Raw genomic sequence first — 57671 nt, forward strand, 5'->3', positions numbered from 1 at the left:
CCTTTCAGCACAGGCAGGCATCTCTTCACATCCTGTACGGGGAGTCATTCGGTGCGGTTCAGTCATCGTGATCGTGATCGACGCGACGCGACGCTGACACCATTTTTTGATAAATCTCATGACCAGTGCAAGTGTGCAATCATTCAGAACGGAATATATTTTTTATTCAAAACTGTTTTAATGCGAACTGACTATTTATGTTTTCATGACGTTTACCAGTGGGGTATTTCATTACTCTGATATCCCCCTCCCATTTAAGGGGGATACATATAACCAGCAAGGTTGAACAATAATCAATATTGCAAATATAATCTCATCATTATAATCCGGAGGATGAGGTGATGTTGTTTAAGTCATCTATACCAGAAACCTTCTTTAATAAATCAAAAAACTCAACATTGTAATCATAAAGCCAGTGCATAATCTCACTGTTCCTGAATAACTTAATAATATATGATTTCACTATAATCAGCCTGATATTATTTTCACCATACTCATGCTGGATGTTTTGTGTTTCAACCTGCAGTGCAGCCATTTCTTTTTCAAGTCTGGCAAGTGTTTTAACCAAATCCTTATTTGATTCGTCCTTATTTTTAGTAACCAGATGCTCCGGTGACATACTGTGCAACAGCGAAAGTGCAAACTTTTTAGTAAAGTTATTTAAAGATATCATGGTCGTCACGCATTCAGTTTGTTTATAATGCTTCATTTTCCTGAGTATATCAAAAATGTTCTGAGCGACATTTTTTTCCGCCAGCAGAGCAATAACTTCTTTTGCAATACCATCTGATATATGTAGTCTGGTGTTTATAATACCAGGCGACACGCCAAGTACAGCGCAAAGTTTATCTGTTGAAACACCAGATTCAACGGCCTTTCGCAACATTTTTTGTTCCTGCAATATGGTTAAGCGATTAACACGTTTATTATATGTGTAAGCTTCATTTACCGGTGAGATCAGACAATGAGCATGGGTAATATTCAAATCCTTCAGTACTTCGATTCTCAGATGCCCGTCCAGGATCTTATGAACATCATTTTCTATAAAGATAACAACGGGTTCAATCAGACCAATCTCTGAAACCGATGTCATTATTTGTTTGTATTTACTACTCATCCTGATATTTACAGGAAGAGGTCTGGAACAAACAAGCTGGTCTATTGGGAAAAGCTGAAAATATGGCTCGAAACATTGTTTAATCATGATGATTACCTCCTGTTTTTATCTGATCGGTTAGAATTTCAGGTATATCGGTAATATTATTGCGCCGTAGCAGTACGCAAAAATCTTCATTAAGAAGTAGTTTTTTAAATATTTCTTTTGCAACCAATAATGCCTCCCTGACATATTTAGCCTTAAGCTGAATATCTTTATGCTCACTCGCATTTTTCTGAAAGAGCTCAGCCAACTCCTCTGCGGTATATCTTTTCTGCTTTGAATTTCTCACAAACACGTTATTAAAAGAACCTTTAGCCCCCTGCTTTCTCCTTTCAATAATTCGTTTGATAATATTTATCTGCCTTCCTTTTATTTTCCCGCTCATTAATGCTTCTGTCAGCGCATTTTGTATTTCATTATCATCAGATCTTGATATCTCAACGGCAAGATAAAGCGGTATATGTCCGGCTTCAAATGCAGTCAGCAATTTGCACTCACCTTTACCCAGAAGATGGGTGATATTATTTACCCAGTTTGTTGAATATCCAAGACATTCCCCTATACTCCGGTCACTGAGCCCCTGATTCTTTAATTGTCTGACGCTCTCCAGTAATTCAGTCGCCCTGGGTGATCTTCTGGCAATATTTTCAGCAAGGCTCATGAGATGCCCTGTTTCTTCATCCACTTCCTTTACAATAGCGGGAATATGTGACTCACCATATTGCCGGAAGGCTTCAAGTCTGCCCTGACCGCAAATCAACGCATATTCGAATTCTTCATGGCAGATCCTGCGCACCGTTATCGGACGTTTAAGTCCTATCTGGTAAATATTTTCTTTTATTTCATTATGTATAAATTCATCCCTTTCTCTTGGATTTGCGACAAGAATTTTACATATTTCAATAGATTGTATCTTCTCTCTGGATATCATTTTTTCTCCGGTATGGACATTCTTTTGATCAGTTGATAAAGCGGCTGAAGTGTATCGAATCGATATAATTCAAAGCATAAATTATTTTGTTCTTTCAGAAGTAAATTTCTGCAAAGCAGATCAACGGAGGGAAATATATAATAATCAACCATTGACTTGTTCAGGCTGTCCATCCTGACAGCAATACTGATATCAGGTGAAACTATATGACTGAATCTGATCCTCCATCTCAGACTTGTCGGGGATGTTCTCTGACAACGGACAGACTGAAGGGACAGAGTAAATTCATCATTAACTTTCAGAAAGCCACTTTCGGATGAATCACTCACCCAGCCATCCGAAAGATAAATATTATGAATGACAGTTTTAGTTATTTCAGAATTAAGCCCCTTCAGGTATTTCTCTGTATCCATCCATGAATAATCTGTTTTTGGGTTATAGCCAATTAATGAGTAAACACGTAACAAACTCCCAAATCTTGCGCGATAAATACTGCTTGAAGGTAACATCTCTTCTTCATCGATGATGACACCAGAAAGCCTGCCTTTTTTTAGTAAAAGCGAATGTAGTTTTTCAAGTAGTTCATCCTCTGAAATAAACACAGAACGTGAGCTAATTATTTCCCTTGCTCTGTCAAATTTCTCCTTAGGGACAATGGCTTTATATGCCCCATCAAAGCGAATCCATTCAGCCTCCGGATTTCTTACATACTCCCGCTTCAGTTTAAATGATGTTTTATTATATACACTGTTCCCGATATATTTCTCATTGGTCAGTATCTGATGTATTTTCCCTCTTGTCCACTCTCTATTATTCTCAGCTACAATATTATTTCTGTTAAGCTCAGATGCTATAACCAGCTCTGGCTTCCCTTCATGAATAAACATGTCAAAGATCTGATTGACAATGGCTATCTCTTGTTCAGGGCCTGGAGTCAGTATGACACGATCAGTCTGTATGCTTTTCCTCTGCCCTGATAATAAAATCCCCTTTTCTTTATGATGCTCATCAATCAGTAAACGTCGCAGTCCATACCCCGGAGCCCCTCCCTGATGGTAGCCTTTCCTGATAAGGTTTACTTGCCCTAAAAAAACTTTTTCTGACTGATTACGGCTAAAACTCGCAGCGCCATGTCTGGATAACGCCAGACCAAATGTGAACATTTCCGGATGTTCCTCAGAGAAATGCTCGGCGCAGTAGATTATCCTTACTCCATTTTTTTTCAGTAAATAAGCATAATAAGCTGCTTCATCTGTATCCTGAAAACGCCCGAAGCGGCTGACATCATAAACCAGTATGCAGGATATTATTATTCTTTTACTCATAACATCATCAATCAATTTTTTAAGCCCAGGTCTTCCTGATAAATTAAGCCCGCTTTTTCCCTCATCACTGTATGAATGGATTATGTTTATCCCATGCTTTATAGCATATTCACGTATGTAGCCAGCTTGATTATCAAGTGAATATTGCTGATGATCGGTAGACATCCTCATATATTCCGCAGCAAATAAAACTTTCTCATTAAAATCAGACAACGATAACTCCATTCTCATCGGTTAAAAGTAAAAAAATAATCACACTACTCCTTTGTTTTTTCAATTGTTATTTTATTTGTAATAATCATTTATTGTTTCTTATCAAGATATGAGTTATAAATTTGCACATATAAAAACTTACTTTATCTTTTATTGTCTATATCACTGCTGTTTCAACGTTATATACGTCTCTGACGGAAGACCGAAAACAGCCACAAAAAAACAATTCAAAAGTCAACACAGTAAAGAAACGAGTGCAAAAGCTATTTTATGGTAATACCATTGATAAAGGCGACTCCTTTCATAATGACATGGTTATTTAATGTCATTATGAATCCTTGCTCCTGACCTGTTTGCCAGTCCGGCGAACGATTGCGCGCTCAAAAATCCTGTAATATAAAAAGACAATCACATCACACTGTGACGGGATGTCTGATTCAGGCAATGGGGAGCAAATGGACAGCAGGAAAAACGGAAGAGCGCGGAGAGCGCCAAACGAAGGTGAACGCTGGACAACGACTGAACTGCGGTTTCTGAAGAAGCACTACCACAGGATACGCACCGCAGATAACCTCGCAGGAGATGTTGAGTGTTTCGGGCTTTGCTGACGATGCTGGCGTCCGGATTGTCGGTGCGGGAGCTGTGGCGGGTTCAGCATCAAGCTGAACGGGAATTAGTTGAGGCATTCCGTCGGGTTCTGATGGCACCCTGACGCCATTTCTGGCGCCACTTAAACAGCAGATTGGCGTTAATGCCATTACCCAGCGCGAGTCTGGAGATTGAAACACCCGGCTGGAATGATGCCTCGATGATCCGTTGTTTAAATTCAGGTGAATAATTGAGACAACATTTAGGTCTGCCCGGTGTAACACTTTTCTGCATATCTGACATTTTGGTACCCACTATTAATTTGGTGGTGGATACTATGTCGAATGTGTCAGAAATTCACCAGATGGTACCAGGAAGACGCTTACTCCTCATAAATCCCTGAATAACCTGACGTCGGAGGAATACTGGCTGATAGCTAAAAAATAGGAACTCTCAAAAAATACGTGGAACTAAAACAGGTGTGTTTACAAGGGGGCTGCGCCAATTGATTTTGGGCTAGGGTCACAGCTTAATACTGGTGGTAGGTCAAGGTGGCTACGCCATAGTGGCCAATCCAGTAAGTGATAAGGCCAGCGTTGTTTGTAAAAATTCTGGCCATTTCTATATATACCTAAACATCCAGATTGATATACATTCCTGATGGCATCTCAATGTTAAGATTTAGTTTACAGCCAATAGCGTCAACATAGCGTTTTAGTGTTTCCAGTTTTATTGACATACCTCTCCGTTCGATCGCCACAATTGCAGCTTGGGTTATCCCCATAGAATCAGCAACTTGTGCCTGTGAAAGATTCATTTTTTTTCGTATAGTTTGCAGGTTGTTATGAAGTGTGATCTTGTTATCCATTTTTGATTATCCTCCATAATGTATATCATTATTTATAATTATCATATTAATTAATGCAAATGCAATAGTAAAAACTTGATTCGTATGACTGGGACCAAAGAGTGGAGTGTACAAAAATGGTGACATGTGTAAAATGGCTGGATGGATTGGCTGAATAGCCACGAATAATCTAGACACTTCCGAGCCGTTGATAATACTGGTTTTCATATTCTGCCGGTGACATCTGACTGCTCGAACCATGCCGACGCTTACTGTTATAAAACATTTCGATGTAATCAAAAATATCGCTGCGGGCTTCTTCCCGCGTTCCGTAGATCTTTTTCTTTATCCGCTCGCGTTTCAGTAACTGGAAAAAGCTTTCTGCAACCGCGTTATCGTGACAGTGACCGCGACGGCTCATACTCCCTTCCAGGCTGTGTGATTTCAGGAACGACTGCCACTCATAGCTTGTGTACTGACTGCCCTGGTCCGAGTGAACCAGTACCGGTTTTTGCGGATTACGCCGCCATACAGCCATCAGCATTGCGTTCAGGACAATGTCCTTTGTCATCCGGGATTGCATTGACCAGCCGATAATTTTGCGTGAGAACAGATCAACAACCACGGCAAGATACAGCCAGCCTTCGTGGGGCCTGAGTAGAGTAAGAGGCAGGGCGTAGTCGGACTATTTCCCTGCCTCTCCTCTCCGAACCGGACGTGCACCTTTCAGCGCATCCGGCTCTCCATTTAAACGCTGGCGAACGCCATTGCCACTTCAGTGTAGCGCGATGTATACGTGTTTCTGGTTTCCGTCCTCAGGTAATGGTTACCTTCGGACAGTCGCCAGCGAAACAGCTTCTTGCCTTGCCCCACCAACCGGTACAGCACTTCACCGCTGAGCTTAGCGCCTGTGCAATGGTGACGAACAAATGGGGAGCAGGTGGCCGCAAGAAAATCCTCACTGATGCACGGGAGCGGATCATCAACCAGATAGACCCCGACATGGTTGAGTTGATGGGGGTGAAGTCATGAATGGCGAAGGTCAGAAGTCAAGATAAATGCGAGAGTATTTGCGATGTTTTCTGACTTTCCTGCTTTTACTGCGCGAATTATGTTGTCGCCAATTGTTTCATTGTTGCCTGAGTTTTCTGGAATGCTGGTCAGTATAGTAAGCGATTTTTCAGTTAGTCGGACATTTCTGAATAACGTCATTCTATCGGTTTCGTACTGTATGTATCCATTTCCCATAAGGAAGGAAAATGTGCCATCCACAACTTTACGAATCTCATAACGTGATTGCTTTACAGTTGGTTCAGATTTATCGAGATAGTCAGGAGATATGTCAGCATTGAATTTTGCATATGTGATTACTTGTGGAACAGGAAAGTTTTCCCATAGCAATGCAAAAATTTCAGACGTTAGATGAGTAAATAAATCGATGTTTTTTGACATGGAAACGTCCCTTTTATTTGTCAATTAATCTTATTCATGAGAGTTAAAAAATATATATCAGCTAATTAGCTTAGTTTGTGATCGTTGTTGGCAAACCATGTCAGAAAAAAGAACAGTTAACATTGATGGTCTGGAGATAGTTTGTCAAGGTCATAGAGAAAGGCAGCATTGAGAGGTTTGTGTGTTTGACAAAAACATTAAAGAGCGTTAGAAATTCTGTGTCATTCCAGTAATATACCCAAAAAAGGAATGACGCATGTCCCAACCATTCGATTTCGACAAAGCGCTGAAAGCGTTCCAATCCGGACAGGCGCTGACTGGCAAAGATGGTATCTTAAATCCATTAATCAAACAGTTAACCGAAGCGGCCATGGCTGCCGAACTTGCCCCTCATCTGGCTGCGGATGTTGAAGATAATCGTAAAAATGGCTCCAGCAAAAAGACCATTAAATCGCCGACCGGCAGTTTCGAACTCGCCACGCTGCGCGACCGCAACGGCACCTTCGAACCGCAACTGGTGAAAGAGCACCAGACCACGCTGTCAGACGAGATCGAGCAGAAGATTATTCGCCTGTTCGCGCTGGGCATGAGTTACGCCGACATCAGCCATGAAATCGAAGACCTGTACGCCTTCAGCGTTTCCACAGCCACTAGCAGCGCCGTCACCGACAAGGTCATCCCCGAACTGAAACATTGGCAGCAGCGTCCGCTGGAACCGGTGTATCCTTTCGTCTGGCTGGATGCCATCCACTACAAAATCCGTGATGATGGGCGCTATGTGATCAAGGCGGTGTATACCGTACTGGCTCTGAACGCCAAAGGCAAAAAAGACGTGCTGGGGTGGTATCTGTCTGAAAGTGAAGGTGCTATCCCACAGATATCGGTAATGGTGTCACCTATGCGCATCTTTGCGAGGCCGGGTTGATTCTGACGGATGAGAAACAGCAAAAGAAAAACCGTGTGGCGCTGGTGGCTGAAATCATCGGTGATGATGCCGTTAAAGCCATACTGACCGACACGATATGGATCAACCGTGTCTTTCCTCTTGCACCTCGTTCTGAGAAGAAAAAGCGTGTACACGCCGCCAAATCATCACTTTTACAAATGGCAGACAGTGAAAAAGCCAGGCTGCTGGCATCACGGTATGAGGGGATCGCCATTCATCCCGAAAGTGAAGCTGTTTTTGTGTACCGTTCCGGCATATGGGAAGAAGTCACGGTGATGGAGTTTAGCCGCAAAATGGTGGCGATTTATAACGAGAACCGAGCTGATTTCGCCAGGCGTACTATTAATAACGTGATTGAGGCGTTAAAACTTGTGATGCCGGTTATGTCTGATCAGCGCCGTTCTCTTATCCCGTTCGCTAATGGTGTTTATGACATGGAAACTGGTGAGTTTACGCCACACCAGCCAGGGAACTGGATTACCCATCACAACGGCATTGAGTATACAGCCCCAGTTCCTGTCGAAAATCTTCACGATCAGGCATCGAATTTTCATAAGTGGTTGCGACAGGCCGCCGATAACCAAAAATATGAAAAGCGCTATACCACAGTGGTGCGGGCTGTGGTGATTGCGACCAACAACACGCCGATGATATTCACTGATCGGGCTGGTGGAGTTGCACGGCGCAGGGTCATATTCCAGTTTAATAACCCGGTACGTGAAGACGAAAGAGATCCTGATTTGTCAGAGAAGATTGCTGGCGAAATCCCGGTAGTTATTTGTCGTCTGCTGGAGAATTTTACGGATCCGGAAAAAGCAAGGAAGCTTCTGAAAGATCAGCGTGACAGCGATGAAGCGCTTGAGATAAAGCGGGCAACAAATCCGGTGATAGCTTTTTGCGAGTTTCTGGAATTTTTGGTGCAGGAGTACGGGTTAATGATAGGTGGTGGGGGTGGCAAGAAAAATCCCCGGCAGTTCCTGTATCCACCCTCTCAAAGCCTTGTGGCGCAAGGGCTGGAGACAATCAGGTAGAGAGGTAGACAACATATAGCAAAACTTTTCACACGCACACATTTATCGAGGCATCATGACAGCACAAATATCAGCTTACGGGCGGCTGGTGGAAGATCCGAATACCAGGGTAACAAAATAAGGTTCTGACATGGCAATGGCGTGGCTGGCTGTACCACTGCCCTGTAATTCTGCTGAGGATGGACAGGCGACATTCTGGCTTTGCGTACTGGCATTTGGTAAACAGGCTGAGGCGCTGACAAAGCACGTTAAAGGCGACATTATCAGCGTGGCGGGTAATATGCAGATGAGTCACTGGACGGCTAAGGATGGTTCAAGGCAGCAGGGTTATCAGATACTGGCTGACAGTGTGATAAGCGCCAGAACGGCACAACCGGGCAGGAAACGCAGCCAGCCGCCGGAAGATTATGACCAGCCGCCACCGGATGAAATTGATTTCTGATGGCAATTATCACCAACGACACAGGACAATTCCTATTTTTTGCAGGGGTATTGAAGATGCCGCAGCATGGAGTAGCATTAAGATCCGTAAGTAAAGCACCTCGTTTCAACTTAATGAGCATACTCCAATGAAAAAACTTTCTTTTGCAGTGATACCACTGTTTATATCTGCTTTTTCTTTCAGCGCTCTTGCCGCAGAGCAGGTTTCTAATGCCGAAGTTGACCATTTTAAACTTGTAAAAATTGCCACGATAACGGTATCTCAGACGCAGGGGGTAATTTCTTCGCCGATGGATCTGCATGATGAGTTATCAAAACGCGCTGACGAGAAAGGCGGTATGTACTACCGTGTAGTGGCCGCTACTGAGCATGGTCCAAACTTCGAAGCCGTTGCTGACGTTTATAACGTTGCAAGCCACTAAGCGGCACATGATACGGGAAAATCCCGTATGCAAAACAATGAAACCGGGGAAACCCGGTTTTTTTGTAAGCGTACAGCGAGAACCGTATTGTCGGGGATGTGTTATTCAGTTGGCAGGGTTACGTGCTAGGGTAGCAGTTCGCTGACCCGGTTGCCTGCTGCCGGTTAATGGCCCCGCTGGATGAAGCCCTTTACCAATACGTGATGGACTGCCGCAAACTGCACACTGACGACACACCTGTTCCGGTGCTGGCACCGGGCAGAAAGAAGACGAAAACCGGGCGGATCTGGACGTATGTTCGCGATGACCGGAGCGCTGGATCGTCAGATCCGCCAGCGGCGTGGTTCGCCTTCTCGCCAGACAGACAGGGGAAACATCCTCAGCAGCATCTTCGCCACTATCATGGTGTGCTGCAGGCGGACGCCTTCGCAGGTTATGATCGGTTGTTCAGTCTGGAACGTGAAGGAGGGCCGCTGACAGAAGCCGCATGCTGGGCCCACGCGCGCAGAAAAATCCATGACGTCTATATAAGCACGCAAACAGCGACAGCAGAAGAGGCCCTGAAACGTATCGGTGAGCTGTACGCGATAGAAGAAGAAATACGCGGCCTCACGGCATCTCAGCGGCTGGCAGCCAGGCGCTCCCGAAGTAAGCCGCTGCTGACATCGCTGCATGACTGGTTGGTGGAGAAAAGCGCCACTCTGTCGAAAAAATCCCGGCTGGGCGAGGCGTTCGCTTATGCCATGAACCAGTGGGATGCCCTGTGCTACTACTGCGATGACGGTCTTGCTGAAGCTGATAACAATGCCGCAGAACGCGCGCTACGAGCCGTCTGTCTTGGCAAAAAAATTATATCTTCTTCGGAAGCGATCACGGAGGTGAGCGTGGAGCACTGCTGTACGGACTGATCGGTACGTGCAGGCTCAATGGAATCGATCCGGAGGCTTACCTTCGCCATATCCTGAGCGTACTGCCGGAGTGGCCCAGCAACAAAGTGGCCGAACTGCTGCCATGGAACGTGGATCTCACCAATTAATAGCCGTCAATACGGCACTCACTGATCGCTTACAGAGATACCGGCCTCCCGGCAGACATCTTTAACGGTTCGTCCGGCCTCAACCGACTTAATCACAGCGATGATCTGGTGTTCGGTGAATCGGGCTTTACGCATGGCGATCTCCTCCGGGGACATAATCAGTATGTCGGAAGATCTCTAAAAGTGAATGGGCCGGTTTACGGGGATGGTTACAAAGCCGGAATTTTTACTTCTATATGATCGTCGATATTTACAGTCGCAAAATTATTGCTGCTGAGGTATTTACTAGCGAATCCGGAAAACATGCAGCAGAACTACTCCAGCGGGCAGTATGGAATGAAAAATGCTCATCCAGCAATCTGGTACTCCATTCTGACAACGGGGGCCCAATGCGCAGCTATACGTTGTTGGCGAAAATGTATGCACTCGGTGTGCTAGTTCTTATTCCCGGCCAAGGGTCAGCAATGATAATCCATACTCGGATCCGGACACTCAAATATTGTCCCTGGTGGCCTGAGAATGGCTTTCGCACTATTGATGATGCCAGAGCATGGGTAAACCGTTTTGTAAGTTGGTACAACCTTGAACATAAGCACAGTGGGATCAAATACGTCACGCCAGCCGAGCGCTATCAAGGTAATGATATGAAAATACTGGCAGCCAGACAATCGGTATACCAACAAGCACGCGAGCAGCATCCTGAACGTTGGAGCAAGCATCTACGTAACTGGGACTACATATCAGAAGTCTATCTGAATCCAGAAAAAGAGGCGGCATAATGTAATTTTATTACATCAGGCGACAACCACCTTGAAAAACGCCGCGAATCACTGAACGATGTTCCATGCGAACAAGTGATCGATCACGTCGCAATATGCAACACATCATATCCACTTTCCAGAGATATTGGAAATTACATAATAGATATCTAGCAAGATATGTTGATTCTAATGAAGGGCAAAGTTGCCCTTCATTATTTTATAACTTTATTTTTTAAAATTATTTAGTTGCATCATCAGAAAAGAGCTTGTACCATTCATTTTACTTAACATTTTATCTAGTCTTATGAATTGTGATTTATATCTGGCAATGTCATCATCAATTTTTTTATTAGCATTAGTGTATTGTTCATTTAGTGTATTTATTTTTTTATTGATACTCTCAGTTGCACTTTGTAAAATGCCTTCATTACTTAGTGCATTAGTCAGCTTTCCAGTAAGAGTAGTAGCTATTCCTGATGCTATAGAATTTCCAGCGAAAACATATTTTATTTCATCATGTTTATCAGTGATAATATTATTTAGTTTTTTTGTGTCGAGCTGAAGTTTACCATTGTCAGGGATAAGTGAGATTCCAACTTGACTGAGTGATTTGTAAACAGAAGAACCTGAACCAGTTGTAATTATATTCATGAGTTGAGAATGAATAATACGTAATGTTCCATCACCAAAAAGCACTCCATTATTACTATCCTGCATTTTCCCGGGTGCAACAGGGTTATACCTTGTAAGAGAGGCAATTGAATCTTGGAGTGAATTATATGCATCTACCCACTCTTCTATAGCAGAACAAGTTCTATCATTATCGCGAGTTACAGTAATGGTATGATTCTGACCAGATTGTTCGTTTAACGTTAGCGTTACCCCCTCAATCGCATTTTTAATAGTATTACTACTATTCTCTATATCGACATTATTGACAGTAAATTTTGCATTTTGAGCAACAATGCTCTGAACCATTCCACTTTGCTGTCCATTAGAGTTAAAACCAATAAATTGGTTCAATAAATCGTCACCGACGACCTCTATACTTTTTAATGCATTTTCAACACCTGTTTTCTTTGCAGTCAGCGATAGTCTAAAACCATTTTCTGATACTTTAATTAAATTAGCACTGAAATTGCAATCAGACTTATTTATTGCATCACGTATAGCAGTCAGCGAGGTCTGATCTTTATTTATAACAATTTTTTTTTCATTGCCATCACCACATATAAATTTTAGTGTTCTCTGTATTGCATTGTTACCATTCAAAGCCTGAATATCTTTTTTGACTATACTGGTCAATGTCTGAGGCTCTGCCAGCTGAAGTACATTGACTATGTATTTGCCTGGGATAGCATCTGCACCTGCATCAACGCTTATAGATGAAGATATTGCTGATGCTTTTGTAGAAGTATAAATATCAGAACTAACAAGTTTCTCATTCGCTGCCAAAAATGCCTGAAATGACGTTCGCAGAGTCCCATATGCTGATAATTTAGCTGTGTTTATAGCTTGCTGTTTAGATATTGGTTCAAGTGATTTTCTTTCAGCCTTATCTATTTTTTCTAAAATACCATTTAAATCCAGCCCTGAACCAACACCAAGAGTTGAAATTCCCACCATTTTAATACTCCTTTTGATTACATTTGATATTAATTATAATCTGAAAAATTTTTTCTTTATTATATTTTGATGAAATATTCTTTACTGATATATGTCATTTATATGACTGATTGGCCTATGAGTACATCACACGCATAACATATATAGCCCTTAAAAATTGTTTATGCATGTAGGAGTAATAATTTAAAATCATCAATTCAAATTATATCAACTCTTTGCTGCTTGATATATTGTGTAATTATTTACAACTTAACAACAATTGATTGATTTTGCTATTTCTGCACATTTTTTACTATATATATCAATAGGCAACCATCCGAATTTCGAGCACATATGCTTGTATTGTTTTGATAGTGCTTTATCAGCATTAAGAATAATTTTTTCGGTAAAGCATTCTTCTTTTAGAGATTCACAGGCTTTTAATTGATTATATAAGTAGTTATTCTCACGCATAGCGCTTGGTATTATCATGTATACTTTAAACAAGACTTCCCCTACAACTCTTTTTCGCCACTCATACAATTCATCTATCTCACTAAATAAAACAACCCTCTCATTATCATGTGTTTTCTTTAGTAAATGTAACAATCCAAAAGAACTGTACTGGCATTTTGAAATAATTGCTGTAAACTTAATCATAATAGTTCCTTATGTCTATGTGTTTATAACATTATAAATTATTTCACATGGCTAATAAAAACAGCTGTTGTCTATCATCAAAACTATCAATAAATAGGCATATACAAATACAGTTACAGACACATTTACGTTTCACATTGGTAATGTTTAAAAACGCTCCCCCACGTAACTAAGTATACAATGCCACAAAACAAAAAAAATATGAATATATGCATCGAAAATATCTATAAAAAAGAATATTATTCCGATTGTTATTAATTATCATTGATATGCAAAGAAAAATACATCGTAAAATAGCATTCATTATGATGAACATGTCGTATATTTATAATTATCAAATAATCACTGATGCAGATATTGCAAAAAAATAAAATTAGACTAAAATGATTATCAATTACACTAGGTCAGCCAGTATTATAGACATACACCTATGACAAATACCGATAGACCTATTATATGACATATTTATTTTGAATTATTTTTCACGAAATACTTTTTTAATCTCAATTTTATGACTGAATTTTGCTATTAAGCTGGAGTAGATGTGTCTATAAGCTCATGTAACAAAAAGTTAGCAAAACAACAACAGCAACAACTACTATTACAAATTTTACTCCAACATTTTGCTCATGCTGAGAATTGTGCTCATGATAAAACTGAATGGCCTTCAACTAGACAGTTAGCCAATGCTATGGATATCAGTATTTATAAGGCGAGAGTTTTGTTACTAGAAATGGTAAACGATGATTTAGTCGAAGTATATCAAACAGGTACCAGGCGACCATTAAAATGGTCACCTTGTGTAGCCCCCTAAAACACCAGACAGTAGATGTATCTTAAAATAAGAGATAGGCTTGGATATATGTCTAACACTAGTCCTAATTTTGAGATGACCGGAATACTGTTGAGGCAGGAGCTCCGTAAACGTAAGACTCCGCAGGAAAAGATCGCTATTATCCAGCAGACGATGGAGCCGGGAATGACCGTCTCTCACGTTGCCCGTCTGCATGGTATGCAGCCCAGCCTGCTGTTCAAATAGAAAAAACAATACTAGGAAGGCAACCTCACTGCTGTTGAGGCCGGGGAAGACGTTGTTCCTGCCTCGGAACTGACTGTGGCACTTAAGCAGGTTCGTGAACTTCAGCGCCTTCTCGGTAAGAAGACGATGGAGTTGGAGATGTAAGCACACCCGTTTTAGTTCCACGCACTTTTTGAGATTTCCGGTTTTTCAGCCATCAGCCGGTACTCTTTCGGCGTCAGGTTATTCAGGGATTCATGAGGCCGCTCACTGTTATATTCCATCAGCCAGCGCTCTGTTATTTCCCGTGCTTCATTCAGTGTCCTGAGCAGGTAAAAATCCAGTATTTCTGTCCGGTAGGTCCGGTTAAAACGTTCGATAAACGCATTCTGTGTTGGTTTGCCTGGTTTAATAAATTCCAGTGCCACACCATGCTCTTCTGCCCATTGCGCCAGCGTCAGCGAGATGAGTTCCGGGCCGTTGTCCATCCGCAGTTTCAGCGGATAACCCCGGTTTGCCACGATCCTGTCCAGCACCCGGACCACCCGTTGTGCCGGGATATTCAGATCGATTTCTATTGCGAGGGCCTCGCGGTTATCTGACGATGTGACCAGCAGTATGGTGGCAAAAGCCATATCAGTCCTTTCTCTTTGAGCTCAATTGGTATTGGTTGTCTTGGCATTGTTATCTCCTTAAAAAATTGAGGCGACAACTATGCTGACACAGGGGGCCCTATTGGTCATTAATGTTGTCCGCTTTCCGCCATTTCATCATCACTGATTGGTGTGGCGTTTTTTGCCAGCACTCCGGCTTTGCGTTTTTCCTTTAACAGGTAGCTTTCTCCTTTGATGTTCAGTGTGGTTGAGTGGTGTAGCGGCCGCTCCAGGATTGCCGTTGCCAGCACGTTTTCGCCGAACATCTCTCCCCAGTCGGCGCCCCCCTTATTTGACGTCAGGAAGATGCTCGCTTTCTCATATCTACGGTTCAGCAACCGGAAGAACAGACTGGCTTCCTCACGGGACATCGGCAGATATCCTATCTCATCCAGTATCAACACCAAGGCGTAACCAAGCTGCTGTAGTTGTTTTTCCAGCTAGTTTTCCTGCTTTGCCTTCATTAGTGTGGCGATCAGCTTATCCAGTGGCATGAACAGCCCCCGGTGACCAGCGTCCGTCGCTTTTACCCAGAGAGCAACTGTTTACGCACACCGGTCGGCCCCAGCAGGCTCACGCTCTCGCTACGCTCCACGAAGGCCAGTCCAGCCAGCTCCTGGACGACCTTACGATCGATATCTGGTTGGAAGCCGAACTCGAACTGCTCCAGCGTTTTGACCCACGGGAAACCGGCCTGTTTCAGGCGGGACTCCATACCGCGCTGATGCCTCCCGTTCTATTCCTGCTGCAGCGCGATGCACAGGAACTCCCGGTAGTTCAGCTCTTTTTTGGCCGCCTGCTCCAGCAGGCTTTCATCGTGGTAGGCTAGGTGTTCCATTTTCAGACGACCCAGCAGTGTCTCCAGTTCATACATCACAACAGCTCCTCATACACACTCAACGGACGATGTTCCACCTGACTGACCTGCTGCCAGAGCGGGGCGTGATGCGCCGGCACGGTCTGGCAGCCGGATGCAGCCGAACAGAGACGGAGCGATGCCACCTGCTGCTCATTACTGTAGATTCAAAGGGCTAATCTACTATCAAATATTTATGAAAATTTTATATAACGACATATAAATAATTAGCTAATAGTTTGAAACTATTTTATCTATCACAATTTTTATCCCTGTAAAATTTGTTTCGTTAGACTATGAAGGAACAGCTAGAGTAAAAGTTTTAACAAGTTTATTGAGAGTAGTTGCCTGCTCCATCAACGAACGTGATGCTGATGCAACCTCCTCGACCAGTGCTGCATTCTGCTGAGTAACATCATCCATTTGGCTTACCGCCTGATGGATATGCCTGATCCCTTGAGACTGTTCACTCGCAGCCACAGAAATCGAATCAACAAGTTCTTTAACCTGCCGTACAACATCATTCACCTGAACTATGTTGTTACTGACACCTTCAACTTGTGCAAAACCCGTTGTGACAAAATTTATGGAGGATTCAATAAGTGCCTTGATTTCACGCGCTGATGATGATGAACGCTGAGCCAAGTTCCGAACTTCACTAGCCACAACAGCAAAACCACGCCCTTGCTCACCAGCACGGGCTGCCTCAACAGACGCATTGAGTGCAAGGATATTAGTCTGGAAAGCTATCCCTTCAATTATTGCGATAATGTTCGTAATTTTCTCAGAACTTTCTCTTATATCACCCATAGTAGCAAGCATAGTGCGAACGCGGTCAGCACTATCTTCTGAGATTTCACTGGCATTTTTCGCTAATTGACTAGCAAACACTGTATTTTCGGCTGTTTGGCGAACTGTTTCGCTTAATTCAGACATGCTAGCTACTGTTTCTTCTAATGATGTAGCCTGTTCTTCAGTACGAGATGACAGATCCTCATTTCCAGCTGAAATCTGTGTTGATGCCAGAGTGACCGACTGGGTCGACAATTCTACTTTTTCAAGAGATATTGAGACACTCTCGACTAAATGGTTAAAAGCTTTAGCCATAAAACCGATTTCATCCATATTTGAATCATCTAGTCGAAGAGTTAGGTCAAGATTCTCGCTGGCAGTTTCCATAGTCTGGCGCATATTATTCAATTGCTGACGGATTGAAAATATAGTTTTAATTGTAAAGAAGCCGAGTATCAGGATAGACGCAGAAGAACCACCTATCAGATACCATAATATTAATTTGAAAGTCTTGTCATTCTCCTTATCGAGTCTGTTACCTATGTCGACATTGAGTTGAAGCTGTTCATGATAGACATCAATAAGCTGACGTGTAACTTCACCAATACTATTACGACCTTGAGTAGCCTTCAAGGCAGCATCCACATTTCCGCTCCGATATTTCTCAAAAAAAACAGGTAATTCTGTCTCAATCTTTTGTAGTTTAGTTAGAGCAATCTCAGTCATCTGACGGTCTTTCTCATCAGAGATATTATTTTTTAAGTAATCTTGACTCATAGACTTTATGTTGTGAATAAGGTCATAAGCATTTGTTTCGATTTCTTTCGTCCAGGATAAGTCAGTTGAGTTCTTGTGTGGATAAAACAAGATCATTAATGAGTTACTCTCATCAATCATTCTTCCTATGTTCAATATGGAGGGAAGCGTATTGTTTTGTACATACTGGAAACGAGTCTGGAACCCACTGACAATGGCGATAGCTAAGATAGCCATTCCGATAAGTGCAGCAGATAGTAGTGAATAAGTGAACAAAAGACGGTGAGTGATTGTCATTTTTATTTCCATAAATTTCATTTTATTACTTGTTGTCCATTAAGAAACGGTAGTACATTTATCGGCAGACACAAAAAAAACATCACTTTAATACTTATAAATAAAAATATTTATCTTTAATTTCCCATAAGGCGAAATTTTTATCTATATTTATGGCTTATGTATGCAAGTATTGTTGCAAGTTATTTAGTATTTAGTGACTATTGTTCTAGAAAATTGCTGACGTAAGCGCTGGATTTGTGGATTGGCCACTATATTTCCAGACACTTGTTATCACTTAACCCATATATGGACGCCCCGGGTGATGCAAGTACTGGTTCGATGCGGTTTGCGACCATATATCCGGCGTCGTCAGTAGGTTCAATGACCTGCGCCATGATGTCATCCGAACCCTGCTTCCTAATCATTACTCCGGTATTTGATTACCCAGGTTAAGTTCAGGCTGTTACAGGGACGGTAGCCGTTTTCTCATCAGTGCCTGCAAACTCAGTGGTACATTTTTACTGTCAGTCTCATATTGGGTTAAACCATAGAAAATGCCTTATTCATATTAAAATCAACCGAGTCAGTTAGTACGCGCCAGATAATTCGGGGCAGTTTATTTGCCAGTGCGACCGTTGCTTTCAGAAATCCACGGCGGGCTTCAAGTTTTTGCAACCATCGCCCCAGATTGTCATCACGCTTTTTTACACATCGCATTACTGACCGGGCACCATGGATAATGAGCGTTCTCAGGCTCCGGTTGCCATTTTTCGTCACAGAAGACAGCCGTTGTTTTCCGCCCGAACTGTACTGACGAGGAACCAGGCCACACCACGCCGATAATTCTCGCCCACTCGAGAATTGAGTAGCATCAACTTCGCTGATAAACGCCGCAGCAATCAGGGGGCCTACGCCCGGGATTGTTAATAAATGACGGTACACGGTCTGTTGTGATGACAACGCTGCAATTTCACTGTCCAGGCTGGCGACCAGTTCATTCAGCGCCTGCATATTTGCCCGCAATGAAGAGAGCAAATGGCGAAGAGTGAAGGTCAGGTTGTTTGAGGCATCTTCAATCACCTCAGGCAGCTGTTGCTGTAGGTACTGGATCCCGACGGGTATAGTAACACCATATTCAGCGAGCAGAGAACGAAGCTGGTTGGCCAGCGCCGTTCTCTGCTCAACCATCAGTTGACGTGTGTTTCGAAGCGCCTTGATATCCTGTTGTTCCGTGGTTTTAACCGAAACAAAATGAATACCGGGGCGGAGTGCGGTTTCACAAATTGCCAGCGCATCGTTGGCATCGTTCTTCTGGCTGCGGACAAAGGCTTTCACATGTTGTGCAGGAATCAGCCTCACGGAATATCCCATCGCACTGAACGTTCTTCCCCAGAAATGAGAGGTTGAACAAGCCTCCATGGCGAGAAGTGTTCCGGGCTCAAATTGTCGAACGGTATCCTGCAATTTGGATCGTGAGATTTTTTTATTCCATGCGACGGAGCCATCATCCATCCAGACGCAGACCTGAAAAACAGATTTGGCAATATCGATACCAACAACTCTGATCGTGTTCATGTGATGTTACTCCCGGATTAATGCAGTCAGTAAAAGTATGGCACTGACTACCTCAGTAAGGGGCGTCCATAACATCATTACTGGTACGCCACCGCAGATTTTCCCGTAGCGAGCGATAACCCAGCGCACTATGCGGATGCCATTCGTTATAGTGCAAGGTTCTTTACTGCCGTTACCTGCATCAAAACATTCCTTATGCAGGATATTACCGTGGACAATCCCCAACCCGAACACTCTGACGAGGATAAAATGATTGACCTGACCGCAAAACAGCAACAGCTGTCAAAAATAGTTCATGATTATGCCTGCCGGTTTCCGTTGACAGAGAATGGTGACGCTCAGTTATTGCAAGGCTGTTATGACTATATGGATGCCTTTAAGCGGGTAATGAACAATGCCTCAAAAGTCCAGATGGACTACATCTGCCAGCAATATCCCGGATATTATCGCTTTGCGAAATGGATGGAACGACTGGCACAGGGGATTGCTGATGGCGTTTTTGAGGTTCCGAAAGATCATTAAGAAATCGCAGGCTGGAAACTTCAGGGATCCCGGCGCAACCTTGTTGTGGTTAAAAAATGTACTTAGCGTACGTTTTCGTACGATTGGGCTTCAGACCCCACTACAGGCTATCAAGCCGGATAACAGCGACCAGCATGCCCAGCATTTACTAGAAGCTCACGTGATGCCATCAGTGAAATAATCTTATTTGTATGACTATAACAGGATAATCACTTATGAAGCCTGTCGTTAATGATAACGAAATTTATGTTTTGTGATGCTGATCCGATAAAACCATTAATCAACTTCAATATCAATAAGTTAACGTATTCATTATAATTTATTTTTATAAGGATTGCCACGCAATAACCACAAAAACCGGATGCCTTTTCCGGTTTTTTAGTTTCAACGTTTTGGTTTATCCCGTGAATGCAGCTACGCTTAGTTTGTAAATTGTTTGTTACACAGCAAAAGTTATGCATGAGATTCCATCAATTCAGACTGTACGGCAGCATAGTCAGGAAAGATGTAATGGACAGGTGATAAAAATGAATAATGAAATGACGTATAAAAAAGGGTTGCAATTCATACGAAAGAAAACAGGACTTTCACAGAAAAATGTCGCTGACGCCATGGGAATAACTCAGTCCGGGATAGTCGCAATTGAGAAACGCGGTGAGGCTCTGAAGATAAAAACACTAAAACGTTATGTACATGCCATTGATGGTAAGCTCAGTATTAAAATTGATTTATCATCAGGGATATGTATAACGCTTCATGTCTAAGTATGCAATAAAAGGCAAGAGTTTGGACTGCACCAAAAAAGTTGGTGCATCTAACTAAGTAAGGTGCAGTTTTATGGAAAAACCAAAGTATCCCTTCGAAACAAGACTGGCTGTTTTCAGTCAGTAATGACAGAACATAACGAACCGCAGAACAGTTTGATGTTGAAAGAACGTCCGTTCGTCGCAGGGGCAGAGCTTGGCAATTACACAACATTGAGGGCATTATTTTGAAAAATGACCGACATTCTGCGACGTTCTGTATGGCTGTCTTCTGGATCGTTGCCGCTGAAGAACTTTCGATGCGCAAAGCCACCGCATGGTTTAATATCTCAACTGAAACCGTTGTCCGGCACTTGGTCAATGTCTACAAAGACGCAGGCGAGAAAGGACTTCTGAGTATAAAACAGGACCGGAGCAAGGACATGACAAAACCAAAAAATCAACTCCCCTTATCAGTGGCGACGTACAGCACGCAATCTACATTGCATTATGGCTGAAAAAACCGTGCGATGACAAACGTTATATCTTCCGCGCCGCCAGTGCCGCATCAAAAGCGTATCGCTATCTGATGTCGCTCTTGCGTATTACCATGAAGGAGGTCAGTGAGTAACCGTGGTTTATGCGCGAAGCGTATGGAGGCGACGGCACGGGGCTGACAGGCGGCACATCACCCGAACAGCCGGGAACTGAGAAAGGCGAAGGGAGCACGTCGCCCCACGCCTACCGGATCAGACTTCGCGAGCAGGGCTGTCACAATGCGCAGCAGGGTACAACGGCGGGCACGAGGACAGGCAGACGGAATGCCATTACTCACTTTCAGACACCGGCTGTTTCAGCGCTGCCAGGGCGCGTAATAAAAAACGTGTCCGGCTCTGTCCGACAAACGGCACCAGTACGTTTTTTCTGGTCACCATTCTGATGCCGTCAAACAGGCGTGTCAGTGAGGTGAAGGATGAATTATCCGGCGTGACATAAAGCACGTAATGCCAGTAGCCTGTATCAATGGCCGCCAGATGGCTGCTGATGATGCTGATATATCGGGCGCGGGTTTTCATGTTGCGCTCTGCTTCCACGGCGGCAATCGCCCCGTTACTGAGTGTAATGATGCCATCGGGACGGTGCCGGACAGCGCGAAATCATGACGCGAATGCGCCCCGGTCGCTGTGGCACCAGTGACTGCCGCCTTGGGCCTCAAGCACCAGTCGTATCCGCTGGTTAAACAGATTATGCTCCAGCGTCGGGTAACGCAGCCTGCCGGGTTCAAAATACGTGGGGAATGTCGGGTTCTCCTGTGCCATCACCCTCGCCAGTCCCTGCATAGTAATACTCCACAGGGAGATTTTCGCCGGAAGTGGCGGCTTTGATATCACGGTCTGAAACCATACCCAGCTTGATGGCACGGTGATTGCGTCCACGGCAACGGACGACAAAAACAAACTGGATACGGGAACGCTGGGCTGGACCAATATTCACAACGAAAGCAAAACCTCCGGTGACAGCTATACCGTGGCGATTTCGGGCAGTATGGGCGGCAGCGGAAGTGGTGAAAACCGCAACGTGGTCCCGGCCATCGGTACCGGTCATGCAGAAGAGAGCAGCAGCACCACGTCGTCAGCCATCAGTAACGGCACCATAATCATCCGCGACAGGGATACCTATGGATGGTAATCTGAACAAAGGTGTTTGGAAACAGTTAGAAAATAGTTGGGCTAAAGATCTTAAAGCAGGAAAGCAGGTCGATGTACAGATACAGCCTGTTTATAGTGATAACAGCAAGCGCCCAAGCAGCTTTAATGTGACTTATTCTGTGGATAATGGTAGCCCAACACGCATAAACATTGACAATGCTCCTAGAGGAAAAAAATGAGTTTAGATGACGAAATATACAGAGAAATTGGTCAGTTACTGTATAACTCTGCACCTGATGGCGCAAAGTTAATAGTAATGAATGCAGACCTGTCTGAAGAAGGAGATAGTTGTCGTTTTAATTATGACTATATTAATGAAAATGATGAGAAAAATTTGTTTTTACCTAGTGACGGACTGACAGTTCAAAGGTTAAGAGAGTTATTAATATTACTTAGACAATACTTTATAGATAATTTTAAATCACAGGAAAAACCATTCTGGCATGGTTGTATAGCTACACTAGATGTTGAAAAATCAGAAATAAACATCGATTTTAAATACAATAACTAATAAAAAAAAACATGAGATTAAGTGGGAGTCCACATTTACAGTATGGTTTAAGTCAGAATCACAGTGTTCTGTTTGCGTGAACTGACGGGGAAATGGCTCAGGGATTGACCTTTCCTAAAAGATGAGTGTACAATTCAGTTGATGGCTGTAGAACTATCCGCGAGATCTTCTTGTGTTTCAGTGGGTTGTCTGTTGAAGTTTACAGAGGCCCCCGCAACCAACATTTTAATCGCAATGCTCCAGATACAACGAACACCCTGAGGGGTGTTTTTTTGTTTCTGCTCCGGCAAAAAAATAGCGCCTTTCGGCGCCACAGTGTTACCCGCGTCTTGCCAGTGTCGCGCCATCGGCGAAATAAGCTTTAATCCCCGCCAGAATCGACTCAGCCACCTGCTGCTGGAAAGTGGCGGTTTTCAGCTTGCGCTCTTCTTCGATATTACTGATGAACGCCGTCTCAACCAGAATCGACGGGATGTCCGGCGCTTTCAGCACCGCAAAGCCCGCCTGCTCCACCTGATTTTTGTGCAGATCGTTGATCTTCCCGAGTTTCTGCAGTACCGCCTTACCAAATTTCAGGCTATCAGAGATGGTCAGCGACTGCACCATATCAAACATCGTATGATCGACATAACGATCACCACTCTTACTCACGCCACCAATGAGATCCGAGGCGTTCTGTGTTTCCGCCAGGTATTTTGCTGCGGTACTGGTCGCACCTTTGGTAGAGAGCGCAAACACCGACGAACCGCTCGGCTGGCGGCTGGTGAACGCATCTGCGTGAATGGAGACAAACAGGTCGGCCCGTTGCTTCTGCGCCTTCGCCACACGCACCTTCAGCGGAATAAAGATATCCTCGTTGCGGGTCATAAACACCTTCATATTGCCCTCTTTCTCGATGAGCGCACGAAGGCGGCGGGCAATCTGCAACACCACGTCTTTTTCGCGGGTACGGTATTTCCCCACCGCACCGGAATCTTCCCCGCCGTGACCGGGATCGAGCATGATGACAATCGGGCGATCGCGCCCCGCTTTGCCTGGCTGCGGACCACTCTGCGCGGGCGGCACCTGTTTTTCCAGATCGCCCTTATTGTAATCTTCGAGCAGCGCCAGCAGCGGATCCTGGATATCCTGCGCATTGGCCGGATACAGATCCATCACCAGACGTTCTTTAAATCCGGCAACCGGCGCCAGGGCGAACAACTGCGGTTTAACGTTCTGCTTGAGCTCAAACACCATCCGCACTGTTTGCGGATCAAACTGACCCACGCGGGCGGATTTAATGTACGGATCGTCAGCACGAATCTGCGCCCCCATGCCTTTCAGCACCGAGTTCAGATTGACTCCTTCGATATCCACCACCACGCGCTCAGGGTTACTCAGGGCAAACTGACGATATTTCAGCACCTGCGAGGATTCCACCGTCACACGCGTATACGTGGACGATGGCCAGACACGTACTGCCACCACCTGACTGACAGCGGCAAGGCCGAGTTGACTCACGCTTAATAACCACATGGCGCCAGCCCCCTTTAATAAGCGGCGGCGGCTTAATGCTGACTGACTTCCCGACATGCTTCTCCCGAGCAAAGCAAACGAATTTAAACGATAAAACGTCCAGTTTGACCGAAAACTTTAACCAAACGTATATAAGCTGTCATCCAGAAAAGGGTAAACATTCTTATGTTTTGCGCATACATACCCAAAAATTTCTTAGGGCCGGGGAAATTTTAGGCTTGCGCGAGCGCGCAAAACAGAATAAAAATACACTAATTACGAATAATCATGCATTGAGGGTTTTGCCGTGGTGAAGGAACGTAGAACCGAACTGGTTGAAGGATTTCGCCATTCCGTCCCCTATATTAACGCCCATCGGGGGAAAACGTTTGTCATCATGCTGGGCGGGGAAGCCATCGAGCATGAGAATTTTTCCAGCATTGTCAACGACATCGGTCTGCTTCACAGCCTCGGGATCCGGCTGGTGGTGGTGTATGGCGCGCGTCCGCAAATCGACGCCAATCTGGTCACTCACCACCACGAACCGATGTACCACAAGCATATCCGTGTGACGGATGCCAAAACCCTTGAACTGGTTAAGCAGGCGGCAGGCACTTTGCAGCTCGACATCACCGCGCGTCTGTCGATGAGCCTCAACAATACCCCGTTGCAGGGAGCGCATATCAACGTGGTAAGCGGGAATTTTATCATCGCACAGCCGCTGGGGGTGGATGACGGTGTAGATTATTGCCACAGTGGACGCATTCGTCGCATTGATGAAGAAGCCATCCACCGCCAGCTGGATAATGGCGCTATCGTGTTGATGGGGCCGGTAGCCGTCTCAGTTACCGGTGAAAGCTTTAACCTGACATCAGAAGAGATTGCCACGCAACTGGCCATCAAGCTGAAAGCAGAGAAGATGATCGGCTTTTGTTCTTCGCAGGGGGTATATGCGGAGGATGGCGAAATCCTGCCCGAGCTGTTCCCCAACGAAGCCCAGGCGCGTCTCGAAGCGCTGGAGGCTGACGGCGATTATCACTCCGGTACGGTGCGCTTCCTGCGCGGAGCGGTTAAAGCCTGTCGTAGCGGTGTTCGTCGTTGTCATCTCATCAGCTATCAGGAAGACGGCGCGCTGTTGCAGGAACTCTTCTCCCGCGACGGCATCGGGACGCAGATTGTCATGGAAAGCGCCGAACAAATTCGTCGCGCCACCATCAATGACATTGGCGGTATTCTCGAGCTTATCCGTCCGCTGGAGCAGCAGGGTATTCTGGTGCGCCGTTCACGGGAACAACTGGAGATGGAGATCGACAAATTCACCATTATTCAGCGTGATAACACCACCATCGCCTGTGCCGCGCTCTACCCGTTCCCGGAAGAGAAAATTGGCGAAATGGCCTGCGTGGCGGTGCATCCGGACTACCGCAGCTCGTCGCGTGGCGAGGTGCTGCTTAACCGCATTGCCAGCCAGGCGAAACAGATGGGGCTCAGCAAGTTGTTTGTGCTGACCACACGCAGCATCCACTGGTTCCAGGAGCGCGGCTTTACTCCCGTGGATATTGAACTGCTGCCGGACAGCAAAAAAGAGATGTATAACTATCAGCGCCGTTCCAAAGTGCTGATGGCCGATTTGCGCTGAAGCGTTCTGCACCGGGTAGCGTGACTACCCGGCAAAAAACGCGGCCAGACCGCTGCGCCGTTCGGTGCGCGCCACAATCGCCTGTGCCAGCAGGTGTTCATCAGCATATAACGACAACTGCTGACGGGCGCGGGTGATCGCGGTGTAGACCAGTTCACGAGTCAACAGTGGCGTTGGCTGCGCGGGCAGGATCAGCGCGGCATGATCAAACTCAGACCCCTGCGATTTATGCACCGTCATCGCCCACGCGGTTTCGTGTTCCGGCAGGCGACTGGGCTGGAAGGATTTCACCGTGCCGTCCGGCATCATAAACCAGACGCGAAGCCCCTGACCGCGATCGAGCGCCACACCAATATCACCGTTAAACAGCCCCAGCGCACTGTCGTTGCGCGAAATCATCACCGGCCGCCCGTCATACCAACGGGAATGCTTCGGCAGCGTGACCCAGCGCTGACGCGCCAGCACCCGCTCCAGTTGATCATTCAGGCCGCTGACGCCGTATGGCCCTTCGCGCAACGCCGACAACAACTGAAACTCACCAAACGCGGCGAGGACAACCTCCGGGCTTGCGTTATCACGCAGACATTGCAAATAGCGCGCATACCCGGCCTGGGCATCGCTGAGCATGGTTTCATATTCGCTACTGGTACGCAGCGATTTGAGCGCGATATCGTCAAAGCCCTGGCGAAACGCCTGGCTGACAGCCGATTTATCGCCTTTATTGACAGCCTGCGCCAGCTGGCCGATGCCGGAATGGCTGCCGAAGCGGTAGCTCTTTTGCAACAGGCAGAGACTGTCACGCAGCCCGGCCGCGTGCACGCCTTCCCCTGCGGGGATTTCCATGCCGGTCAGCCTGCTGAGCTCTGCTGCGCGCTCTGCTGTATATCCGGCGTTGACCCATGCGCAGATATCGCCGAGCACAGCACCCGCCTCAACGGAGGCCAGTTGATCGCGGTCACCGAGAAAAATCACCCGTCCGTGTGGTGGAAGCGCGTCAATCAGACGCGCCATCATCGGCAGATCAATCATTGAGGCTTCATCGACCACTAATACGTCCAGATGCAGCGGGTTATCCGCATGATAACGCATGTGCTGGCTGCCCGGTTGCGCACCCAGCAAGCGATGCAACGTACTGGCGTCAGAGGGAAACAGCGCTTTTTGCTCTTCACTTAACGGCAGTTTACGCAGCGCGCTACCAAGAGACTCGGTCAGTCGCGCTGCCGCTTTTCCGGTCGGTGCCGCCAGACGGATCCGACAGCGTTCGTCTCCTGACATCTGAATAAGCGCCGCCAGCAATCTCGCCACGGTGGTGGTTTTGCCGGTTCCCGGCCCGCCGGAAATCACGGAAATACGCCGGGTCAGCGCCACCGCCGCCGCTACTTTCTGCCAGTCCACACCATCGCCTGGCGTAAACAGCCCCGCCAGCGTCTCAGTCAGACGCGCTTCATCGACCTGAATTGGCTGATTATGCTCGCTAAAGAAACGGGCTACCGTCAGCTCGTTTCGCCACATCCGGTTCAGGTATAACCGATCGTCACACAAAATGAGCGGTGTGGGGGCATCGCCCTGACTGACCGCCGGTGTCTCAAGCAGCAGTTCCTGCCACTGCTGCGGATCCCCCGCTTTCGCAAAGAGTTGCGTCCAGATTTCGCGCACGGTGCCACTGAGCTTTTCATCCACACGCAAGCGAGACAGCGGCAAACAGACGTGCCCTTCCCCGGCGTCGCGGCTGAGGATTGCCGCCGCCAGCGCCAGCGCCGGGTTCTCTTCCGGCGAGGTCAGCATCATGGCGAACTGAACGTCCAGATGGCGCAGTTGCTTGTGCTCCACCGCGCTCAGCAACAGTTCGGTCATCTTCATTCCGTCACCTCCGGCGCCGTACCGGCAAACAGGTTATCCATGCCATCAACAAGCGCACGTTCCGGGCGGGTGGTAAAAATACCCTGTCCGGGTTCACGGCTGTCCACGCCGCGCAGGAACAGATAGATCACGCCGCCAAAGTGACGATCGTAGTCGTAATCCGCAATACGGTGGCGCAGATAACGATGCAGTGCGAGGCAGTAAAGCTGATATTGCAGATCATAACGGTGCGACTGCATCGCCTGCGCCATCGCCTGCTGCGTATAGGCTTCACCGCTGTCACCCAGCCAGTTTGATTTGTAGTCCAGCAGGTAATAGCGCCCGTCATGGCGAAAAACCAGGTCAATAAAGCCCTTCAGCATGCCGCGCACCTGGCGAAAATCCAGTGGCGGGCAGCCCGCTGACAGCGGATCATAACGGCGGAGCAACGCATCCAGCGCCTGCGGTTCCAGCATCTGCTCAATTGGCAAATAAAACTCCAGCTCCACCTGTTTCTGCCGGGCACTCAGGTCCCGTAGCGCAATCCCGGCGCCAGGCAACGGCGTCTGCAATACGGTGTCCAGCCACTGCGTTAACACCGGCGTCCAGCTCTCATCATAGCCGCCTGACTGTAACTGCTCGCGCATCCACTCCGTAGAAATGGGTTGGGTAAAATCGAGTTCTTCAAACAGGCTGTGCAGGAAGGTCCCCGGTGACGCGCCGCGTGGAAACTGGTGCGGCGTTAATTGCGGGGCGTCGGGAATATCACCTGCGCCTGTAGCGTCGATATCCAGCCGGGGCAGCAGATCCTGCGCCACGCTGTGGCCGTGTTGCTGCAGACCAGAATAGCTTGTCACTCGCCAGTCGTCGCTGACGCGGCGCGTGATCTCGCGGGCAGAGAGCATCGTCAGTGGCGTTTCTGGTGCCTGCCAGCGAGTGTTATCCACTACACCGGGGCTCATCAGCGCAATATGTTCATTGCAGAGCGCCCGCAGGCTCGCCTCCAGCCCCGCGGCATCCATCACTTCGCCTTTCTGTACCAGCCGCCCCAGCGCGCTATGATGAAAATCCGTATCGCCAGGTTTATCACTGCGACGGCTGGTCAGCGGCGCAATGCCGAGACTACAGTGCCAGACTGCTCGGGTTAAGGCGACGTAAAGGAGACGCAAATCTTCCGCCAGCCGCTCGGCTTCCGCCAGTTCGAGGCTCTCTTCCCCCTCGCGTAGGTCGAGCACCGCCTCGAAGGAGTGGCGGTCATGATAAAACGCCTGATCCTGCTTACGGAAACGGGCGATGAAGGGCAGCCAGACCAGCGGATATTCCAGCCCTTTCGATTTGTGGATCGTGACGATCTGCACCAGATGTTTGTCACTTTCCAGTCGCATCTGTTGACTGGCGGCGTTGGTATCCGGCTCGGCGATATGCTGGGCCAGCCAGCGCACCAGTGCATGCTCGCTTTCCAGTTGTGATGCGGCTTCCTGCAACAATTCGCTGATGTGCAGAATGTCCGTTAAGCGGCGCTCGCCTCCCGGCGTCGCCAGCAGATTTTCCGTTATATGACGTGCGCTCATCAACGCACGCAACATCGGCATGACACCGCGCTGGTGCCAGAGTTGTCGCCAGGCGGCAAACTCTTCCACCAGCGCATCCCAGGCAAGCTCATCCTGATTCAGGTGATCGATATCCTGGGCATTCAGGCCGAACAGTGCGGTAGCCAGCGCGCTACGCAACAGACCTTCACGTTCTGGCGCCAGGACTGCCTGCAATACCCAGAGCATCTCCTGCGCTTCGGGGGTTTCAAACACACTATCGCGATTCGACAAATAGACAGAAGGGATCGCCAGCAAATTGAGCGCATCGCGAATCAACGCCGCTTCCTGGCGGTTTCGTACCAGTACAGTAATATCCGATGCCTTTACCGGCTCCGCTTTCTCCCCTCGCCACAACAATGCTTTGCCCTGCTGCCCCGCCGTCAGCCAGTCACGGATTTGCGCAGCGCAGCGTTGCGCCATCATCGTCTGATAGTCGCCCGTGCTCACACCATTGCCCGGCATCAGCCACAAACACATAGCTGGCTGGTTTTCTCCGTCGATTTCAAAACGCAGCGAGTGATTTTTCTCAGCCGCATTCACTGACTGAAACGGGATCTCGCGGAACATGAAGGGATTGTCCATCTGACTGAACAGACGGTTTACACTCTCCACCATGCCCGGCGCTGAACGCCAGTTGGTATCCAGCGTGTAGTGCGCGGTTACGTCGCTGCGCGCTTTCATGTAAGTGAAAATATCCGCGCCGCGAAACGCGTAAATTGCCTGTTTGGGATCGCCTATCAACAGCAGCGCCGTACCAGGCTGCCGCCGCCAGATACGACGGAAAATGCGGTACTGTTGCGGGTCGGTATCCTGGAACTCATCAATCATCGCCACCGGGAAACGCTGGCGAATAGCGGCAGCCAGCGCATCGCCACTTTCGCTGCGCAACGCGTCATCCAGACGGCTCAGCATATCGTCAAAACCCAGCTCGCCACGACGGCGTTTTTCACGAGCAACGGCGTCGCGGATCTCAGTCATCGCCTGGGTGATCACCAGATCATTGAGCGTTAGCGGTTGCGACAGCAGATTTTCAATGGTGGTAAACAGCGGGTGTACCGGCACCTCGCCCTCTGGCTTCGTGCGCTCACGCAGAAACGATTGCGAAAACTTCTCCAGCGCCTCCGGTAGCGCGTAGCTGGTTGTTTCTTCTGCCGCCCAGGCGTTGACCCGTTCAATGTATTTCGTCTGGTTAGTACGGTTAAATTTCTGCCGGTTAATGCCTGACCGCTCGATGATGTCGCCGATATCGGCAGCCGCGGCCTGCCACTGCGCTTTGGCCTCGTTGATTTGTGTCAGGATGCGCTGATGGCGGGAGGCCAGCGTTTCATCGCTGGCGGGCGGTGATTTAATCTGCGGCGCTTCACCTTGCAGATAACGATCAATGGATTTGAGCAGCTCATGTGGCCCTTTCCATGATGCATGGATAACGCCGGCAATGTCCCGTGAAAGAGGGTAACAATGGCGACGCCAGAAATCAGCGCAGGCCTGGTAGCGTAGCCGGGATTCATCTTCAATAAGTTGCTGTTCAAACAGCATACCGGATTCAAAGGCATTAAGGCTCAGCATTCGCTGACAAAAGCCGTGAATGGTGAAGACAGCGGCCTCATCCATCTGACGCTCTGCCAGCATCAGCACATCAGCCGCACGCTGCCGGTCATCAATCTCTGCCAGCAACCGCGCGTAAAGTGGATTATCAGACCGTCCGCGCAGGCAGGCGATACGTAACTCATGGATATTGCTGCGGATACGACCGCGCAGCTCTTCGGTGGCCGCTTCTGTAAAGGTGACCACCAGCAGTTCTTCGACATTGATCGGGCGGGGAAAGGCATTTTCCTCGCCCAGTCCGAGCAACAGTCGCAGATAAAGTGCGGCGATAGTAAACGTTTTTCCGGTGCCCGCAGAGGCTTCAATCAGGCGCTCACCGGTAAGCGGCAGGCGCAGGGGATCAAGGGACTCAGCGGTATCGGTCATTCATTCGCTCTCATCAGAGGTAAGGTTTGCTGCAATGTGCTGACGTTTACCCAGACCTTCCAGCCTTGCGGGTGAACATAGTCCACTTTCCCGTTCTGGCTGCCGGAGACCTGAGAAAGTATCGCCATGCCCTGCGGCTCAACCACCGTCTGATGGAAGAAATCGGCAAGTTTTTGCGGCGTCAGCAGTTTAATCTGAGCCACTACTTTATCACGTGAATCGAAACGCATATTACCGCGATCGAAATCTTTACTGAGTTGCGATGCTTCATCACTCAGCGTCTGTGGCGCCTGTGTCATCTGGGCAATTACCGCCTGCTGAATTTGTGCAAACTCTTCCGGCTTCATCGCCCGCAGTTTCGCTTCAGCCGTCGGGAAGAACGCCTTATAACGTTCCCACAAGTACGCGGGTTGTTTGTCACTGCTTTGCAGCAGGAAGCCCATCCCCCACTGGCGCCCGACATTCATCGGGAAAGCGAAGACCGCGTAACCAAGCTGTTCTTCCGTACGCAACTGGTTGTAGAACCAGGGTTGCACAATTTGCCCCAAAAGCGAGGCTGCCGCCGAACTGCTGTATTCGTCGACATTTGGCGGTGCAAAAACGGCAGCCAGCGCAGAATCCGTGCTGCTTCCGGCTTTTTCAAAGATAACTGACTGCTTTTTATCCACCACGACATCCTGATTACGGCACCACTCATTGCCGTTGGCACCAAGCTCAGTTTGTACCGCTTTAGCCAGTGTTTTCGACTGCTCAGTCGTCATATTGCCGACGACCATAAATTCTGGTCGGCCGTTGGCTTTCAGTGTGTCGCGATAACGCATCACCTCATCGAGCGAGATGGACGGCAGTAATTCGCGGCGCGTTTCCCGCTGGAAATATGGCACCTGCGACAGCATCTGAACCGGCATAATAGCCTGATCGTAGGCTTTTCCCTTCTCAGCAGAATCCATCATCTGGATATACCAGGATTTGGCCTGATCCAGCTGTTCCTGAGTTGGCGTATAGCTGAAATACGCTTTCAGCAATTCCAGGAAAAGCTGCGGTAACCTCTGGGTATAGCCGTTGGCGTTGAGCATCAGACCATTGTTGGCACCGGTGGAGAAACTGATTCCGCCAACTGCGGCCTGATTCGCCAGTTGATCAAGGGCGATCCCGGCAAGATAGTCGTTCAGTGCGAAAATCACCTGATTACGAGCGCTGTCCATCGCTTTCGGGTTGCGCAGGATCATGGTGATATCCGCTTTCGGCTCATCAGGGAAATAGCGGCTCGGCATATACACCACGCGCAGCGACGGCTGATTCTCGATGAGCTGCGGGCGATCGTATTTTTCCGTCGGAGCATTCAGCGTGAAATCATCAGGGATGTAGGGGTTGAGTTCCGGCAGGCTCAGTGCAAGCTGGTTGCTTTTCTTCTGCCAGATGTCGAATTGTTCCGTGCTGATTTTATCGACCTGATACGGCGCATCAACGAAATAAGCGGTTTTATTGTGCGGCTCGTTCGGGCTGATATACCAGACGCGCGCGTTTTGCGGCGTCATCATTGCCAGACGCGCTTTCACTGCGTCGGCATCATATTTGTCGGCGATATTCACTGCATCAAGCGTATGTTCCACTGGCACGCGGATCATGGTGTCCGCCAGCCATTCGACGTAATCCATATCGCGGTTGATGGAGGGATAACGGAAATCGAGATCCAGCACATGCGCCAGTTCGTCGAAATAACGTTTATCGATACCCTTTTCGCGCAGCAGATTGAGGTAGCTGAAGATCGCCGCGACCACATCGTTACGGTGGGCGAGGCCTTTGTCGGTCAGCGTAGCGGAGATCGCCAGCACGCCGCTGTTGCCATTCACCACCGGGTCAGAATCCGCGCGAATGCCTTCGACCAACCCCTGCTTTTGCAGCCAGTCCGAGAGGGTTCCCGGGCTGCGGTTGCCAATCAGGTAGGTCACCAGTTCGTCGGTTTTACTGCGAAATTGCGCGGTATTGTTATCAATGCGAAATTCAACGCGCACAACTTTTCGTGGCAGTGCGGGAACATAGTGGATGATAATGCCTTTCTGAGCATCGGTCACAACCGGCACGTTGATTTCCGGTCTTTCAATGTTTTTATTCGGCACGCGTCCGTAAGTCTCTGCCGCGAGTTGCGCCAGTTCCGGCAGCGGTTTATTGCTGTAAATCACCGCTTTCATCAGGTTCGCAGAGTAAAACTTGTCACGAAATGCGAGAAGTGCGTCATGCACCGGACTGCCAGGCTTGTCGCTAAGTGTTTCGAGGTTACCGCCGGAAAAGCGCGCGCCAGGGTGTGCCGGGTTGATGGTTTCAGCGCTAACCTGCGCCATGCGCATCCCGTCACGGGTACGGGCCATTGTTAGCTCAGAGTTCACCGCGTTACGCTCACGTTCGGCGTATTTTTTATCCAGAACGGGCGCGGCAATGGCATCCGCCAGGCGATCAACAGCGCCTTCGAGCGCGTCATTTTCAACTTCGAGATAAAACGCGGTGCGGTAAGGCGCGGTGCTGGCGTTATGACTGCCACCGTGCATTTTAAGAAATTCGGCGAGGCTGTCCGGCTGCGGGTATTTTCTGGAACCCATCAGCGTCATATGTTCGAGATAGTGCGCAAGACCCGGATGCGCTTCAGGATCTTCCAGCGACCCTACTGGCGCGACCAGCGCCGACAGTGATTTCACCGCCTGCTTATCGGACACCAGTAGCACGACCATGCCGTTATCCAGCTTCACAGCCTGATACTGGCGGGTATCGTTGTCACTTTTGCGGATGGTTTCCTGTACCGGTTGCCATCCTGTGTCTGCCTGACTGATGGGCGCCCAGAGGGCAAAAAACAGAACAAAAACACTAAACCAGGTGTTGCGGGGCATTCACGGACCTCATCATTAACATTTGTGCCGTCATTCGCGGCTTTTTTCTGTACCACATCAGTCCGTGACAAGTTGCGCATGATAGAAGAAACCTTCCATGTGCGCAATTTTTATACAGCACTTACGACTGATTAAATCGAAAAACCGGCAGCAGGTAACGCGTCGTTTGTTCAATTACGGCGTCGTAGTTTTCCGGCTCCAGAGTGCGCCAGAGGCGTTGATACCAGACATCAGCACCTTCGCCGCGCATCATCATATTGCCTTCATACGCCTGTAAGAACTTACTGCGCGCTTTTTGTTGCGTCTCTTCGTCCTGCAAAATCGTGTCGTTTTCGGCGTCGTAACAGGCTTTAAGCCAGGCACCGCCGCTTTCGGGCATAAACAACAGGGGCGAGCACATTCCCTGACGGTATCCTGCCACTAATTCTGCCAGATACCCCATGGCCTGTTCTGCGGGCAATGCAGCAAAACGCCACTCGCCCTCTTTGCGGACAAACAGACGGCTTTCACCCGTTCCGCCACTGGCACAGTAGACAAGATGCTCCAGCCAAAGTTGCATACCTTGTGAAACGCTAATCAAAGACGGACGCCAGCGCAACAGCCCATCCGGCTGAACCTGTGGCAACCATCCCGTTATGTTGACACCATCACATTGCAGATCGATTTCCATACTCTGTCCGGGCTGACGGCAGGCAATCACCCGCTCGGCCAGGGTTTGCATTTCCTGGCGCTGCGCATCCCAGGCGATTTCGCCGAACGCGCCATACGGCAGTTCGCCCGCGGCACGGTAGCGGCGGTACATGCTGTCGGCATCCTGCTGTTCAATCAGTACGTTGAGTAACTGCTGATTGAGCTGGTAGCGGGCAAGCCCTTCCAGAGTGAACGGTTCCGCATCGGGGATTTCGCTCTCTTCGGCGCGGAAATTAACCCGCAGCCGCATCTGGAAAAAGGCCCGTACCGGATGCTGCCAGAAGCGCTGTAGCTGTTCGAAAGGAATCGACTCAATCTCCGGCTCTGTCAGCGGCTGTATAAACGCCGGATGCGCTTCCCCTTGCTGACTCGCCGCCGCCAGCCATTCACGCGCATAGCTCTGTTGCTCATCGTCCTGGTAGTTTTCCGGGTCGAAAGGCATTCGCGTATGCAGCCGGGTAATGTGTGCCTTCACACGCCGCTCGCTTTCATCACAGTTGAGATGTTGGTCGCCTTTCAGGTAATGGCTTTGTCCGATATAGTCCACCAGTTCCTGCACCAGGACAGAAGGATAGCGCTCGCTGTTGTCCTGCACAGAACGACCGATATAACTGATATAGAGCTTTTGCTCCGCTGACATGAGCGCTTCGAGAAAAAGATAACGGTCATCGTCACGTCGGCTGCGATCGCCGCGCAATGGTTTCTGGCTCATCAGGTCAAAACCGAGCGGGGCCAGCGTACGCGGATAAACACCGTCGTTCATGCCCAGCAGGCAAACCACTTTGAACGGAATGGAACGCATCGGCATCAGCGTACAGATGTTGACCGGGCCGGCGAGGAAACGCTGGCTGATGCGCTGCTGATCCAGACGCTGCGCAAGTTCGTCACGCAATAATGACAACGGTACACTTTCGCCATACTGCGCCAGCACGCCCTCAGAAATGATGGCCTGCCACTGTTGTTCGATGAGCGTTATCGCCGCTTCGGTGTCGGCATCCGGGAGGAAAAAGTCGTTGAGCATTTCACGGCAAACCGGCAGCCACTCTTCCAGTGGCCGCTCCTGCGCCAGTCCGCGCCGCCAGAGGTTGAGCTGCATAAGCAGTGATGCCAGATGCCCCACCAGCTCAGCGATAAGCCCGCTGGATTCATCGTACGGCAGTACGTCACGCCACTCCCCTTCACGGCTCTCCATAGCGTAGCCAAGCAGCATACGCGTCAGGCCAAAGTGCCATGTATGCTGCCCCGTAGCCGGCAGCTCAAGCTCACGGACGTTGTCATCGTCAATGCCCCAGCGCACGCCAGACTCATTTACCCACTGGCGCAAATAACGCAACCCTTCTTCGTCGATATTGAAACGTGCCGCCAGCACGGGAACATCCAGCAGCGCGAGGACATCCTCGCTTACAAAGCGGCTGTCGGGCAGCGATAACAGCGTGATGAAGGCCTGTAACGCAGGGTGCGACTGACGGGCGCGGCGGTCAGAAATGGCATATGGCAGATAACGCTCCCCCGTGGCGCTACCGAACACCGCCTGAATAAACGGACTGTAACTGTCTATATCGGCCACCATGACGATAATATCGCGCGGCGTCAGCGATGGATCTTCTTCCAGCATCGCCAGCAGACGATCATGCAGAACCTCCACTTCACGCTGCGGGCTGTGACACACCTGAACCGTCAGGCTGCGATCGTCAGGATCCAGTTCGCGCTTGTGCGCGCTGGTGGAGAACTCTTCTTCGGTTCGTCCGGCTATCTGTGCGTTATGCAGTTCAAGGACATCCGACTGCAGGTTATGCAGCAGGTTATCGGGTGGAATATCAACAAATGCGTCGAGCTCTTCGTAGCGTTCCAGTCCGGCAAGCAGATATAAATAGTCACGCCCGAGCTTGCCCCAGGAAGCCAGCAGCGGGTTGCCGACATCCTGCTCGCCTTCGGCGTTAAACAGAGCGGGCGCCTGACCCGGATCGCGAAACAGCGGTAGTTCGCGGGATTCACGATGGTGACGGCGCTGACGCGCCATTAATCGGGCCAGAAACGCGGGATCTTTTATATCTCCCCAGTAGTAACGGCAGGGGTTAGTGAACAGCACATAAATATCAATATGCTTGCCCAGCGCCTGCAACGCCTGCAAATAAACGGGCGGTAGTGCCGAAATGCCGCAGATAAACACCCGCGGCGGCAGGCCGGCAGGCAGCTCAGAGGCCTTTTCCAGAGTATCAATAAAACGCTGATAAAGGCTGGCACGGTGCCAGAGCGGTTGCCCCAGTTTAGCGGTGTAGTTCACCAGCGCTTTCCACAGCGGCGCCTGCCACTGCTGCGCGTCACCCAGCCCGTCAACACGCTTATCCGCTTCCCATTGCGTTAACCATTCAGGGCGATAAACCAGATATTGATCGTAAAGATCGGCAACCCGGGAAGCTAACTGAAACAGCTTACGTTTATCGGCATCGTCAGAAAGATAGTGACGCAGCGGAGCGAAGGCTTCCTGCTCAACCATGTCTGGCAGCAACGCCATCAGCTTCCAGCTCATGCCTGATTTATTGAATGCACTCTCTTTAGGTATGTCCGGCAGAACGCGAACAAACATATCCCAGATAAAACTGGCAGGCAGGGGGAAATCGATATTCGCAGCAATACCAAAGCGTTTTGCCAGCGTCATCTGCAACCATTGCGCCATGCCGGTACTTTGCACCAGTACCATTTCAGGCTCAAACGGGTCGTCGAGGCGATCCTCCCCGACAATATATTCCATCAACGCTTCCAGCACATCGAGGCGGTTGGAATGGTACACCCTTAACATATTCGCTCCTGGATTACTGACCTGCCGGACAATGTAAGCGCGTCATCTGACTCTGTCTGCCCACTGGACTGGTGATTGTAACTGAGATGCTGACACATCTCTGCGTCGATGTCTGCACACGGCTCACCTTCCAGCCCTCCGGCATTTCACCAGTTACCCACTGTGTTTGCTGCCAGGCATTGCGCCACAGTTGCCGGTATTGCGCAAGCTGGACAAATCCGCTGGCCAGACCACGCTGGTACCCTGCTAACGCGCTGGCGACGATAACCATCAGCGCCATTGCCAGTATGACTTCCGGCAGGCTAAACCCCTGCTGGCGATTCAGGGTATCTGGCATAGTGCACTTTCCTTTCGCGGACAGAAGTCGCTCCAGCCATGAACAGAAAAACGAAGCACTCCTTTGTCCAGCACCACGGATTGCCAGTAACTGAAATCGCCGCTGCGGGCGATTAATAACCCGGTGTTGTCATCCTCAAACCGTAAACAGACTGTAGCGGCAAACGCGGGGGCTGGCTGGCACTGTGTCTTCAGAGCCGCTTCCCACGTCTGCATTCGCCCCCATTGCAGCGCTGATTGTGCACGCGCGCTATCCCGTAGCGCCGCCTGTTCAAGCGTGACCTGTGAAAGCATTGTCTGGTGCTGTCGGCTCAACCCCTTCAACAGCAGCGTTCCCAGTATCAGTGTGAGCAACACCAGCGCCAGAGACGATATTCCGTTTTCGCGATTCACAGATTAAACCCCATCACACTGTATTGCGCAGAAACCGTGGCCTGTGGATCGGATGTTAACGACGCCATCATGGTCACCGTCAGTTGCGGTGCAAACCCGGCATGGGCTATGCGGGTCACGGTAAAATTGTTGATATGGAATACGCCAGGGTCAGTCATTTTTTCCCACCCTTTTCCTGCGCAGGTGGTTGCACCACGCAAGGTCTCAAGGGCGTAGTTATTCAGTCGAAACCCGGTACTGTCTGCATTGGTCACTGGAGCGGTATCCCAGATGCCATTGCTGTTGGCGTCCCAGCGGACGATGAGACATTCGCCGCTCTTTTCCAGCTGTAGCGGCTCGCCCGAACAACTCCCGTTGCAGTACCCGGCGCGCTGCAGATGTTTTGCCACCACATACACCCTTTGCCAGACCTCTTCTTCGAGCGCCTGCTGCCGGGTTTGCCGGAGAACAGCCCCTTGTAGCGCAGGAAGAAACCGGGAAGTGGCGAGCAGCAACATGCTGCCAATAGCCATGGCGATCAACACTTCCATCAATGAAAATCCCGGGGATTTTACTGGCATGTCGTGTCTCCTGCCCGCTGGCACAGCCGAATCCTTCCCCACGCCGATACTGTCACTACCCATTCTCCCGCCGGGTTTTCCAGCACGATATGCCCGGCCCAGGCCGTGCTGCGTAAACCATAAAAACCAAGCGATGGTGTTATCTCTTTCAGTGCGATCTCCGGCCAGGCGGGCACCAACGTAAAAGGATTGTCGGCCCTGCACGGTTCGCTACCCTGTCGGTTGCTGACCAGACACCAGTGTGTCTTTTCACGCTGGACGTCGGGTTTGTGATCCCGGTTGTGCCAGTTAGCGTCATTGCGCAGGAAAGTCAGGTAATCCCGCACCTGCGAGGCGGTCTGCCACAGTCGTTGCTGTTGTTTCCAGGTTTGCCAGCCATACAGCCCAGTGGCGCTCAGGATCAAAATAAGCGCAGTGGCGACCAGTGTTTCAATAAGGGTATAACCCTGTTCTCGTTTCATGGCGGGAGTATGTGAAGCACGCGAGAGTAATGCGAAAGGCGATGTTCTGTTTTACGAGGCGTTATCCGCGATTTCCACGGTGTTGCACAGCGTTGCAGGAAAAGTGGAAGCCGCTTTCAGCGGATAAAAAAACCGGCACACACAGGTACCGGTTTTCTGGCGGTAAGGGTTAAATAGCGACAGGCGCCTTGATACCCGGGTGCGGATCGTAGCCTTCAATCTCGAAATCGTCGAAACGATAGTCGAAGATAGATGCCGGCTTACGTTTGATGACCAGCTTCGGCAGCGCGCGCGGTTCGCGGCTCAGTTGCAGGTGTGTTTGATCCATATGGTTGCTGTACAGGTGTGTGTCACCGCCAGTCCAGACAAAATCACCTACTTCAAGATCACACTGCTGCGCCATCATATGTACCAGCAGCGCATAGCTGGCGATGTTAAACGGCAGGCCGAGAAAAACATCGCAGGAGCGCTGATACAACTGACAGGAGAGCTTGCCATCGGCAACATAGAACTGGAAAAACGCATGGCACGGCGCCAGTGCCATTTTGTCCAGCTCGCCGACATTCCAGGCAGAGACGATAATACGGCGTGAATCCGGGTCATTTTTGAGCTGGTTCATCACCGTGGTGATCTGATCAATATGGCGACCATCCGGCGTCGGCCAGGCACGCCATTGTTTGCCATACACCGGTCCTAAATTGCCCTGCTCGTCGGCCCACTCGTCCCAGATAGTGACGTTGTTTTCATGCAGGTAAGCGACATTGGTATCGCCCTGCAGGAACCACAGCAGCTCATGAATAATGGAACGCAAGTGGCAACGCTTTGTGGTCACCAGCGGAAAGCCTTCCTGCAGGTTAAAACGCATCTGGTGACCAAAAATGGAAAGTGTACCGGTGCCGGTACGGTCATTCTTCGGGGTGCCTTCATCAAGCACCTTCTGCATGAGTTCGAGATACTGTTTCATGTTTCCCTCAGGAGACGTGTTGCTGCGGGCGACGGCGGTACGCCCAGACCATCATGATGATACCCGCCAGCACCATTGGGATCGAGAGAATCTGCCCCATACTGATGTACTGCACCCACTCACCAGTAAACTGTGCATCTGGCTGGCGGAAGAACTCCACAATAATGCGGAATGCACCATAACCAATCAAAAACAGGCCGGACACAGCACCGGTCGGACGTGGTTTGCGGATAAACAGGTTGAGGATGATAAACAGAACAACCCCTTCCAGCGCCAGCTCATACAATTGGGAGGCATGACGCGGCAGCACACCATAGGTGTCGAAAGTCGACTGCCATTCCGGGTGCGATGGCAGCAGCGCGAGATCTTCAGCGCGGGAGCCCGGGAAGAGCATCGAAAAACGGAAGTTCGGATCGACGCGGCCCCACAGTTCGCCGTTGATAAAGTTACCAAGACGACCGCAGCCCAGCCCGAAGGGGATCAGCGGCGCAATGAAATCAGAGACCTGGAAAAAGGTGCGTTTAGTCCGGCGGGCAAAGATGATCATCACAACAATGACGCCGATCAGGCCGCCATGGAACGACATACCACCATCCCAGACGCGGAACAGATAGAGCGGATCATCAAGGAACAGCGGAAGATTATAGAAGAAGACGTAGCCGATGCGCCCGCCGAGGAAAACGCCCAGGAAACCTGCGTAAAGTAAATTCTCGACTTCGTTTTTCGTCCAGCCACTGCCCGGGCGATTAGCCCGACGCGTCGCCAGCCACATCGCGAAGACAAACCCGACCAGGTACATCAACCCATACCAGTGCAGAGAGACCGGTCCAATGGAAAAAATCACCGGATCAAATTCCGGGAAATGCAGATAGCCACTATTCATCTGTCACCACAAGTGCTTGTTATTCCGCCGAAAGTGGGTGGCGGTAGATGCGCGCAGCCGCACAGGTCGGCAGCTCCAAAGGTGCGAATAATAGCACAGGGCGATGCCGGACGATGCGGCTAAGATGTAAAAGATATGTATAGTCATGCGATGTAATGCCCTCTCCCGTAAAGGAAAGGGCACAACACCATGACTAACGACCGCCGCGGATCAAACCACCGAGACCGCGACGCTCCATAAACGCCGCGACCTGATGGCGTACCTCTGCCGTTTGTAAGGCTTCCAGACCGCGCTGTGCGAGGGTTTGCGCCTCTTCCAGCTCGATATGCCGCAGCAGATACTTCACGCGGGCAACGGAACGTCCGTTCATCGACAGATGCCGGTATCCCATCCCAAGGAGGATCGTCACACACATTGGGTCTCCCGCCATTTCACCGCAGAGGCGTAAGTCGATGCCGTACTGCTCGGCGTCGCGGGCAATAATCGCCAGCGCCCGTAACACCGCCGGGTGAAGACTGTCGTAGATGCTTGCCACGCGCGTATTGTTACGATCAACAGCCAGTATGTACTGGGTCAGATCGTTGGTGCCGACGGAGATAAAATCGACGCGGCTCGCCAGATTGGGCAGCATAAATACCATCGATGGCACTTCCAGCATCACGCCAACACGCGGTTTAGGAATGGCGTAGCCGATCATCTCTTCGACTTCGCGCCCTGCGCGGTCGATCAGACGCCGCGCTTCGTCCACTTCTTCGATGCTGGTTATCATCGGCAGCAGGATACTGAGATTGCCAGTGGCCGCATTGGCGCGCAGCATTGCGCGCACCTGCACCAGGAAGATCTCCGGCTGATCGAGCGTCACGCGGATCCCGCGCCAGCCGAGACAAGGGTTTTCCTCGCTGATAGGCATATAAGGCAGTTGCTTATCCGCACCAATATCCAGCGTACGCAGCGTGACGGGCTTGTCGTTGAACATCTGCAACATGCCCTGATACTGCGCCACCTGTTCCTCTTCGGAAGGGAAACCGCTTTGCAGCATGAACGGAATTTCGGTGCGGTACAGGCCGATGCCGTCAATACGGCTACCCAGCTTTTGCTCATGCTCCGGGCTAAGACCGGCATTGAGCATCACTTTAATGCGTTCGCCGCTTTTCAGCTCCGCCGGGCGTTCAACGTCATCTTCCGCAATCCGGCTAAGTTCATTCTCTTCGGTGATGAGGCGTTGATATTCCTGCAGCAACACCTGTTCAGGGTCGACCAGCAGTTCACCGCGATAGCCATCAACGATAAGCATACGGCCATGCAGTACCGAAGGCTGGATATCGGCACCCATCACGGTGGGAATACCGAGCGCGCGAACCATAATGGCGGCGTGTGAGTTGGCCGCGCCATCGCGAACCACCACGCCGGCTAAACGATCCTGTGGTACTTCGGCCAGTGTGGTGGCTGACAATTCATCCGCCACCAAAACAAAACGCTCGGGCCAGGCATTCGGCCCCTGAATGGAATCATCAAGATGGAAGAGGATCCGTTGACCAAGTGTGCGCAGATCCCCCGCGCGTTCCTTGAGATAGCCATCACTCAGAGCGGCAAACTGTTCGGCAAATTTTTCGATGATTGTTTTAACGGCCCATTCGGCGACCGATCCGTTATCAACTTCCGCGAACAACTCACGGCGTAGACGGGCATCAGACAGCAGGTGGGAATAAAGATCAAAAATCGCCGCCGTTTCTTTTTGCGCTCCCGCCGCATAGCGTTTGCTGTAGCGACGAAATTCATTCGCCGCCTCTTCCAGCGCACCGGTCAGCCTCTCACGCTCAAGCGCCGTGTCGAGCGTCGAGGCCTGATAAACCTGCTCCATCAGGGGCAGAGTCGCGTCCATCCAGCCGGAGGCTATTGCCACGCCAGGCGCGGCAGGTAAAGCACGGATCCGCGTCTGGCGATACTGACCAAACAGTGCTGTTAACTGTGATTGCGACAAAATGGCAGCCATCTGGGTGGCTAGCGTGACCAGGAACGACTCTTCGCTTTCGTCGTACTGACGCAACTCGCGCTGCTGAACCACTAACACGCCAAGCAGTTGTCGTCGCTGGATAATCGGCACGCCGAGGAACGCGCGGAAACGCTCCTCTTTGACCGAGGGGATATATTTAAAGCTGGGGTGTTTATGGGCATCGGCAAGGTTGATGGGCTCAGCCAGTCGCCCGACCAGCCCGACAATACCTTCATCAAATGCCAGCGTGATGGTGCGCCCGCGCGGTTTTTTTAACCCGCGGGTCGCCATTAAGTAGTAACAGCGCCGGTCGTGGTCGGCCAGATAAACCGAGCACACTTCAGTTTCCATTGCATGACAGATATCCGTCACCAGAATATCCAGCGCCTCGTTCAGGCGTGGAGCGCTGGCAACCTTCTCAACGATCTCTCGCAACCGGGTGAGCATAATCTGCGTCGCTTAACCTCTTTTACGTCGATAAGCAGGCGCATTTTGCGGCTTCGGCGTACTTTCCGAAAGCGACATTACAACGCTTGCGAATTCCTTCATGACCCGGCGGTATACGTCGCGTTTAAACGAAACCACCTGACGTACAGGATACCAGTAACTCACCCAGCGCCAGCCATCGAACTCCGGCGTACTGCTGGTTTGCATATTGACGTCCGCGTCACTGCTGATCAACTGCAAGAGAAACCACTTCTGTTTCTGGCCGATACATACCGGCTTTGTGTCCCAACGCACCAAACGTTTAGGTAATTTGTAACGCAACCAGTTGCGTGTCGAAGCGAGAATGCGCACATCTTTACGGCTCAGACCTACTTCTTCAAACAGTTCCCGGTACATCGCCTGCTCAGCGGACTCCCCCGGGTTGATTCCACCTTGCGGGAATTGCCAGGAGTGCTGACCAAAACGCCTGGCCCACATAACCTGACCCTGGCGATTGCAGATTACAATCCCTACGTTTGGGCGGTAGCCATCGTCATCAATCACCGGACTACCTCAAAATAAGCTTCAATGTGAATGATTGTTTCATACTACCTGGAAACGGTAAACCACTCTGTTACTGCCTTCGCACCGGATAACAATTGAATAACTCACAGTAAATGACAGAGTTATGAACAGCGAGCAGCACAACAACCGCGTTTTATTCACTTTTTCTGTGGATAGAGTTGTGAAGAAGTACGGAATTAACCCGGGAAAACCCGGAGTTGTCTGAATAAGTTATTCTGTGCTGATAAAAAGAAAATTATGATATTCATAATGTTAAATGTATTAAATGGCAATTTGCACAGCGTAACGTGACGTTCATCACACCGACGATCCTTTGGTTGATGAAAGATCGAGCAGCGTCGTTTTTATCCACAGATTGTGCCAATAAGTTAGGCACAATTTATTCGGAAATTCGATTTTCGTCGCACGTCAAGGCTGTAAATCAAAACAGTAGTGGGTGTTTTTCCCAGTTATCCCATTTTTCTGTGGATAACTGGGTGTAAGATCCTGTTCATTGTCAGTGACCAGTTTAGGAAAACTTCTTTTCCCGTTCCGGACCGCATCGCAGAAAACATAAAAAAAACGATATAAATCATAGCATTGGTCTGTTTATCCAAAAACAGGTAAACTCTGTCCACAGCGGCAAAAAGTGTCGTCTATTTTTTCGCCAAAAAGGTTTTTGTTATGTCTCAGCTCGTTCCACTCGCCATGCCACCGCAATCAGAAGCCCAGTTACTCGCCCAGGCACAACAACTGGCGGGCTTAACATTGGGTGAGCTGGCGACCCGAGCAGGGCTGCCGACGCCGCGGGATTTAAAACGGGATAAGGGCTGGATCGGGGTGTTGCTGGAGCGCTGGCTCGGCGCCAGTGCAGGCAGTAAACCTGAGCAGGACTTCGCCGCACTCGGCGTGGAGCTGAAAACTATCCCCGTAGACAGTCGTGGCCGTCCGCTGGAAACCACGTTTGTTTGTGTTGCCCCACTCACCGGCAACAGCGGTGTGAGCTGGGAAACCAGTCACGTCCGGCATAAGCTCAACCGTGTGCTGTGGGTACCCGTCGAAGGCGAGCGGGAGATCCCGCTGGCGGAACGGCGCGTCGGCGCGCCGCTGCTCTGGAGTCCTAGCGAAGAAGAAGAACAACAGTTGCGAATGGACTGGGAAGAGTTAATGGATTTGATTGTTCTCGGTCAGGTGGAACGCATCACCGCCCGCCATGGCGAAGTGCTGCAGTTACGCCCGAAGGCGGCGAACAGCAAAGCGCTCACCGAGGCCATCGGCGCCCATGGTGAGCTCATTTTTACTCTGCCGCGCGGCTTTTACCTTAAGAAAAATTTCACTGCTGCCCTCCTCGCCCGCCATTTCCTGTTGGGTTAGAGGCAGGCTGAAAAAGGACGTGTATAATAGAGCTTTTCGTTTTGGCAGGACTTAATAGATGTTGTTTGCATGGATAACCGATCCCAACGCCTGGCTGGCGCTGGGTACGCTGACGCTACTGGAAATCGTACTTGGGATCGATAACATTATTTTTCTCTCTCTGGTGGTGGCGAAGCTACCCACCGCACAACGGAACCACGCTCGTCGCCTGGGGTTAATGGCGGCGATGATCATGCGCCTGGCGCTGCTGGCTTCCATCGCCTGGGTGGCGAAACTGACAAACCCACTATTTACTGTGCTCAGTCAGGAGATTTCCGCCCGTGATTTAATTCTGCTGCTCGGCGGACTCTTTCTCATCTGGAAAGCCAGTAAAGAGATCCACGAATCGATAGAAGGCGAAGAAGAAGGGCTAAAAACCAACGTTCACTCTTTCCTCGGCGCTATCGTACAGATTATGTTACTGGATATTATCTTCAGCCTTGATTCTGTCATTACAGCGATAGGCCTGTCTGACCATCTGTTTATTATGATGGCGGCGGTTGTCATTGCTGTAGGGGTGATGATGTTTGCAGCGCGCCCGATAGGCGAGTTTGTTGATCGTCATCCCTCCGTCAAAATGCTGGCGCTCTCCTTCCTGATCCTGGTGGGCTTCACGCTGATTCTGGAAAGTTTCGATGTGCATGTACCGAAAGGATATATCTATTTCGCGATGTTCTTTTCGATTGCCGTGGAAAGCCTCAATCTTATGCGAAACAAGAAAAACCCACTTTAAGCAGCATTTATGCCCCCGAAATGGGGGCTTACATCCATTTTTAAGATTTTACCGCTTTTTACTGACCATTAATCAGGTTATTACTAGACTAACAGGAGTGCGGTCATATAAAGGGGTCAACGATGAAAAAATGGGCGGTTTTGATTTCTGCGGTAGGGATAGCGTTTGCCGTTTCAGGTTGCAGCAGTGATTACGTGATGGCGACCAAAGATGGTCGAATGATCCTCACGGACGGAAAACCTGAAGTTGATGACGACACGGGTCTGATCAGCTATGAAGATCAGCAAGGCAACAGAATGCAAATTAACCGCGACGACGTCTCCCAAATTATTAAGCGCTAAAAGAAAAGAGGTCAGCACTGCTGGCCTTTTTTGATCTTTTTACTTCCACTTTTTCTCCCCCTCTGCCATGTTTATATACCCTAAATAATTCGAGTTACAGGAAAGCGGCTATGCATTATCACCGTATCCCCCACAGCTCTCTGGAAGTCAGCACGCTGGGGCTGGGCACTATGACGTTTGGTGAACAAAACAGCGAAGCCGACGCCCATGCACAGCTCGATTATGCCATCAGCCAGGGCATTAACCTGATTGATGTCGCAGAGATTTATCCTGTCCCGCCGCGCCCGGAAACGCAGGGACTGACGGAAACCTTCGTCGGCAACTGGCTGGCGAAACACGGCAGCCGTGAAAAGCTGGTGCTGGCCTCAAAAGTCGCAGGACCGACGCGCAACAATGACAGCGGCGTGCGTCCCAACCAGGCACTGGATCGTAAAAATATCCGCGACGCGCTGCATGACAGCCTGAAGCGCCTGCAAACTGATTATCTTGATCTCTACCAGCTCCATTGGCCACAGCGCCCGACCAACTGTTTCGGCAAACTCGGCTATGAGTGGACCGAAACGCAGCCGGTCATTACCCTGCTGGAAACGCTGGAAGCGCTGAGCGAATTTCAGCGTGCCGGTAAAATCCGCTACATCGGCGTCTCCAACGAAACGCCGTTTGGCGTGATGCGTTATCTGCACCTGGCCGACAAGCACAATCTGCCGCGCATCGTCACCATTCAGAACCCCTACAGCCTGCTGAACCGTAGCTTTGAAGTGGGTCTGGCGGAAGTGACGCAGTACGAAGGCGTTGAACTGCTGGCGTACTCAAGCCTTGCCTTTGGCACACTGACCGGCAAATACCTGAACGGCGCGAAACCCGCTGGCGCGCGCAATACGCTGTTCAGCCGTTTTACCCGGTACAGCGGCGAGCAGGCGCAAAAAGCGGTGGCAGCGTATGTCGATATCGCAAAGCGGCATCAGCTCGATCCGGCACAAATGGCACTGGCGTTTGTTCGCTGTCAGCCGTTTGTCGCCAGCACGCTGCTCGGCGCCACGACACTGGAACAGTTAAAAACCAACGTCGAAAGTCTGCACGTTGAGTTAAGCGAAGACGTACTGGCAGAAATTGAAGCGGTGCACAAAGTGTATACCTATCCGGCACCGTAACGAAGATGACCCGGCCTGGGGGCCGGGTCATCTGTGATTAGCGACGGCGTCCCCAAATCCATAGCGCGGCAATCGCCAGCGCAAACAGCACGCCAAACCCGATGCCAACCCCAACGACCGGGATCCCCACTTTTACCGCCAGCGAGTACAGGCCAAGCATAATCAGCATTGCGCCGTTTTCGCCGAGATTCTGTACGGCGATTGCATTGCCCGCTCCGACAGTCTGCTTACCGCGCTCCTGCAACAGCGCATTCAACGGCACCACGAAGAAACCACCAAACACGCCGATCAGCAGCAATAACGCATACGCAGGCAACAACGCATGCTGAAGTGAAAAGACCGCCACCACGACGCCAATCAGGATCCCGGCAGGCATGCAGCGGGAGACAGTCTCCAGCGTCACCAGTTTTGCTGCCGCACCGGCACCGACGACAATCCCCATCGCCACCATCGCGTTGAGATATGTTGGCGTGGCGTTATCAACGATACCCAGCGCCACCGGCACCCACAGCACCAGTAAAAAGCGTAACGTGACGCCTGCGCCCCAGAACATACTGGTGCCGACGAGGGAAAAACGGGTTTCGCGATTGCGCCACAGCGTAGCCGTGGCGGAAAAGAAGCTCGCGGTCATCGCGTTAAAGCGCCACGACTGCCCCGGACGCGCCGCAGGCAGCCGGGTGATAAACAGGTTTGCCACCACCGCGCCCGCGTAAACCAGCGCGCAGGCACCCAACGCCACCAGCACGTGCCAGTCCGCCAGAAGACCCCCGGTCACCGAACCGAGCAGGATCGCGGCAATGGTCGAGGACTCCATCAGCCCGTTCGCTTTCACCAGTTTATCGCCGGTGGTCAGTTCACCGAGGATGCCATATTTGGCCGGAGAGTACGCCGCTGCCCCGACACCCACCAGCGTATAGCCAATAAATGGATTCACGCCGAAGCAGATGCTGGCCGCGCCGACCAGTTTCAGACCGTTGGCAAACATCATCACCCGACCTTTGGCGAAGCTGTCCGCCACCTGACCGACAAAGGGCGCAAACAGAATGTAAGCGCCCACAAACACCATTTGCAGCACTGGCTGGCTCCAGTCCGGGTAGAACTGCTCCTTCATCAGCGCCAGCGTGGCGAACAGCAGTGCATTGTCACCAAATGCCGAAAGAAACTGTGCGCAAATGACGGCCATCATCCCTTTCGACCACAGCGAGGTGTTAGTGTGCACTGACTCACTCATCGTGTTGTTCCGCCTCTTCAACCTGGGTTTTCAGGGTGACAAAATCCGGCTTGCCGCTACCCAGCACCGGTAGTTGTTTCATGTAACGAATATCGCGCGGCACCGCCAGTTCCGGCACGCCGTTTGCGCGGGCATAGTGCAGAAGTTTGTCACGGCTCAGTTCATTATCGGTGGTAAACAGCACCAGCGCTTCGCCTTTGCTGGCATCCGTTTTAATCACCGTGGCATGCATCCTGTCAGGTGAGACCGCCATCGCCATCTGCTCAACCACTTCCAGGGAAACCATCTCCCCGGCAATTTTGGCAAAACGTTTGGCCCGCCCCTGAATCTGCACGAACCCTTGTTCATCAAAAGTGACGATATCGCCGGTGTCATACCAGCCATTTTCCATTTCGCCATGCTGATTTTCCGCTGACGGCGTTTCCAGCACGCCCGGATTTTCCACCCGCAGATAACCGTTCATGATATTTGGCCCTTTGAGTTGCAAACGACCGCCCTCATCAATGCCCGGCACCGCCAGCAGACGCGCATCCATTCCGGGCAGAATACGGCCCACGGTATGCGGTTTTGCCGCCATCGGCACGTTGATGGAAACCACCGGCGCGCACTCGGTCACGCCATAACCTTCAAGTACCCGCAGACCGAACTTGTCCTGCCACAATTGACGTGTACTCTCCTGCAGCTTCTCGGCACCAGCCACCACGTAACGAATGCGAAAGAAATCATACGGATTGGCGAAACGCGCATAGTTGCCGAGGAACGTTGAGGTACCAAACATCACGGTACAGTTGCGGTCGTAGACCAGTTCCGGCACCACACGATAGTGCAGCGGGCTGGGGTAAAGGAACACTTCGGCGCCAGTCAGCAGCGGGGTAAACAGCCCGACGGTTAAGCCGAAAGAGTGGAACAGCGGCAGTGCGGACATAAAGCGGTCTTTCGCTGTGAAGTCGGCGATGGCTTTGATCTGCTCAACGTTCGCCAGAATGCTTTTGTGGCTGTGCACTACGCCTTTAGGGTGCCCTTCCGATCCGGAGGTAAACAGGATGATCGCCGCATCTTCCGGCTGCTGTTTCACCTGCGCCAGCCGAGGCATCAGCAGCCGCGAGAAGATCCACAGTTTGTCCGCCGTGGTGACATCCCCTTTCAGATCCTCAAGGAACACCCAGCGCACCTGCGTCAGTTGCTCGGTCAGAGGCCACAGTTTGCCCTTATCAAGGAACATCCGTGAGGTAAATATAGTTTTGATTTCGGCGGCGGTAATCGCGCTGGTCAGCCCTTTCACTCCGGCGGTGTAGTTCATCATCGACGGGATACGCCCGCGCGCCACAGCACCGAAAATCACCGCCGCGCTGATACCTGCGTTTGGCAACATCAGGCCGATTCGTTCCCCCGGCGCACTGTATTTATCGAGGATACGGCCAACGAACAACGTTTTGGTCAACAGCTTACGATAGGTATCAGGCTGAAAATTAATATCTTCCACGCAATTTTTGCGGGCACCGAAACGGGACTGCGCTGACAACAGCGCTTCATACAGCGTTTCGCGCGGACGCACCGCCATTCGGGCTTCCATCATGATCTGATGCAGCATCTCACCGGCAATTTTGCGACGGTCGCGGGCACGTGGCGCCTCCGGCATCGGGATGCGGGTCGGTGGCAGAATATGCAGGTGAATACGCGGGAACAGGCGCTGTTTCACCAGCCCTTTCAGACGGCTGAAATAGGTTAACTCAGCACCTTCAATGCGCACCGGTACGATGATCGCATTTGATTTCGCTGCCACAAACGCCGCGCCATCGTAAATTTTCATCAACGAGCCGGTGACGGAAATGCGGCCTTCCGGGAAAATCACCACCGGGCGGCCCTGCTCAATCAGACGCACCAGATGTTTGATGGTCATCGGTTTCGTCGGGTCGAGGGGAACAAAGTCGATAATCGGCTTCAGCCAGCGCATAAACCACTTTTCGCTGATCGAGGTATAGACGGCAAACACCGGGCGGATCGGGAGAAACAACGCCAGTAAAATGCCATCGATAAATGAGACATGGTTAGGCGTGATTAACACTTTATACTGGTAAAGCGCGTCGGTGTTACCTGTCATCCTGACGCGGAACAGCACGCGGCATAACAACCGAAAAAATCCAAAAAGCATATCAACTCCATTTGCCTGACGATGATTTCAGTGAAGGTTACACGAGAAGGTCGGGGAAATGCAGCGGGGCGAACGGAATTTTGGACAAAAAAAACCTGCGCATCTGCGCAGGTCGGTGCAAGAATAAAGTACAAAACCTGTACTGAAGAATCTCACCAATCAATACCTCTGGGACGATCAGAATATCAATCCGCTCGATGAGACCTCCAGAGAACATTCGCAACAGCCCTTCGCAAAGTGTAACTAAAGGTTTGAATTCACTTTTCCCGGTTTCAATTGCCGCCGATGCACTGTGTAACGATTACACCGATGAGACCGCGACGGCGTCACATTTGTACAAGGGTTCCTCCCCTTTCCCTTGAACACCGCCCTTTTTTCCGTAACACTGTGATGGTGTAAACGTTTTCCCATTAAGAAGGCATACTATGGCGACAATAAAGGATGTAGCCAGGCTCGCAGGTGTTTCTGTCGCCACCGTTTCCCGCGTCATCAACCACTCTCCTAAAGCCAGCGACAGCTCACGTCAGGCCGTGCTGTCGGCAATGGAAGAGCTCAGCTATCACCCGAACGCCAATGCCCGGGCGCTGGCCCAGCAGTCGACTGAAACGGTGGGGCTGGTCGTTGGCGATGTCTCCGATCCGTTTTTTGGCGCAATGGTCAAAGCCGTCGAACAGGTGGCTTACAATACGGGTAACTTTTTGCTGATCGGCAACGGCTACCATAATGAGCAGAAGGAGCGTCAGGCCATTGAACAGCTGATTCGCCATCGCTGCGCTGCACTGGTTGTACACGCCAAAATGATCCCTGATGACGAACTGGCCGGGCTGATGAAACAGATCCCCGGCATGGTGCTTATCAACCGCATCCTGCCTGGCTTTGAAAAGCGTTGTGTGGCGCTTGACGACCGTTACGGCGCGCATCTGGCAACCCGCCATCTGATTCAGCAGGGGCACACCCGCATCGGTTATATTTGTTCCAACCACCCCATTTCGGATGCAGAAGATCGCCTGCAGGGTTACTACGACGCCCTCAAAGAGAGCGGACTGCCGTGTCAGGATCGGCTGGTGACCTTCGGCGAACCGGACGAAAGCGGCGGCGAGCAGGCAATGATGGAGTTATTAGGCCGTGGCAGAAACTTTACTGCCATCGCCTGTTACAACGATTCAATGGCCGCGGGGGCGATGGGGGTACTGAACGATAACGGTATCGAGGTACCCGGTGACATTTCGCTGATTGGGTTTGATGATGTGCTGGTGTCACGCTATGTGCGCCCGCGTCTGACCACCGTGCGCTACCCAATCGTCACCATGGCGACACAGGCCGCTGAACTGGCGCTGGCGCTTGCAGAAAAACGCCCGTTACCGGAAGTGACGCACCTGTTTAATCCGACGCTGGTGCGCCGTCACTCGGTACTGTCCCCTGCCGACGGTGAGAGATCGTAACGATAGAGATGCACTGCGGTGGCCGGGTAATCCAGGCCATCGCCGAGGTATTGCCAGCCGAAGCGCTCGTAGAAATCCCGACAGGCCGAGTAAAGATGAAGTTGTACGTAGCCTTTCTCGCGGGCATAGTCGATAACGTAGCGCTGAAGTTTCCCCGCCAGACCCGCTCCGCGCGCTGTTTCAGCGACGTACAACGCCGCCATCCACGGCCATAAATCCTGACGACTGATTAAATCGCAGCGCCATAGCCCCACGGTGCCGAGCAGCGTATCGCCATCGGTGGCGATGAACGTCAGTGGCAGCGCGTCCGGCGTCTGACTGTGGCGAATAATGCTGGCGAAAAATTCCCTCGGCAGTGGATCGCCAAAGGCCTGCCAGAGCCAGTCAGTCACCTGCTCAGCAAAGTGGGGCGCGTCATACAGCGGCTGGATTTTCACGTCATCTCCTGGGGAAACGCGAGGTTGAGAGCGCTATTTTAGCAAATTTTCCGAAACCATCATCGCGGCGTTTGCTGACTCATCGCCGTGATTTCACAGCAAAAAGCGTGATCTTAGTCGTTTTTTAACACTTGAGGAAAGGCTTATGCGCCGGATAGCCTGTGATAAACTACCCATCATTTCGTGGAATCAGGGATCTACAATGGCAACAATGCTGGATGTCTCACTGCGCGCTGGCGTGTCGAAAGCGACCGTATCCCGCGTACTGAACGGCACAGGTCAGGTGAAAGAGAGTACCCGTCAGCAGGTATTTAAAGCGATGGAGGAGCTGGGCTATCGACCCAACTTTCTGGCGCGATCTCTGGCTAACCGTACCAGCAACAGCATTGGCCTGGTGGTCTCCACTTTCGACGGCTTCTATTTTGGTCGCCTGTTGCAACAGGCGTCGCGACAGACGGAATCCCACGGCAAACAGCTTATTGTCACCGATGGCCACGACACCCCGGAGCGCGAAGAGCAGGCAGTACAGATGCTCGCTGACCGGCAGTGCGACGCCATTATTCTCTACACCCGCTACATGAGCGAAAAAGCGATCATGGCGCTGGTCGACTCGATCCCGATGCCATTGGTAGTGATCAACCGTGATGTGGCGCAGGCCCGGGATCGCTGCGTGTTCTTTGAACAGCAGGATGCCGCATTCCAGGTGGTGGAATACCTCATCTCGCAGGGGCATCGCGACATCGCCTGCATCACCGTGCCCATTCACACCCCGACCGGGAAAGCGCGTCTGGAGGGTTACCGTAACGCGCTGAAAAAACATGGCATTCCGTGGGATGCGGCAAAAGTAAAATACGGCGATTCCAGCATGACGCGCGGTTATGAACTGTGCCGCGAACTGCTTACGGATAAAACCCGTTTCAGCGCCCTCTTCGCCTGTAACGACGACATGGCGCTGGGAGCGTCAAAAGCGCTGCATCAGGCCGGGCTGCACATTCCGCAGGATATTTCCCTGTTCGGTTTCGACGATGCGCCGAGCGCAAAATGGCTGGAGCCAGGGTTGTCGACGGTCTATTTACCCATCGACAACATGATTGTGACGGCCATTGAACAGGCGATTAAGCTCGCGAACCACCAGCAGATCGAAACGATCCCGCCGTTCACCGGTACGCTGGTACTGCGGGATTCGGTAACCGTCGGGCCTTACAGCAGCTCCAGCGCGATCAACTCCTGAATGGTCTGACGACGGCGAATCAGCCGCGCTTTACCACCATCAAACAGCACTTCAGGCAGCAGCGGACGGCTGTTGTAATTGGATGACATCGACGCGCCATACGCCCCGGTGTCGTGCAGAACCAGATAATCCCCCGGTACGACCGCAGGCAACGGTCGGGTTTCTACTTTGCCGCCTTCCTGTTGCGTGAAAACGTCGCCTGACTCGCACAGCGGGCCGGCCACCACCGTGTCGATCAGCGGCGCATGGCTCAGATCACGACCGTCCGCCGGTAACGCCGAAATGTGGTGATAGCTGCCGTACATCGCCGGGCGCATCAGATCGTTAAAGCCCGCGTCGATCAGCACAAAGTGACGACGCCCCATCGCTTTTACACTGCGAACCTGCGCCACCAGCACACCGGCCTCCGCCACCAGGAAACGCCCCGGTTCAATCTCCAGCTTCACCGGATGACCGAGATGCTTCGCGATTTTCTCCCGCGCGGCATTCCACAGACCGTAGTAGTGCTGCGTGTCGATGGTTTCGTCCCCTTCACGATAAGGGATGGAAAGCCCGCCACCGGCGGAGATGGCCTCCAGATCCTGCCCAAAGGCAAGCACTTGTTCCACCATCGCGCCGCACACCTGCTCAAGATGCGCATAATCCACGCCGGAACCGATATGCATGTGAATGCCCACCAGCTTTAGCTGATAGCGCTGGATGGCCGCCAGCGCCAGCGGCAGATCGCTATGCCAGATCCCGTGTTTGCTGTTCTCACCGCCGGTATTGGTTTTCTGGCTGTGACCGTGCCCGAAGCCTGGGTTGATGCGTAACCAGACACGATGCCCTGGTGACGCGGCACCCAGTTGTTCGAGCATATCCACCGAACCGGCGTTGACCGGGATCCCCAGTTCCGCCACCCGTGCCTGGGTTTCGTTGTCCAGCACGTCAGCAGTAAAGACGATGTCATCCGGACGGGTTTTCGGATCAAATCCCGCCACCAGCGCACGTTCAATTTCGCCCAGCGATACGGAATCCACCTTCACGCCCTCTTCACGCATCAATTGCAGAATGTGCACGTTAGAGCAGGCTTTCTGCGCAAAACGTACCACATCAAACTGGCTGAGCTGGGCGATTTGCTGACGGATAATCTGCGCGTCATACACCCAGACCGGGCAGCCAAATTCCGCAGGCAGGCGCAGCAGGTTTTCGGCATTAAGGCTGGTATCAGTGTTGTGCAGCGGGCGTGGCATGGCGGACTCCGGATATCAATCAATCATCAATTCTTCCGATTACGCCATAAAACGAAGGCAATAAAAAATATCGTTTTATCGCCAGTCTATGCAAAAATGATATGGATGATATTCCCGGAGGCATTCCCATGGCAGCGGTCAACCTGCGTCATATTGAAATTTTTCACGCGGTGATGACCGCAGGCAACCTGACCGAGGCGGCGCGTCTGCTGAATACCTCACAGCCCACTGTCAGCCGTGAGCTGGCGCGCTTTGAAAAGGTGCTGGGATTAACCCTGTTTGAGCGTTCACGAGGCCGTCTGCACCCGACGGTACAGGGGCTACGGTTGTTCGAGGAAGTGCAACGGTCGTGGTACGGGCTCGACAGGATCATCAGCGCCGCAGAAGGGCTGCGAGAATTTCGCCAGGGCGAGCTCTCCGTGGTCTGCCTGCCGGTCTTTTCGCAGTCTTTTTTACCCGCGCTGCTCCAGCCTTTTCTGGCACGTTATCCCGAGGTGAGTCTGCAGATTGTACCGCAGGAATCTCCGCTGCTGGAGGAGTGGCTTTCCGCCCAGCGCCATGATCTGGGCTTAACGGAAACCTTACAGACCCCCGCCGGAACGGAACGCACAGCGCTACTGACACTTAATGAAGTTTGTGTATTGCCGCACGATCACCCGCTGGCAGCGAAAACAGCGTTGACACCTGCGGATTTCCATGGCGAAAACTACATCAGCCTGTCGCGTACCGACAGCTATCGTCAGTTGCTGGACTCGCTGTTTACGGAACATCAGGTGAAACGAAGAATGGTAGTGGAAACGCACAGCGCGGCATCGGTGTGCTCGCTGGTGCGGGCTGGCGCCGGGATTTCAGTGGTCAACCCGATGACCGCTCTCGACTATGCCGCCAGCGGCGTGGTCGTACGTCGCTTCAGCGTGGCGGTGCCATTTACGGTAAGCCTGATTCGCCCCATTCATCGCCCGGCGTCGGCGCTGGTCGAAGCCTTTTCACAGCACTTACAGGCTCACCTGTCGTTGATTACTCAGCCGCTGGAAGCCGTGCTGAACCGTACTACGACAGCATAAACTCAACGGCATCTGCGGCATGGATTGCCGCCGTATCAAAGACCGGGACCGGACTCTGTTCCACTGGCACCAGCAAGCCAATTTCGGTGCAGCCGAAGATCACCCCTTCCGCCCCCTGCAGCGCCAGTCGCTCAATGACCTTGAGGTACATGTCACGTGATGGCTGCGTGAAACTGCCGAGGCAAAGCTCGTCAAAAATAATATGGTTGATTTGCGCACGCTCACTGGCGTCAGGGATCAGCGTTTCCACGCCGAATTCAGACTCCAGACGCCCGCGGTAAAAATCCTGTTCCATGGTGTAGCGAGTGCCAAGCAGCGCCACGCGCTTCATCCCCTGCTTTTCGATAGCCCGCCCCGTGGCGTCAGCGATATGCAAAAATGGCACGGCACAGCGGGACTCAATGGCATCGGCGACTTTGTGCATGGTATTGGTACAGAGCACAATGCCTTCTGCCCCCGCCTTTACCAGCCCCTGAGCGGCATCAGCCAGCATCTCGCCGGCTTTATCCCATTGATTACCTGACTGGCAGGCTTCAATCTCATGAAAATCAACGCTGTGTAACACAATTTTCGCCGAATGCAGTCCGCCGAGCTGCTGTTTGATGCCTTCGTTGATCAGCCGGTAATAAGGAATGGTCGATTCCCAGCTCATGCCGCCCAGTAGCCCAATTGTTTTCATCCGCAAACCTCAGAGTGTCATTTCGTTCAGTGAAACAAAATGAGGGGGGATTTTCCAGCGAATAAAATGTTGGGGCGGGATTATGGAGTTTTGAGAATATGCCAGTTCGGTGAGGGGTTCCGTTCACTCCCAGTGCATTGCTCCTCTGAAACCATACCGCTCGTGAACGTGTTAAGGGTGCGGCGACGAGCACCCTTAACACGTTCACGGGTATCGTGGTCCCAGAGAAGCAGAGCAATTGAGGTGA

Annotated in this window: 46 protein-coding genes and 15 pseudogenes; 24 read left to right on the plus strand and 37 right to left on the minus strand. The window is 50.6% G+C overall.

Going from position 1 to position 57671, the window contains the following annotated elements:
* Positions 1–319 precede the first annotated feature (319 nt).
* The 8 genes and pseudogenes from GTGU_RS13040 to GTGU_RS13070 form a co-directional block, all read right to left on the minus strand.
* On the minus strand, positions 320–1204 hold the full coding sequence (locus GTGU_RS13040) for a plasmid partitioning protein RepB C-terminal domain-containing protein (protein WP_038157758.1): 885 nt from the start codon (positions 1202–1204) through the stop codon (positions 320–322).
* Positions 1197–2090: a ParB/RepB/Spo0J family partition protein gene (locus GTGU_RS13045; RefSeq protein ID WP_038157759.1), complete on the minus strand. Its 894-nt coding sequence runs from the start codon at positions 2088–2090 to the stop codon at positions 1197–1199. Before GTGU_RS13045 ends, GTGU_RS13040 begins: the two co-directional genes overlap by 8 nt.
* Positions 2087–3640, minus strand: coding sequence for a recombinase family protein (locus GTGU_RS13050; RefSeq protein WP_038157987.1), 1554 nt, complete (start codon positions 3638–3640; stop codon positions 2087–2089). Before GTGU_RS13050 ends, GTGU_RS13045 begins: the two co-directional genes overlap by 4 nt.
* A 645-nt stretch (positions 3641–4285) precedes the next feature.
* Entirely contained in the window at positions 4286–4519 is a 234-nt protein-coding gene (locus GTGU_RS27045; RefSeq protein WP_072011981.1) for a transposase, read from the minus strand.
* Positions 4520–4847: 328 nt separating this feature from the next.
* Complete coding sequence (locus GTGU_RS13055; protein ID WP_072011982.1) at positions 4848–5084, minus strand: helix-turn-helix domain-containing protein; 237 nt, start codon at positions 5082–5084, stop codon at positions 4848–4850.
* A gap of 169 nt (positions 5085–5253) precedes the next feature.
* Positions 5254–5730 (minus strand): annotated as a pseudogene (locus tag GTGU_RS13060) (IS3 family transposase); the annotation flags it as partial.
* Positions 5731–5810: 80 nt separating this feature from the next.
* Positions 5811–5966 (minus strand): annotated as a pseudogene (locus GTGU_RS26365) (group II intron reverse transcriptase/maturase); the annotation flags it as partial.
* Positions 5967–6089: 123 nt separating this feature from the next.
* Positions 6090–6515: a hypothetical protein gene (locus GTGU_RS13070; RefSeq protein ID WP_038157762.1), complete on the minus strand. Its 426-nt coding sequence runs from the start codon at positions 6513–6515 to the stop codon at positions 6090–6092.
* 256 nt (positions 6516–6771) lie between these two features.
* On the opposite strand from GTGU_RS13070, the pseudogene GTGU_RS13075 reads away from it, so the two are divergent.
* The 5 genes and pseudogenes from GTGU_RS13075 to tnpC form a co-directional block, all read left to right on the plus strand.
* Positions 6772–7404: pseudogene (locus tag GTGU_RS13075) on the plus strand (IS256 family transposase); the annotation flags it as partial.
* 197 nt (positions 7405–7601) lie between these two features.
* A pseudogene (locus GTGU_RS13080) lies at positions 7602–8444 on the plus strand (hypothetical protein); the annotation flags it as partial.
* Between the two features lie 103 nt (positions 8445–8547).
* A pseudogene (locus GTGU_RS13085) lies at positions 8548–8934 on the plus strand (single-stranded DNA-binding protein).
* Positions 8935–9061: 127 nt separating this feature from the next.
* A complete protein-coding gene (locus GTGU_RS13090) occupies positions 9062–9355 on the plus strand; it encodes a YdgH/BhsA/McbA-like domain containing protein (RefSeq protein WP_038157767.1) in 294 nt (97 codons plus the stop codon).
* Between the two features lie 152 nt (positions 9356–9507).
* Positions 9508–10391 (plus strand): annotated as a pseudogene (gene tnpC / locus GTGU_RS13095) (IS66 family transposase); the annotation flags it as partial.
* 33 nt (positions 10392–10424) lie between these two features.
* On the opposite strand, the pseudogene GTGU_RS13100 reads toward tnpC, so the two are convergent.
* Positions 10425–10526: pseudogene (locus GTGU_RS13100) on the minus strand (transposase); the annotation flags it as partial.
* An 83-nt stretch (positions 10527–10609) separates the two neighbouring features.
* Between GTGU_RS13100 and GTGU_RS24690 the strand changes: the two are divergent.
* Positions 10610–11170 (plus strand): annotated as a pseudogene (locus tag GTGU_RS24690) (transposase); the annotation flags it as partial.
* Positions 11171–11377: 207 nt separating this feature from the next.
* Here the strand turns inward: GTGU_RS24690 and fliD are convergent.
* Positions 11378–12778 carry a flagellar filament capping protein FliD gene (gene fliD, locus GTGU_RS13110; protein ID WP_038157770.1) on the minus strand — a complete coding sequence of 467 codons (1401 nt, stop codon included), beginning with the start codon at positions 12776–12778 and terminating at the stop codon, positions 11378–11380.
* A 249-nt stretch (positions 12779–13027) separates the two neighbouring features.
* Positions 13028–13417 (minus strand): hypothetical protein, encoded by a 390-nt coding sequence (locus GTGU_RS13115; RefSeq protein ID WP_038157772.1) that lies wholly within the window; start codon positions 13415–13417, stop codon positions 13028–13030.
* A gap of 544 nt (positions 13418–13961) precedes the next feature.
* On the opposite strand from GTGU_RS13115, the gene GTGU_RS25750 reads away from it, so the two are divergent.
* Positions 13962–14231 carry a hypothetical protein gene (locus GTGU_RS25750; protein WP_156964151.1) on the plus strand — a complete coding sequence of 90 codons (270 nt, stop codon included), beginning with the start codon at positions 13962–13964 and terminating at the stop codon, positions 14229–14231.
* Positions 14232–14306: 75 nt separating this feature from the next.
* Positions 14307–14597, plus strand: a pseudogene (locus GTGU_RS24700) (transposase); the annotation flags it as partial.
* A gap of 14 nt (positions 14598–14611) precedes the next feature.
* Here GTGU_RS24700 and GTGU_RS13125 read toward each other — a convergent pair.
* The 5 genes and pseudogenes from GTGU_RS13125 to GTGU_RS13150 all read right to left on the minus strand — a co-directional run.
* Positions 14612–15031 (minus strand): annotated as a pseudogene (locus tag GTGU_RS13125) (integrase core domain-containing protein); the annotation flags it as partial.
* Positions 15032–15177: 146 nt separating this feature from the next.
* Positions 15178–15962: pseudogene (istB, locus tag GTGU_RS25755) on the minus strand (IS21-like element helper ATPase IstB).
* A pseudogene (locus GTGU_RS25765) lies at positions 15962–16111 on the minus strand (IS21 family transposase); the annotation flags it as partial. The pseudogenes GTGU_RS25765 and istB, both read right to left, overlap by 1 nt.
* A gap of 127 nt (positions 16112–16238) precedes the next feature.
* Positions 16239–17789, minus strand: coding sequence for a methyl-accepting chemotaxis protein (locus tag GTGU_RS13145; protein ID WP_051857344.1), 1551 nt, complete (start codon positions 17787–17789; stop codon positions 16239–16241).
* A 522-nt stretch (positions 17790–18311) separates the two neighbouring features.
* The gene (locus GTGU_RS13150; RefSeq protein ID WP_038157782.1) at positions 18312–19346 is read right to left on the minus strand and encodes an IS110 family RNA-guided transposase; all 1035 of its coding nucleotides are present in this window, start codon (positions 19344–19346) and stop codon (positions 18312–18314) included.
* Positions 19347–19595: 249 nt separating this feature from the next.
* Between GTGU_RS13150 and GTGU_RS13155 the strand changes: the two genes are divergently transcribed.
* From GTGU_RS13155 to GTGU_RS26655, 4 genes and pseudogenes are all read left to right on the plus strand, one after another.
* Complete coding sequence (locus tag GTGU_RS13155; RefSeq protein ID WP_038158001.1) at positions 19596–19868, plus strand: hypothetical protein; 273 nt, start codon at positions 19596–19598, stop codon at positions 19866–19868.
* A 527-nt stretch (positions 19869–20395) separates the two neighbouring features.
* Positions 20396–20632, plus strand: coding sequence for a helix-turn-helix domain-containing protein (locus tag GTGU_RS13165; protein WP_051857345.1), 237 nt, complete (start codon positions 20396–20398; stop codon positions 20630–20632).
* A gap of 260 nt (positions 20633–20892) precedes the next feature.
* Positions 20893–21129, plus strand: a complete 237-nt coding sequence (locus GTGU_RS25390; protein ID WP_084222788.1) for a hypothetical protein — start codon at positions 20893–20895, stop codon at positions 21127–21129.
* Positions 21084–21242, plus strand: a pseudogene (locus tag GTGU_RS26655) (hypothetical protein); the annotation flags it as partial. The gene GTGU_RS25390 and the pseudogene GTGU_RS26655, both read left to right, overlap by 46 nt.
* A 57-nt stretch (positions 21243–21299) precedes the next feature.
* Here the strand turns inward: GTGU_RS26655 and GTGU_RS25770 are convergent.
* From GTGU_RS25770 to GTGU_RS26665, 3 genes are all read right to left on the minus strand, one after another.
* Complete coding sequence (locus GTGU_RS25770; RefSeq protein ID WP_156964155.1) at positions 21300–21446, minus strand: hypothetical protein; 147 nt, start codon at positions 21444–21446, stop codon at positions 21300–21302.
* Positions 21439–21687: a hypothetical protein gene (locus GTGU_RS26660; protein ID WP_051857346.1), complete on the minus strand. Its 249-nt coding sequence runs from the start codon at positions 21685–21687 to the stop codon at positions 21439–21441. Before GTGU_RS26660 ends, GTGU_RS25770 begins: the two co-directional genes overlap by 8 nt.
* Positions 21688–21768: 81 nt before the next feature.
* Positions 21769–21951 carry a hypothetical protein gene (locus tag GTGU_RS26665; protein ID WP_051857347.1) on the minus strand — a complete coding sequence of 61 codons (183 nt, stop codon included), beginning with the start codon at positions 21949–21951 and terminating at the stop codon, positions 21769–21771.
* 19 nt (positions 21952–21970) lie between these two features.
* On the opposite strand from GTGU_RS26665, the pseudogene GTGU_RS27050 reads away from it, so the two are divergent.
* The 3 genes and pseudogenes from GTGU_RS27050 to GTGU_RS13190 all read left to right on the plus strand — a co-directional run.
* A pseudogene (locus tag GTGU_RS27050) lies at positions 21971–22118 on the plus strand (hemagglutinin repeat-containing protein); the annotation flags it as partial.
* Between the two features lie 171 nt (positions 22119–22289).
* Positions 22290–22499: a DNA/RNA non-specific endonuclease gene (locus tag GTGU_RS13185; protein WP_051857348.1), complete on the plus strand. Its 210-nt coding sequence runs from the start codon at positions 22290–22292 to the stop codon at positions 22497–22499.
* Positions 22496–22831: an immunity protein YezG family protein gene (locus GTGU_RS13190; RefSeq protein WP_038157791.1), complete on the plus strand. Its 336-nt coding sequence runs from the start codon at positions 22496–22498 to the stop codon at positions 22829–22831. Before GTGU_RS13185 ends, GTGU_RS13190 begins: the two co-directional genes overlap by 4 nt.
* Positions 22832–23149: 318 nt before the next feature.
* On the opposite strand, the gene amiC is transcribed toward GTGU_RS13190, so the two are convergent.
* Positions 23150–24403: an N-acetylmuramoyl-L-alanine amidase AmiC gene (amiC, locus tag GTGU_RS13200; RefSeq protein WP_038157793.1), complete on the minus strand. Its 1254-nt coding sequence runs from the start codon at positions 24401–24403 to the stop codon at positions 23150–23152.
* A gap of 229 nt (positions 24404–24632) precedes the next feature.
* Here amiC and argA point away from each other — a divergent pair, with 229 nt between their 5' ends.
* Positions 24633–25964 carry an amino-acid N-acetyltransferase gene (gene argA / locus GTGU_RS13205; protein ID WP_038157795.1) on the plus strand — a complete coding sequence of 444 codons (1332 nt, stop codon included), beginning with the start codon at positions 24633–24635 and terminating at the stop codon, positions 25962–25964.
* A 24-nt stretch (positions 25965–25988) separates the two neighbouring features.
* On the opposite strand, the gene recD is transcribed toward argA, so the two are convergent.
* The 12 genes from recD to rppH form a co-directional block, all read right to left on the minus strand.
* Positions 25989–27824 (minus strand): exodeoxyribonuclease V subunit alpha, encoded by a 1836-nt coding sequence (gene recD, locus GTGU_RS13210; RefSeq protein WP_038157796.1) that lies wholly within the window; start codon positions 27822–27824, stop codon positions 25989–25991.
* Complete coding sequence (gene recB, locus GTGU_RS13215) at positions 27821–31366, minus strand: exodeoxyribonuclease V subunit beta (RefSeq protein WP_038157797.1); 3546 nt, start codon at positions 31364–31366, stop codon at positions 27821–27823. Before recB ends, recD begins: the two co-directional genes overlap by 4 nt.
* The gene (gene ptrA / locus GTGU_RS13220) at positions 31363–34248 is read right to left on the minus strand and encodes a pitrilysin (protein WP_038157798.1); all 2886 of its coding nucleotides are present in this window, start codon (positions 34246–34248) and stop codon (positions 31363–31365) included. Before ptrA ends, recB begins: the two co-directional genes overlap by 4 nt.
* A 121-nt stretch (positions 34249–34369) precedes the next feature.
* Positions 34370–37738, minus strand: coding sequence for an exodeoxyribonuclease V subunit gamma (gene recC / locus GTGU_RS13225; protein WP_038157799.1), 3369 nt, complete (start codon positions 37736–37738; stop codon positions 34370–34372).
* A 13-nt stretch (positions 37739–37751) separates the two neighbouring features.
* A complete protein-coding gene (locus GTGU_RS13230) occupies positions 37752–38075 on the minus strand; it encodes a prepilin-type N-terminal cleavage/methylation domain-containing protein (protein WP_038157800.1) in 324 nt (107 codons plus the stop codon).
* The gene (locus GTGU_RS13235) at positions 38060–38467 is read right to left on the minus strand and encodes a DUF2509 family protein (protein WP_038157801.1); all 408 of its coding nucleotides are present in this window, start codon (positions 38465–38467) and stop codon (positions 38060–38062) included. Before GTGU_RS13235 ends, GTGU_RS13230 begins: the two co-directional genes overlap by 16 nt.
* Entirely contained in the window at positions 38464–39027 is a 564-nt protein-coding gene (locus GTGU_RS13240; RefSeq protein WP_038157802.1) for a prepilin peptidase-dependent protein, read from the minus strand. The genes GTGU_RS13235 and GTGU_RS13240 overlap by 4 nt, the downstream gene beginning before the upstream one ends.
* A complete protein-coding gene (locus tag GTGU_RS13245; protein ID WP_038157804.1) occupies positions 39018–39488 on the minus strand; it encodes a prepilin peptidase-dependent protein in 471 nt (156 codons plus the stop codon). Before GTGU_RS13245 ends, GTGU_RS13240 begins: the two co-directional genes overlap by 10 nt.
* 169 nt (positions 39489–39657) lie before the next feature.
* Positions 39658–40452 carry a thymidylate synthase gene (thyA, locus tag GTGU_RS13250; protein ID WP_038157806.1) on the minus strand — a complete coding sequence of 265 codons (795 nt, stop codon included), beginning with the start codon at positions 40450–40452 and terminating at the stop codon, positions 39658–39660.
* A gap of 7 nt (positions 40453–40459) precedes the next feature.
* Entirely contained in the window at positions 40460–41335 is an 876-nt protein-coding gene (gene lgt / locus GTGU_RS13255; RefSeq protein WP_038157808.1) for a prolipoprotein diacylglyceryl transferase, read from the minus strand.
* Between the two features lie 193 nt (positions 41336–41528).
* A complete protein-coding gene (gene ptsP, locus GTGU_RS13260; protein ID WP_038157810.1) occupies positions 41529–43775 on the minus strand; it encodes a phosphoenolpyruvate--protein phosphotransferase in 2247 nt (748 codons plus the stop codon).
* Positions 43776–43787: 12 nt separating this feature from the next.
* Positions 43788–44318, minus strand: coding sequence for an RNA pyrophosphohydrolase (rppH, locus tag GTGU_RS13265; RefSeq protein ID WP_038157812.1), 531 nt, complete (start codon positions 44316–44318; stop codon positions 43788–43790).
* A gap of 453 nt (positions 44319–44771) precedes the next feature.
* On the opposite strand from rppH, the pseudogene GTGU_RS26670 reads away from it, so the two are divergent.
* From GTGU_RS26670 to GTGU_RS13285, 5 genes and pseudogenes are all read left to right on the plus strand, one after another.
* Positions 44772–44858: pseudogene (locus GTGU_RS26670) on the plus strand (hypothetical protein); the annotation flags it as partial.
* Between the two features lie 144 nt (positions 44859–45002).
* Positions 45003–45692 (plus strand): DNA mismatch repair endonuclease MutH, encoded by a 690-nt coding sequence (mutH, locus tag GTGU_RS13270; RefSeq protein WP_038157814.1) that lies wholly within the window; start codon positions 45003–45005, stop codon positions 45690–45692.
* 58 nt (positions 45693–45750) lie between these two features.
* Positions 45751–46464: a TerC family protein gene (locus GTGU_RS13275; protein WP_038157815.1), complete on the plus strand. Its 714-nt coding sequence runs from the start codon at positions 45751–45753 to the stop codon at positions 46462–46464.
* 122 nt (positions 46465–46586) lie between these two features.
* A complete protein-coding gene (locus GTGU_RS13280; RefSeq protein WP_038157816.1) occupies positions 46587–46805 on the plus strand; it encodes a YgdI/YgdR family lipoprotein in 219 nt (72 codons plus the stop codon).
* A 110-nt stretch (positions 46806–46915) separates the two neighbouring features.
* Positions 46916–47956, plus strand: a complete 1041-nt coding sequence (locus tag GTGU_RS13285) for an NADP(H)-dependent aldo-keto reductase (RefSeq protein ID WP_038157817.1) — start codon at positions 46916–46918, stop codon at positions 47954–47956.
* Between the two features lie 37 nt (positions 47957–47993).
* On the opposite strand, the gene lplT is transcribed toward GTGU_RS13285, so the two are convergent.
* Both lplT and aas read right to left on the minus strand, forming a co-directional pair.
* Entirely contained in the window at positions 47994–49187 is a 1194-nt protein-coding gene (gene lplT, locus GTGU_RS13290; RefSeq protein ID WP_038157818.1) for a lysophospholipid transporter LplT, read from the minus strand.
* The gene (aas, locus tag GTGU_RS13295) at positions 49180–51339 is read right to left on the minus strand and encodes a bifunctional acyl-ACP--phospholipid O-acyltransferase/long-chain-fatty-acid--ACP ligase (RefSeq protein WP_038157819.1); all 2160 of its coding nucleotides are present in this window, start codon (positions 51337–51339) and stop codon (positions 49180–49182) included. The genes lplT and aas overlap by 8 nt, the downstream gene beginning before the upstream one ends.
* A gap of 425 nt (positions 51340–51764) precedes the next feature.
* Between aas and galR the strand changes: the two genes are divergently transcribed.
* Positions 51765–52781: an HTH-type transcriptional regulator GalR gene (galR, locus tag GTGU_RS13305; RefSeq protein WP_038157821.1), complete on the plus strand. Its 1017-nt coding sequence runs from the start codon at positions 51765–51767 to the stop codon at positions 52779–52781.
* On the opposite strand, the gene GTGU_RS13310 is transcribed toward galR, so the two are convergent.
* Positions 52742–53218, minus strand: coding sequence for a GNAT family N-acetyltransferase (locus tag GTGU_RS13310; protein WP_038157822.1), 477 nt, complete (start codon positions 53216–53218; stop codon positions 52742–52744). The two genes, galR and GTGU_RS13310, sit on opposite strands and share 40 nt — an antisense overlap.
* 202 nt (positions 53219–53420) lie before the next feature.
* Between GTGU_RS13310 and GTGU_RS13315 the strand changes: the two genes are divergently transcribed.
* A complete protein-coding gene (locus GTGU_RS13315) occupies positions 53421–54449 on the plus strand; it encodes a LacI family DNA-binding transcriptional regulator (protein ID WP_038157823.1) in 1029 nt (342 codons plus the stop codon).
* On the opposite strand, the gene lysA is transcribed toward GTGU_RS13315, so the two are convergent.
* A complete protein-coding gene (lysA, locus tag GTGU_RS13320; protein WP_038157824.1) occupies positions 54419–55681 on the minus strand; it encodes a diaminopimelate decarboxylase in 1263 nt (420 codons plus the stop codon). The two genes, GTGU_RS13315 and lysA, sit on opposite strands and share 31 nt — an antisense overlap.
* A gap of 128 nt (positions 55682–55809) precedes the next feature.
* On the opposite strand from lysA, the gene GTGU_RS13325 reads away from it, so the two are divergent.
* Positions 55810–56745 (plus strand): LysR family transcriptional regulator, encoded by a 936-nt coding sequence (locus GTGU_RS13325; RefSeq protein WP_038157825.1) that lies wholly within the window; start codon positions 55810–55812, stop codon positions 56743–56745.
* On the opposite strand, the gene GTGU_RS13330 is transcribed toward GTGU_RS13325, so the two are convergent.
* On the minus strand, positions 56732–57424 hold the full coding sequence (locus GTGU_RS13330; RefSeq protein ID WP_038157826.1) for an aspartate/glutamate racemase: 693 nt from the start codon (positions 57422–57424) through the stop codon (positions 56732–56734). The two genes, GTGU_RS13325 and GTGU_RS13330, sit on opposite strands and share 14 nt — an antisense overlap.
* Positions 57425–57671 lie beyond the last annotated feature (247 nt).

It is taken from the genome of Trabulsiella guamensis ATCC 49490 (genome assembly GCF_000734965.1).
GTDB lineage: Bacteria > Pseudomonadota > Gammaproteobacteria > Enterobacterales > Enterobacteriaceae > Trabulsiella > Trabulsiella guamensis.

What these genes read in the sequence shown, in the direction of transcription:
- GTGU_RS13040 (WP_038157758.1), bottom strand. Translation starts at nt 1,204, where the DNA reads ATGATTAAACAATGTTTCGAGCCATATTTTCAGCTTTTCCCAATAGAC.
- GTGU_RS13045 (WP_038157759.1), bottom strand. Translation starts at nt 2,090, where the DNA reads ATGATATCCAGAGAGAAGATACAATCTATTGAAATATGTAAAATTCTT.
- GTGU_RS13050 (WP_038157987.1), bottom strand. Translation starts at nt 3,640, where the DNA reads ATGGAGTTATCGTTGTCTGATTTTAATGAGAAAGTTTTATTTGCTGCG.
- GTGU_RS27045 (WP_072011981.1), bottom strand. Translation starts at nt 4,519, where the DNA reads ATGTCAGATATGCAGAAAAGTGTTACACCGGGCAGACCTAAATGTTGT.
- GTGU_RS13055 (WP_072011982.1), bottom strand. Translation starts at nt 5,084, where the DNA reads ATGGATAACAAGATCACACTTCATAACAACCTGCAAACTATACGAAAA.
- GTGU_RS13070 (WP_038157762.1), bottom strand. Translation starts at nt 6,515, where the DNA reads ATGTCAAAAAACATCGATTTATTTACTCATCTAACGTCTGAAATTTTT.
- GTGU_RS13090 (WP_038157767.1), top strand. Translation starts at nt 9,062, where the DNA reads ATGAAAAAACTTTCTTTTGCAGTGATACCACTGTTTATATCTGCTTTT.
- fliD (WP_038157770.1), bottom strand. Translation starts at nt 12,778, where the DNA reads ATGGTGGGAATTTCAACTCTTGGTGTTGGTTCAGGGCTGGATTTAAAT.
- GTGU_RS13115 (WP_038157772.1), bottom strand. Translation starts at nt 13,417, where the DNA reads ATGATTAAGTTTACAGCAATTATTTCAAAATGCCAGTACAGTTCTTTT.
- GTGU_RS13145 (WP_051857344.1), bottom strand. Translation starts at nt 17,789, where the DNA reads ATGACAATCACTCACCGTCTTTTGTTCACTTATTCACTACTATCTGCT.
- GTGU_RS13150 (WP_038157782.1), bottom strand. Translation starts at nt 19,346, where the DNA reads ATGAACACGATCAGAGTTGTTGGTATCGATATTGCCAAATCTGTTTTT.
- GTGU_RS13155 (WP_038158001.1), top strand. Translation starts at nt 19,596, where the DNA reads ATGATTGACCTGACCGCAAAACAGCAACAGCTGTCAAAAATAGTTCAT.
- GTGU_RS13165 (WP_051857345.1), top strand. Translation starts at nt 20,396, where the DNA reads ATGAATAATGAAATGACGTATAAAAAAGGGTTGCAATTCATACGAAAG.
- GTGU_RS25390 (WP_084222788.1), top strand. Translation starts at nt 20,893, where the DNA reads ATGGCTGTCTTCTGGATCGTTGCCGCTGAAGAACTTTCGATGCGCAAA.
- GTGU_RS26660 (WP_051857346.1), bottom strand. Translation starts at nt 21,687, where the DNA reads ATGAAAACCCGCGCCCGATATATCAGCATCATCAGCAGCCATCTGGCG.
- GTGU_RS26665 (WP_051857347.1), bottom strand. Translation starts at nt 21,951, where the DNA reads ATGCAGGGACTGGCGAGGGTGATGGCACAGGAGAACCCGACATTCCCC.
- GTGU_RS13185 (WP_051857348.1), top strand. Translation starts at nt 22,290, where the DNA reads ATGGATGGTAATCTGAACAAAGGTGTTTGGAAACAGTTAGAAAATAGT.
- GTGU_RS13190 (WP_038157791.1), top strand. Translation starts at nt 22,496, where the DNA reads ATGAGTTTAGATGACGAAATATACAGAGAAATTGGTCAGTTACTGTAT.
- amiC (WP_038157793.1), bottom strand. Translation starts at nt 24,403, where the DNA reads ATGTCGGGAAGTCAGTCAGCATTAAGCCGCCGCCGCTTATTAAAGGGG.
- recD (WP_038157796.1), bottom strand. Translation starts at nt 27,824, where the DNA reads ATGAAGATGACCGAACTGTTGCTGAGCGCGGTGGAGCACAAGCAACTG.
- recB (WP_038157797.1), bottom strand. Translation starts at nt 31,366, where the DNA reads ATGACCGATACCGCTGAGTCCCTTGATCCCCTGCGCCTGCCGCTTACC.
- ptrA (WP_038157798.1), bottom strand. Translation starts at nt 34,248, where the DNA reads ATGCCCCGCAACACCTGGTTTAGTGTTTTTGTTCTGTTTTTTGCCCTC.
- recC (WP_038157799.1), bottom strand. Translation starts at nt 37,738, where the DNA reads ATGTTAAGGGTGTACCATTCCAACCGCCTCGATGTGCTGGAAGCGTTG.
- GTGU_RS13230 (WP_038157800.1), bottom strand. Translation starts at nt 38,075, where the DNA reads ATGCCAGATACCCTGAATCGCCAGCAGGGGTTTAGCCTGCCGGAAGTC.
- GTGU_RS13240 (WP_038157802.1), bottom strand. Translation starts at nt 39,027, where the DNA reads ATGCCAGTAAAATCCCCGGGATTTTCATTGATGGAAGTGTTGATCGCC.
- GTGU_RS13245 (WP_038157804.1), bottom strand. Translation starts at nt 39,488, where the DNA reads ATGAAACGAGAACAGGGTTATACCCTTATTGAAACACTGGTCGCCACT.
- thyA (WP_038157806.1), bottom strand. Translation starts at nt 40,452, where the DNA reads ATGAAACAGTATCTCGAACTCATGCAGAAGGTGCTTGATGAAGGCACC.
- lgt (WP_038157808.1), bottom strand. Translation starts at nt 41,335, where the DNA reads ATGAATAGTGGCTATCTGCATTTCCCGGAATTTGATCCGGTGATTTTT.
- ptsP (WP_038157810.1), bottom strand. Translation starts at nt 43,775, where the DNA reads ATGCTCACCCGGTTGCGAGAGATCGTTGAGAAGGTTGCCAGCGCTCCA.
- mutH (WP_038157814.1), top strand. Translation starts at nt 45,003, where the DNA reads ATGTCTCAGCTCGTTCCACTCGCCATGCCACCGCAATCAGAAGCCCAG.
- GTGU_RS13275 (WP_038157815.1), top strand. Translation starts at nt 45,751, where the DNA reads ATGTTGTTTGCATGGATAACCGATCCCAACGCCTGGCTGGCGCTGGGT.
- GTGU_RS13280 (WP_038157816.1), top strand. Translation starts at nt 46,587, where the DNA reads ATGAAAAAATGGGCGGTTTTGATTTCTGCGGTAGGGATAGCGTTTGCC.
- GTGU_RS13285 (WP_038157817.1), top strand. Translation starts at nt 46,916, where the DNA reads ATGCATTATCACCGTATCCCCCACAGCTCTCTGGAAGTCAGCACGCTG.
- lplT (WP_038157818.1), bottom strand. Translation starts at nt 49,187, where the DNA reads ATGAGTGAGTCAGTGCACACTAACACCTCGCTGTGGTCGAAAGGGATG.
- aas (WP_038157819.1), bottom strand. Translation starts at nt 51,339, where the DNA reads ATGCTTTTTGGATTTTTTCGGTTGTTATGCCGCGTGCTGTTCCGCGTC.
- galR (WP_038157821.1), top strand. Translation starts at nt 51,765, where the DNA reads ATGGCGACAATAAAGGATGTAGCCAGGCTCGCAGGTGTTTCTGTCGCC.
- GTGU_RS13315 (WP_038157823.1), top strand. Translation starts at nt 53,421, where the DNA reads ATGGCAACAATGCTGGATGTCTCACTGCGCGCTGGCGTGTCGAAAGCG.
- lysA (WP_038157824.1), bottom strand. Translation starts at nt 55,681, where the DNA reads ATGCCACGCCCGCTGCACAACACTGATACCAGCCTTAATGCCGAAAAC.
- GTGU_RS13325 (WP_038157825.1), top strand. Translation starts at nt 55,810, where the DNA reads ATGGCAGCGGTCAACCTGCGTCATATTGAAATTTTTCACGCGGTGATG.
- GTGU_RS13330 (WP_038157826.1), bottom strand. Translation starts at nt 57,424, where the DNA reads ATGAAAACAATTGGGCTACTGGGCGGCATGAGCTGGGAATCGACCATT.